General features: G+C 58.6%; 52 protein-coding genes (1 of these 52 running past the window's edge). 33 read left to right on the top strand and 19 right to left on the bottom strand.

The annotated features are described in order from the left end of the window. Positions 1-3 precede the first annotated feature (3 nt). From mutL to NITLEN_RS13015, 7 genes are all read left to right on the top strand, one after another. Positions 4-1,803 carry a DNA mismatch repair endonuclease MutL gene (gene mutL / locus NITLEN_RS13045; RefSeq protein ID WP_181416855.1) on the top strand — a complete coding sequence of 600 codons (1,800 nt, stop codon included), beginning with the start codon at positions 4-6 and terminating at the stop codon, positions 1,801-1,803. Positions 1,804-1,827: 24 nt separating this feature from the next. Continuing rightward, on the top strand, positions 1,828-2,835 hold the full coding sequence (miaA, locus tag NITLEN_RS13040; protein ID WP_121990050.1) for a tRNA (adenosine(37)-N6)-dimethylallyltransferase MiaA: 1,008 nt from the start codon (positions 1,828-1,830) through the stop codon (positions 2,833-2,835). A gap of 25 nt (positions 2,836-2,860) precedes the next feature. Continuing rightward, positions 2,861-3,760, top strand: coding sequence for an S-methyl-5'-thioadenosine phosphorylase (gene mtnP, locus NITLEN_RS13035; RefSeq protein ID WP_121990049.1), 900 nt, complete (start codon positions 2,861-2,863; stop codon positions 3,758-3,760). A gap of 3 nt (positions 3,761-3,763) precedes the next feature. Continuing rightward, a complete protein-coding gene (locus tag NITLEN_RS13030) occupies positions 3,764-4,678 on the top strand; it encodes a PfkB family carbohydrate kinase (protein ID WP_121990048.1) in 915 nt (304 codons plus the stop codon). Next, complete coding sequence (locus NITLEN_RS13025) at positions 4,678-5,370, top strand: tetratricopeptide repeat protein (RefSeq protein WP_121990047.1); 693 nt, start codon at positions 4,678-4,680, stop codon at positions 5,368-5,370. The genes NITLEN_RS13030 and NITLEN_RS13025 overlap by 1 nt, the downstream gene beginning before the upstream one ends. A gap of 10 nt (positions 5,371-5,380) precedes the next feature. Beyond that, positions 5,381-6,307 (top strand): helix-turn-helix domain-containing protein, encoded by a 927-nt coding sequence (locus tag NITLEN_RS13020; protein ID WP_121990046.1) that lies wholly within the window; start codon positions 5,381-5,383, stop codon positions 6,305-6,307. A 482-nt stretch (positions 6,308-6,789) separates the two neighbouring features. Then, a complete protein-coding gene (locus NITLEN_RS13015; RefSeq protein ID WP_121990045.1) occupies positions 6,790-7,236 on the top strand; it encodes a c-type cytochrome in 447 nt (148 codons plus the stop codon). A 264-nt stretch (positions 7,237-7,500) separates the two neighbouring features. Here the strand turns inward: NITLEN_RS13015 and NITLEN_RS13010 are convergent, their stop codons facing one another. Next, a complete protein-coding gene (locus tag NITLEN_RS13010) occupies positions 7,501-9,363 on the bottom strand; it encodes a caspase family protein (protein ID WP_146216184.1) in 1,863 nt (620 codons plus the stop codon). Positions 9,364-9,441: 78 nt separating this feature from the next. Here NITLEN_RS13010 and NITLEN_RS13005 point away from each other — a divergent pair, with 78 nt between their 5' ends. Further along, on the top strand, positions 9,442-11,232 hold the full coding sequence (locus tag NITLEN_RS13005) for a carbamoyltransferase family protein (RefSeq protein ID WP_146216183.1): 1,791 nt from the start codon (positions 9,442-9,444) through the stop codon (positions 11,230-11,232). Positions 11,233-11,273: 41 nt separating this feature from the next. Continuing rightward, positions 11,274-12,824: a hypothetical protein gene (locus NITLEN_RS13000; protein ID WP_121990042.1), complete on the top strand. Its 1,551-nt coding sequence runs from the start codon at positions 11,274-11,276 to the stop codon at positions 12,822-12,824. Here the strand turns inward: NITLEN_RS13000 and NITLEN_RS12995 are convergent. Continuing rightward, positions 12,796-13,617: a dolichyl-phosphate beta-glucosyltransferase gene (locus NITLEN_RS12995; protein ID WP_181416854.1), complete on the bottom strand. Its 822-nt coding sequence runs from the start codon at positions 13,615-13,617 to the stop codon at positions 12,796-12,798. The two genes, NITLEN_RS13000 and NITLEN_RS12995, sit on opposite strands and share 29 nt — an antisense overlap. A gap of 174 nt (positions 13,618-13,791) precedes the next feature. Here NITLEN_RS12995 and NITLEN_RS12990 point away from each other — a divergent pair, with 174 nt between their 5' ends. From NITLEN_RS12990 to NITLEN_RS12930, 13 genes are all read left to right on the top strand, one after another. Then, on the top strand, positions 13,792-14,574 hold the full coding sequence (locus NITLEN_RS12990) for a hypothetical protein (RefSeq protein ID WP_181416853.1): 783 nt from the start codon (positions 13,792-13,794) through the stop codon (positions 14,572-14,574). A 304-nt stretch (positions 14,575-14,878) separates the two neighbouring features. Further along, positions 14,879-16,702 carry a Na+/H+ antiporter NhaA gene (nhaA, locus tag NITLEN_RS12985; RefSeq protein WP_121990039.1) on the top strand — a complete coding sequence of 608 codons (1,824 nt, stop codon included), beginning with the start codon at positions 14,879-14,881 and terminating at the stop codon, positions 16,700-16,702. Positions 16,703-16,951: 249 nt separating this feature from the next. Beyond that, positions 16,952-18,475: a Do family serine endopeptidase gene (locus NITLEN_RS12980; RefSeq protein WP_121990038.1), complete on the top strand. Its 1,524-nt coding sequence runs from the start codon at positions 16,952-16,954 to the stop codon at positions 18,473-18,475. A 67-nt stretch (positions 18,476-18,542) separates the two neighbouring features. Next, entirely contained in the window at positions 18,543-19,481 is a 939-nt protein-coding gene (gene tatC / locus NITLEN_RS12975; RefSeq protein WP_245924466.1) for a twin-arginine translocase subunit TatC, read from the top strand. 41 nt (positions 19,482-19,522) lie between these two features. After that, a complete protein-coding gene (locus tag NITLEN_RS12970) occupies positions 19,523-20,479 on the top strand; it encodes an Mrp/NBP35 family ATP-binding protein (protein WP_121990037.1) in 957 nt (318 codons plus the stop codon). Next, on the top strand, positions 20,466-21,791 hold the full coding sequence (locus tag NITLEN_RS12965; RefSeq protein WP_245924465.1) for a molybdopterin molybdotransferase MoeA: 1,326 nt from the start codon (positions 20,466-20,468) through the stop codon (positions 21,789-21,791). The genes NITLEN_RS12970 and NITLEN_RS12965 overlap by 14 nt, the downstream gene beginning before the upstream one ends. 21 nt (positions 21,792-21,812) lie before the next feature. Next, positions 21,813-22,325: a molybdopterin-guanine dinucleotide biosynthesis protein B gene (mobB, locus tag NITLEN_RS12960; protein WP_121990036.1), complete on the top strand. Its 513-nt coding sequence runs from the start codon at positions 21,813-21,815 to the stop codon at positions 22,323-22,325. Further along, positions 22,309-23,019 carry a cytochrome c3 family protein gene (locus NITLEN_RS12955; RefSeq protein ID WP_121990035.1) on the top strand — a complete coding sequence of 237 codons (711 nt, stop codon included), beginning with the start codon at positions 22,309-22,311 and terminating at the stop codon, positions 23,017-23,019. The genes mobB and NITLEN_RS12955 overlap by 17 nt, the downstream gene beginning before the upstream one ends. A 17-nt stretch (positions 23,020-23,036) precedes the next feature. Then, on the top strand, positions 23,037-23,765 hold the full coding sequence (locus NITLEN_RS12950) for an ABC transporter ATP-binding protein (protein WP_121990034.1): 729 nt from the start codon (positions 23,037-23,039) through the stop codon (positions 23,763-23,765). 39 nt (positions 23,766-23,804) lie between these two features. Then, entirely contained in the window at positions 23,805-24,212 is a 408-nt protein-coding gene (locus NITLEN_RS12945; protein ID WP_121990033.1) for a hypothetical protein, read from the top strand. A 6-nt stretch (positions 24,213-24,218) separates the two neighbouring features. Then, on the top strand, positions 24,219-25,010 hold the full coding sequence (locus NITLEN_RS12940; protein ID WP_121990032.1) for an ABC transporter permease: 792 nt from the start codon (positions 24,219-24,221) through the stop codon (positions 25,008-25,010). A gap of 220 nt (positions 25,011-25,230) precedes the next feature. After that, complete coding sequence (locus tag NITLEN_RS12935) at positions 25,231-25,584, top strand: RNA recognition motif domain-containing protein (RefSeq protein WP_121990031.1); 354 nt, start codon at positions 25,231-25,233, stop codon at positions 25,582-25,584. A gap of 154 nt (positions 25,585-25,738) precedes the next feature. Further along, entirely contained in the window at positions 25,739-26,413 is a 675-nt protein-coding gene (locus tag NITLEN_RS12930) for a 2OG-Fe(II) oxygenase (RefSeq protein WP_181416852.1), read from the top strand. Between the two features lie 65 nt (positions 26,414-26,478). Here NITLEN_RS12930 and NITLEN_RS12925 read toward each other — a convergent pair whose 3' ends face one another. The 8 genes from NITLEN_RS12925 to NITLEN_RS12890 all read right to left on the bottom strand — a co-directional run bounded on the left by NITLEN_RS12925 (position 26,479) and on the right by NITLEN_RS12890 (position 35,590). Next, positions 26,479-26,985, bottom strand: a complete 507-nt coding sequence (locus NITLEN_RS12925; RefSeq protein ID WP_121990029.1) for a response regulator — start codon at positions 26,983-26,985, stop codon at positions 26,479-26,481. A gap of 159 nt (positions 26,986-27,144) precedes the next feature. Continuing rightward, on the bottom strand, positions 27,145-28,626 hold the full coding sequence (locus NITLEN_RS12920; RefSeq protein WP_121990028.1) for an efflux transporter outer membrane subunit: 1,482 nt from the start codon (positions 28,624-28,626) through the stop codon (positions 27,145-27,147). Then, positions 28,623-29,606, bottom strand: a complete 984-nt coding sequence (locus tag NITLEN_RS12915; protein WP_121990027.1) for an efflux RND transporter periplasmic adaptor subunit — start codon at positions 29,604-29,606, stop codon at positions 28,623-28,625. The genes NITLEN_RS12920 and NITLEN_RS12915 overlap by 4 nt, the downstream gene beginning before the upstream one ends. After that, entirely contained in the window at positions 29,603-30,325 is a 723-nt protein-coding gene (locus NITLEN_RS12910; RefSeq protein ID WP_121990026.1) for an ABC transporter ATP-binding protein, read from the bottom strand. Before NITLEN_RS12910 ends, NITLEN_RS12915 begins: the two co-directional genes overlap by 4 nt. 2 nt (positions 30,326-30,327) lie before the next feature. Next, positions 30,328-31,458 carry an ABC transporter permease gene (locus tag NITLEN_RS12905; protein ID WP_121990025.1) on the bottom strand — a complete coding sequence of 377 codons (1,131 nt, stop codon included), beginning with the start codon at positions 31,456-31,458 and terminating at the stop codon, positions 30,328-30,330. Continuing rightward, on the bottom strand, positions 31,455-31,856 hold the full coding sequence (locus tag NITLEN_RS12900) for a DUF6022 family protein (RefSeq protein ID WP_121990024.1): 402 nt from the start codon (positions 31,854-31,856) through the stop codon (positions 31,455-31,457). Before NITLEN_RS12900 ends, NITLEN_RS12905 begins: the two co-directional genes overlap by 4 nt. A gap of 205 nt (positions 31,857-32,061) precedes the next feature. Further along, entirely contained in the window at positions 32,062-34,083 is a 2,022-nt protein-coding gene (locus NITLEN_RS12895; RefSeq protein ID WP_181416851.1) for a sigma 54-interacting transcriptional regulator, read from the bottom strand. Positions 34,084-34,141: 58 nt separating this feature from the next. Then, positions 34,142-35,590: an Rqc2 family fibronectin-binding protein gene (locus NITLEN_RS12890; protein ID WP_121990022.1), complete on the bottom strand. Its 1,449-nt coding sequence runs from the start codon at positions 35,588-35,590 to the stop codon at positions 34,142-34,144. Positions 35,591-35,875: 285 nt separating this feature from the next. Here NITLEN_RS12890 and NITLEN_RS12885 point away from each other — a divergent pair, with 285 nt between their 5' ends. Next, positions 35,876-36,103: a hypothetical protein gene (locus NITLEN_RS12885; protein WP_146216181.1), complete on the top strand. Its 228-nt coding sequence runs from the start codon at positions 35,876-35,878 to the stop codon at positions 36,101-36,103. A 175-nt stretch (positions 36,104-36,278) separates the two neighbouring features. Then, positions 36,279-37,844, top strand: coding sequence for an aKG-HExxH-type peptide beta-hydroxylase (locus NITLEN_RS12880; protein WP_121990020.1), 1,566 nt, complete (start codon positions 36,279-36,281; stop codon positions 37,842-37,844). 12 nt (positions 37,845-37,856) lie between these two features. Here NITLEN_RS12880 and NITLEN_RS18710 read toward each other — a convergent pair whose 3' ends face one another. The 9 genes from NITLEN_RS18710 to NITLEN_RS12840 all read right to left on the bottom strand — a co-directional run bounded on the left by NITLEN_RS18710 (position 37,857) and on the right by NITLEN_RS12840 (position 45,506). Next, positions 37,857-38,249 (bottom strand): type II toxin-antitoxin system death-on-curing family toxin, encoded by a 393-nt coding sequence (locus NITLEN_RS18710; RefSeq protein WP_121990019.1) that lies wholly within the window; start codon positions 38,247-38,249, stop codon positions 37,857-37,859. After that, on the bottom strand, positions 38,246-38,443 hold the full coding sequence (locus NITLEN_RS12870) for a ribbon-helix-helix protein, CopG family (RefSeq protein ID WP_181416850.1): 198 nt from the start codon (positions 38,441-38,443) through the stop codon (positions 38,246-38,248). Before NITLEN_RS12870 ends, NITLEN_RS18710 begins: the two co-directional genes overlap by 4 nt. 294 nt (positions 38,444-38,737) lie before the next feature. Further along, positions 38,738-39,880, bottom strand: a complete 1,143-nt coding sequence (locus NITLEN_RS18445; protein WP_245924463.1) for a hypothetical protein — start codon at positions 39,878-39,880, stop codon at positions 38,738-38,740. Between the two features lie 115 nt (positions 39,881-39,995). Then, on the bottom strand, positions 39,996-41,099 hold the full coding sequence (locus tag NITLEN_RS12860; protein WP_121990017.1) for a PKD domain-containing protein: 1,104 nt from the start codon (positions 41,097-41,099) through the stop codon (positions 39,996-39,998). A gap of 2 nt (positions 41,100-41,101) precedes the next feature. Continuing rightward, positions 41,102-42,925, bottom strand: a complete 1,824-nt coding sequence (locus NITLEN_RS12855; protein WP_121990016.1) for an APC family permease — start codon at positions 42,923-42,925, stop codon at positions 41,102-41,104. A 76-nt stretch (positions 42,926-43,001) separates the two neighbouring features. Then, a complete protein-coding gene (locus NITLEN_RS17900; protein WP_146216180.1) occupies positions 43,002-43,217 on the bottom strand; it encodes a hypothetical protein in 216 nt (71 codons plus the stop codon). 35 nt (positions 43,218-43,252) lie between these two features. Beyond that, positions 43,253-43,666 carry a response regulator gene (locus NITLEN_RS12850; RefSeq protein ID WP_121990015.1) on the bottom strand — a complete coding sequence of 138 codons (414 nt, stop codon included), beginning with the start codon at positions 43,664-43,666 and terminating at the stop codon, positions 43,253-43,255. 128 nt (positions 43,667-43,794) lie between these two features. Continuing rightward, positions 43,795-44,430, bottom strand: coding sequence for a response regulator (locus tag NITLEN_RS12845; RefSeq protein ID WP_121990014.1), 636 nt, complete (start codon positions 44,428-44,430; stop codon positions 43,795-43,797). Further along, positions 44,427-45,506, bottom strand: coding sequence for a sensor histidine kinase (locus NITLEN_RS12840; protein ID WP_121990013.1), 1,080 nt, complete (start codon positions 45,504-45,506; stop codon positions 44,427-44,429). Before NITLEN_RS12840 ends, NITLEN_RS12845 begins: the two co-directional genes overlap by 4 nt. Before the next feature lie 405 nt (positions 45,507-45,911). Between NITLEN_RS12840 and NITLEN_RS12835 the strand changes: the two genes are divergently transcribed. From NITLEN_RS12835 to NITLEN_RS12795, 9 genes are all read left to right on the top strand, one after another. Then, positions 45,912-50,753: a multicopper oxidase domain-containing protein gene (locus tag NITLEN_RS12835; protein ID WP_121990012.1), complete on the top strand. Its 4,842-nt coding sequence runs from the start codon at positions 45,912-45,914 to the stop codon at positions 50,751-50,753. Positions 50,754-50,894: 141 nt separating this feature from the next. Then, the gene (locus NITLEN_RS12830) at positions 50,895-51,836 is read left to right on the top strand and encodes a peptidase associated/transthyretin-like domain-containing protein (protein WP_245924462.1); all 942 of its coding nucleotides are present in this window, start codon (positions 50,895-50,897) and stop codon (positions 51,834-51,836) included. Then, positions 51,836-52,477 carry a hypothetical protein gene (locus tag NITLEN_RS12825; RefSeq protein ID WP_121990011.1) on the top strand — a complete coding sequence of 214 codons (642 nt, stop codon included), beginning with the start codon at positions 51,836-51,838 and terminating at the stop codon, positions 52,475-52,477. Before NITLEN_RS12830 ends, NITLEN_RS12825 begins: the two co-directional genes overlap by 1 nt. Before the next feature lie 20 nt (positions 52,478-52,497). After that, positions 52,498-53,880: a HEAT repeat domain-containing protein gene (locus NITLEN_RS12820; RefSeq protein ID WP_121990010.1), complete on the top strand. Its 1,383-nt coding sequence runs from the start codon at positions 52,498-52,500 to the stop codon at positions 53,878-53,880. Between the two features lie 216 nt (positions 53,881-54,096). Further along, positions 54,097-54,894: a hypothetical protein gene (locus tag NITLEN_RS12815; protein ID WP_121990009.1), complete on the top strand. Its 798-nt coding sequence runs from the start codon at positions 54,097-54,099 to the stop codon at positions 54,892-54,894. Positions 54,895-55,062: 168 nt separating this feature from the next. After that, positions 55,063-56,049: a methyltransferase gene (locus NITLEN_RS12810; protein WP_181416849.1), complete on the top strand. Its 987-nt coding sequence runs from the start codon at positions 55,063-55,065 to the stop codon at positions 56,047-56,049. Positions 56,050-56,056: 7 nt separating this feature from the next. Next, positions 56,057-56,770 carry a DUF420 domain-containing protein gene (locus NITLEN_RS12805; protein ID WP_121990007.1) on the top strand — a complete coding sequence of 238 codons (714 nt, stop codon included), beginning with the start codon at positions 56,057-56,059 and terminating at the stop codon, positions 56,768-56,770. Between the two features lie 4 nt (positions 56,771-56,774). After that, positions 56,775-57,269, top strand: a complete 495-nt coding sequence (locus NITLEN_RS18315; RefSeq protein ID WP_219999447.1) for a PCP reductase family protein — start codon at positions 56,775-56,777, stop codon at positions 57,267-57,269. 63 nt (positions 57,270-57,332) lie between these two features. Then, positions 57,333-57,528, top strand: partial view of a hypothetical protein gene (locus NITLEN_RS12795; protein WP_121990006.1) — the start only. 884 nt of this gene lie beyond the right edge of the window; the window shows 196 of its 1,080 coding nt (coding positions 1-196); the start codon lies at positions 57,333-57,335; the stop codon falls past the right edge of the window.

The raw sequence follows: 57,528 nt of genomic DNA, 5'->3' as shown, positions 1-57,528 counted from the left end.
GTTGTGCTGACCACCAGTTCGAGCCGAAAAATTCGCATCTTGCCGGGCGACGTCGTCAGCCGAATCGCCGCCGGCGAAGTGATCGAACGCCCTGCCGCCGTGGTCAAAGAGCTTATCGAGAACAGTCTGGATGCGCAGAGCAAGACCATTTCCGTCGAGATCAAGGACGGGGGCCTCGCGAGCATTCGCGTGACGGACGACGGCGAGGGTATGAGCCGGGCCGACGCGCCGCATGCCTTCGAACGTCATGCCACCAGCAAACTGAGATCCGATCAGGATTTATGGTCCATCCGCTCGATGGGATTTCGTGGGGAGGCCCTTCCCAGTATTGCCTCGGTCTCGAATGTGCGGCTCGTCACGGCCATGCAGTCGGATTCTGTGGGAACCGAGTTGCAGATGCGTGGCGGAGCGGCCCCGCAGATTCTTGATGCGTCTCCGATCGTCGGGACACGCATTGAGGTCACGGATCTTTTCCACAATCAGCCTGCCCGCAAAAAGTTTCTCAAATCTGTTCCGACGGAATCGTCCCACATCACGCGCGTCGTACAGCAGGCGGCGCTGGCCTGGCCTGGGGTGCATTTCAAATTGATCTGCAACGGGCAGGAGACGTTGAACTATCCCGCTGTGGCTATGGACCGGGACCGTATCGGCCAGGTCTATCCACGGTTCCTGCTCGATCAGACGGTATTGGTAGAAGCCGGACAGCCGGGAGCAAGGATTACCGGAGTGATCGTCGATCCGAATCACGCGAAGGCCTCGCGAACACCCCAAGAACTCTTCGTCAATCGCCGGCCGGTCCGGAATGCGGCCGTTGCCCATGCGATGGTCGAGGGCTATGGATCATTTCTTCCTAAGGGGCAGCAGCCTCAGTTCGTCATATTTTTAGAGATCGACCCGGATCGTGTGGATGTGAATGTACATCCCTCAAAGCGTGAAGTTCGCTTTGCGGAGCAGGAAGCGATCCATCAGTTGGTCCGCCGCGCTGTGCGACAGGCGCTCAGCCGAAGCGAGCCGGCCGCCGGCGAGTCCTTTGTTCCGCGAGAACCTGAAGAGCCGGTCATCGGCAGGGGATTATCGCGGACCTGGTTTCCTGCTCAAGCGGCGACGCCTTCGGATGGAACAGGTCAGGCAGACCCTCAGGCAATCGGCCGCCTTCCGACAGCAACCGATCAGCTCGCATTTGTAAATGAAGCGGCTGAACCGTATGTGCGGGTTCCTTCGTCGGATGTGGTGGTGTTCGGACAGCTGCACCACACGTATCTGGTTGTACAGGTGGGTGGTGCGTTGACTATCCTCGATCAGCATACGGCCCATGAGCGCGTCTTGTTTGAGCGATTATACAGGGCGTGGGCGGCTCGTGGAATGGTCTCGCAACCGTTGTTGATCCCGGAGTCGGTGGAACTATCCGCTCCTCATGCGGCCCTTCTGCAGCGCTACCAAGGTGAACTGGAGAAACTAGGTCTCGAGCTTGAGCCGTTCGGCAAGTCGGCCGTCCTTGTGCGGAGCGTGCCGCTCGGGATCGGTCCGATCAACGCCTCGGCCTTCCTGCAAGATTTGCTGGAGGATCTGAGTCTTTGGGGGCAAGCGTCGAGTCTCGAAGCGCGCGTGCGTCCTGTTCTAGCCTCGTTGGCCTGCCACAGTGCGGTGCGAGCCGGTCGGTCGATGGGCCTTCCGGAGATCCGGCAACTCACCGAGGATTGGCTTGTTGAAGGGAAGATCCAAACGTGCCCGCATGGCCGGCGGACAGTCTTTCAACTGACCGGGGACGAGCTTGAGAAGCTGTTTGGCCGGGTCGGGTGGTAGTCGAGCAGAATTGAGATCCTCACCATGCTCACTCAATCCGATATGATGGCCGACACGATTCGCCGGCATCGCCCCCTCATCGTCTTGCTGGGGCCTACGGCCACGGGGAAGAGCGCGGTCGGGGTCCAGGTAGCCCAGCGCTACAACACGGAGATTTTGACGGCCGATTCCCGCCAGGTCTATCGCGGGATGGACATCGGGACGGATAAGCCGTCAGTGCAAGAGCGGCAAGGTATTGTGCACCGGCTCATCGATCTTGTGGATCCCGATGAGCCCTATAACGCCGGGCGCTATCAGCGGGATGCCTTGGATGAAATCGATCGAGTGATTCGGGCCGGCCGGCTTCCTCTGGTTGTCGGTGGTACCGGACTCTATATCCGCACGTTGATTCGGGGAATCTGCGAGGCGCCGGCGGCCGATGCGGACATCCGGCTGGAACTCATGGCGTTGGTGGCCACGCAGGGGCGCGAAGGCCTCTACGCCGAGCTTGTACGAGTGGATCCGGTCACCGCTTCACGGCTTCATCCCAACGATGAGTCAAAAGTGATCCGGGCTCTGGAGGTCTATCGCTTGGCCGGTTGTTCACTCGCTTCGTTGCACGCCCGTCATCAATTGCAAGCGGCGGCGTTTCCCACCTTGCTGATCGGGCTACAGCGTCCTAAAGAGCATCTCCATCGCCGGATCGAAGCCCGTATCGATTGGCAGCTGGCGCATGGCATGGTAGAAGAGACGCGGGCTCTTCTGGCGCGCGGGTATAGCCGTGCGCTGGGATCGATGAAGGGGCTGGGGTATCGGCACCTTGCCGCGCAATTCGCCGGCGAGTATGACGCGATCGAGATGGTGCGACAATTCAAACAGGACACCAGGCAGTATGCGAAGCGCCAGATGACCTGGTTTCGAAAGGAGCCGGGCATTACGTGGTTGATGATCGATGCGCAGGAGTCTACCAGTCAAACCGCCGATCGGGTCGTTGAGCTGATTGAGCAATTCATGGCATCGCTAGGCACACGGCGTGCTCAGCCTGCCTCGTGAGTGACGTAACCGGGAGTATGAGTTCATGGCACGTAAGAGCAACGGGTCACAGGCCTCAATAGGGGTTATCGGCGGGAGTGGGTTGTACGACATTGAGGGACTGAAAGGTGTGCGCGACGTACGGATCCGTACGCCGTTTGGTGCGCCGTCGGATGCGATTCGCGTGGGACGGCTGGATGGGGTGTCCATCGCGTTTCTCTCCCGGCATGGTCGAGGACATCGATTGAATCCCGGCGAAATCAACTATCGCGCAAATATCTACGCCCTGAAATCGTTGGGTGTGCAGCGAGTCATCTCGGTCAGCGCGGTCGGGAGTATGAAGGAGCGGATCGAGCCGGGCCACGTCGTGATTCCCGATCAGTTCATTGATCTCACAAAGCGTCGCGCCTCCACGTTTTTTGAGGGGGGCATTGTGGCGCATGTCGCCTTTGGCGAGCCGATTTGTTCCTGGATGGCCCAAGTCCTGGCGGTCGCAGGCGAAGGGGTTGGGGCAACGCTCCATCGCGGCGGCACGTATCTGTGCATGGAGGGGCCGCAGTTTTCGACCAAAGCGGAGTCGCGGCTGTATCGGCAATGGGGTGTGGATGTGATCGGGATGACCAATATGCCGGAGGCCAAGCTGGCGCGTGAAGCAGAGCTCTGTTACGCGACCATGGCGCTGGCCACGGACTATGATTGCTGGCATGAGACGGAGGAAGCCGTGACGGTGGAGGCGATCCTGGCCACGCTTCACAAGAATGTGGCTCTGGCAAAGCAGATGCTCAAGGCAGTGATGCCGGCTGTGGCCGATGCTCCGGCGTGTCTCTGCCATCGGGCATTGGACAATGCGATCGTGACCGCTCCAGCGAGTATCACCGCGGCTGTCCGGAAGAAGTTTGGGATTCTCACGCGGCGTGTCTTTGGGACAAAGAAAGGAGCGCGGTAAACCATGGGGAAGCTGCTGGTGGTAGGGTCAGTTGCGCTCGACACGGTAAAGACACCGTTTGGAGAGGGGGCCGATATTCTCGGCGGGTCCGCAACGTATTTCTCGACGTCGGCCAGTTTTTTTACGTCGGTCGCGCTGATTGCTGTCGTGGGAGAGGATTTCCCCGCCCAGCACATTGCGTTTCTCAAGAGCCGCGGAATTGATCTGACGGGGCTGGAGCAGCGGCCTGGGGCGACGTTTCGGTGGAAGGGGGAATACTCGTATCAGCTGAATGAGGCGAAGACGCTCGACACGAAGCTGAACGTGTTTGAAACCTTCCGTCCCAAGATTCCCGAGGCGTACCGTTCCCCTGATGTGCTGTTCCTTGGCAACATCGATCCCGAGCTGCAACTTGACGTGTTGCAGAAGGTTGAGCGTCCCGGCCTGGTGGCCTGCGACACGATGAATTTCTGGATCAACGGGAAGCGCGATGCGTTGTGGAAGGTCTTAGAGAAAATCGATATCCTGATCATCAATGATGGTGAGGCCCGCGCATTGGGACAAGATTCCAATCTGGTGAAAGTGGCCAAGCAAATCCTGGCGCGGGGGCCCAAGTATCTCATCATCAAGCGGGGAGAGTACGGTGTATTGATGTTCAACGGAACCCAGGTGTTCGGCGCGCCGGCGTTCCCCCTAGAGGATGTGCGGGATCCCACCGGCGCCGGGGACACGTTTGCCGGCGGGTTTTTGGGCTATCTCGCTGCGACGGGAAATCGTTCTGCTGAGACCATGAAGCAAGCCATCATTTTCGGAAGTGTGATGGCGTCTTTTACGGTAGAATCCTTTAGTCTTGACCGGTTACGTATCCTGGATTACAAAGAGATTCAGGCGCGGTTCCGGGAATTCAAGCGATTGACCCATTTTGAGGATGTGTCGTAATGCTTGATGGGGAACAGGGCCGCGGGCAAGGGGGGAGGCGCGTGCTGCAGTGCGGGCGCAGCTTGCTTGTGGGAGGCTGTCTATTCATCAGCGCCTGTGCGGCCACGGATGAGGCGATTCAAAAATCGCAAGGCCATTACCAGGAAGGCATCGCGACGCTCAGCGGGGACCGGCAGAAAGCGTTTGTGTCGTTTCAAAAAGCGGTCCAGCTGAACCCGAAGAACAAAGAGGCGCACTATGGCCTGGGTCATGTTTATGCCATCCAGGGGAAATTCACCCTCGCAGAAGAACAGTTTCTGGCTGCTATCCAGATTGACGACGCCTATTCAGAAGCGCATACCTATCTGGGGCAAGTATTGGCCAGCCAGGGGAAGTGGGAAGAGGCGATCCGGTCTTACCGGGCCGCACTGGCTAATCCCCTCTACGCTACTCCGGACTTGGCGCGGTTTCATTTAGGCCGGGCCTTGATTCAACAGGGAGATTTCCAGGAGGCGATGGAGTCGTTGGAGGACGCCGCGACTGCAAATCCCGCCAGTGTGCCTCCGGCGTTGACCCTGCTCGAGTTGGGGCGGGTATATACCAAGTTGGGATATACCGCCAAGGCGCGAGAGGCTCTTGGCAAGGTGAAGACGATGGATAAGGGCGGCGAGTACGCCGCGGCAGCAACAGAACTTTTGGCTCGGTTAAAGTAGTTGAGGGCGTATGGAATCGGTTGGCGAATTTTTTCGGCAGGTTCGTGAGACCAAGGGATTGACCGTCGACGAAGTGGCGGCGAAGACACGCATCCGGTCGGATTTTGTCAAGGCGTTGGAGGATGGAAATTTCGCCAAGTTGCCGGATCAGGTCTTTGCGAGAGGGTTTGTTCGATCCTACGCGCGTTCGCTTGGGCTCGACGAAGAGGACGCCATTCACCGGTTTGTCCAGTCAGCCGGGGCTTTTTATGAAAAACAGGATGAACGGGAACGACTGAAGGTTCGGCAGGTTGAGGAAGAGCGTAAGCGCCAAGCCAACCGGAAAGCGGTCGCGGTGGCGATCGGGATTGCGGTGTTGACGCTCATTTTTCTTTTGAGCCGAGAGCAGTCGTCGGTTTTGCGGCGCGGTACATCTGAGTTGATGTCGAATAAGCGCGGCGTTCCGGCGACGAAAGAAGCCGGTGATCCCAGCACCCATCAGGATCCGGAGCCGATTCCTATCCCAGCGAAGTCCAGCGACGTCGTGCCTCCCGCCCCTGTGAAGCCTGTGGCGGAGAGCCGTGCCACTGAGCCGGCCGGGAGCCATGCTCCGGTGGTTGTCGCAAAACCAGAGGCTGACCCTGTGTCGACGGCGTCGCCTGGCACGGATGGTCCGCTTGGTAGCCTCGCAATCGAAGGGGCCGGGCCGGCTTCGGATGGACAATTAGCGCTGGATCTTGAGGCCAACGAATTGAGTTGGGTGGTGGTTCAGATCGACAACGGCAGTCCACAGGAGGCGTTACTTCGTCCGGGTGAAAAGGCTCATTGGAAAGGACAGGACCAGTTCATTCTGACGCTGGGGAATGCTGGCGGTGTGAAAGCTGAACTCAATGGAAAGCCACTGAAGCCATTTGGTCCGAGTGGGAAAGTCGCCCGTGATGTGGTGATCAAGCGGTAAGACGGGCACCTCATTTCTTCTGGCTCTCCTCAAACGGGGCCGGTGTATCAGGTCTCTCCGCATCTCAACGCATGGGTCTGCTATCGTCGGTCGTGATAGCCACGGCAGGTTGATCCGTTTCGATTCGCGTCAGCCCTTGCTGGGGCAACAATGAAAGTTTGTGGCGCAAAGGTGTCACGACGGAGGCTAGTTGAGGATCTGGTCAGGATTGATCGCTCTAAGTGGCTCAAATAAGGCCGTTCATGAGATGATTCATCTGGCACGCACCTTGATACATGAGACGAGTGTAGCGGGCGGAGATAAGAGGGTTGGCGATTGGGACACTAGCAAGATGCGGCAGTGAGAGGACGGATTTCTTGACAAGAATCGAGCGTGGTTGCTATAGTCCGCCCGTTTCAGTGAATTTTTGTATCGGTATCATAATGCCAGCGGCCTAAGGCCGAGTTCACGTGTGGTGGGTTCAACACAAAGGAGGACGTGCGATGGGTTACTTCTCGAAGTTCTTGGGAATCACTGCAGCCCTGATGCTCATGTCTGTGACGGTGGCGGGAGCCGCGGAAAAAGATCCGCTGAAGCCCCGCGTCCCAGCCGATCAGATGAGCGATGCAAAGGCCATGAAGAATCCGATTGCCTCGAGTCCTGAGAGCATTGCCAAGGGCAAGGCGTTATTCGAGGGCAAGGGCACTTGCTTCAACTGTCATGGAAAAGAAGGCAAGGGCGATGGACCGGCCGGCGCGATTCTGGATCCGAGCCCCCGGGACTTCACCAATTGCAAGTTCCACAAGAAGCGGAAAGATGGCGAGCTGTTCTGGGTCATCAAGAACGGCAGCCAGGGCACCGGCATGGTCTCGTTGATTCCTGCCGCGATCAACGAAGAAGAAGCGTGGAACATCATCAACTACGAGCGGAGCTTCTGCAAGGGCGAGTAGTTCCTGTAGAGTTCGCAGTGTTGAGAGAGGGGCGGGGGAGCAATCCCCCGCCCCTCTCGCGTTTTGGTGAGAATCTTTCCCGAGTTGAGTACGTACGCGAGACCTGCCACTTTCCGTCCGGCCGCGTCGCCGTGATCGTCATCGGTTCATGGACTGACAGGGGAGGCCACCGCTTCGGAGCGAGGCGCGTCAGCGGCTACGATGCATGCCGGACTGGCGGCGAATGAGTGTATTCGGTGTGCAGTCTGTGAAGAGTGAAAACAGTTATTCGCCTCGAATCGCAGCGAGCTTGCTCAGCACGAGCGCAGACGACGGATCCGTTTGTTTGAGTGGCGGAACGATGAGCGGACGTTGATCACTATTAAATTGGGTCTTCGCCGCCCAGGTGACTTTTTGGCTCACGTATGCGGCCGTTTCCGCGAGGGTCACCGACCCGTCGCGGTTTGAATCGCTCTCCCCTCGCAGCGCGCGGAGTAGGTAGTACGTCATCAGTCCATGGCGGTGGGTATCGTCTTCCAGACCCTTGCCGAGGTTGTCGCTGCTGACGATGCGGATGATCGAGGATCCCGCTGAGTCCCAACGAGGGGGGAGATTTTTTACCTTGGGGTCGCTATGAAGCCTCGACACCATTCCATCGAATAACAGGATCACTTGTTTCGCTTTGAGTCGCGTCAGCGCCGCTTCAAGGTCTTTCAGGGGATAGAGGCGCGATGTGGCGGTCGGGCTGCCTTCGTAGGGAACCAAGAGCACTTCTCCCGTATGGGTTACCATCGCTTGGCCGGCGAAGTACACAATAACCACAGCCTCTTTGGTCATGTGCGGCGGGAGCCAGTCCAGGAGGGCTTCATCGATATCCGGGCGCAAGGCTTTCCAGTCTTGCAGCAGGCGGACATTGGTTGAAGGAACTCCTCCCAGTGCCTGGAAGTAGCTGGCCACCATCTCCGCATCGAGTGACGCAAACTTTCGTGGGAGAACCTGCGGGTCCCGGTATGATCCGATTCCGATCGAGAGCAGATAGGTGTTGGGTTGGTGGAACGTTGTGGTGGCGACGGGGATTTGGTCTACGTCATCGGTTTTAATGCCGGTTGCCTGCATCACGACCGTCAGTGTTTGTGCCGGAGCTGCCTGGTGTGAGGCCGGTTCTTCGACGGTGACGTGGAGCTCGGCTTTCTGCGGCTGGATTGAAGGCGGTAGCGTCGCGACAAACTCAATGGATTTAGTCTCTCCCGGCTGTAACGCCGGGACAGGCAGCACGGACGACGGGAAATGCGTAATGAGCGCCTGACTGCCGGAAAGAGAGACGATGGCCTGCTGAATCGCCGTCATGCCGACGTTCACAATATCAACGCGGACCCGGACACGTTCACCGCCTTCCAAGACGAGGTTCCCATTCTCATCAAGGATCATCGCTTTAAAGCGGAGTGAAGACGAGGCGGATGCCGTTGTCGCCGGAAGCTGCGGCCTGCTTGTCGGGAGTCCTGCTGCTGGTTGAGGCGTTGCCAGCGGGGCTGGGGTCGCCGCCGTCACAGCCGCCTGCGTTTTTCCCCCAAAGGCTTCTCGGACATCCATCGAAACTTTGGAGGCAAAATCGACGGAGGTGTCCTGGATAAACGGGTCGATGATGTAATCGCAGTTGCGTTGGGCGGCCTCTAGACGTAATCGCTCTTGGCGCACGACCTTCACTTCGGATTCGCGCAGAACCTTCCCGGTGAGATCGTACACCCGTGCGATAGCATTCAATTGAATATTCGCCGGGACGCGGTCGTAGAGGTTGTCCTGCTGAAGCTTGAATGACCAATTCACCAGATCCACGCGGACGACGGCCTCCGGCACCGCATCTTTGCTCCCGCCCCCTTCGTAGGAAACGGATTTGAATGTTCGATAGGCGCCTTCCACAAGGGCTTCTTCCAGGCGAGCTCCGAGCGGGACTTGCATGAGGTGTCCGCATCCGTCGGTGTATTCCGCCCGCAGCGTTTTGATCGAAGCAGGAATTTCCAGCTTGACCGAGACGTGCAGCGGCTCACCCATCGGAGGAAACTCCAAGTGGCTCGCACAGCCGACTCCAATGATCAGGAAGAGCATCGTCAGAATGGCTGGAAGCGGTGTCCTGAGCGGTCTGGCTGGCATGGAAAAGGAACCGTTCATTGGGTTCAGGCTCCGAGGGCTGGGGTTAATTTCGACGCGCCACCGTACCGGATTCAAAAGGTGAAAGCAACACGGATCCGCCCATCCCTTGCGGCGTTGCGGCCACTCGATCTATGCTCGGTTCCCATGTTGACTCTGGGGCTTTCCAATATGCGGGATGCGGCCGCCGCACTCGTTCAAGACGGGCGGATTGTGGCGGCTGCGGAAGAAGAACGATTCGTTCGCATCAAGCATGTGTCCGCGCTGCCGATCCATGCCATTCGATATTGCTTAAACGAAGCCGGGCTTCGTCTTTGTGAGCTCGATGCGGTGGCGGTGCCGTGGAAATATTGGGAGATCGGGACGCGCGCGCGGTTGGCCGTGAGCGCGATGGTTCGTTCGCCCCAGCTGTTTCGAGAGAAGGGTCGGCGGTCGGTTGAACGTCTGCGTCAGGAATGGTGGGAGCTGGCCTGCTTGCGGCGAAAGCTAAGCGGGCAGATCGACGGCACGCCGTGCCCACCCGTCACGTTTCTCGATCATCACATGTGCCATGCCGCCAGCGCGTTTCTGGTCTCCCCATTTGAACGAGCGGCAGTCCTCGTTGTGGATGGTGCATCCGAGTCGCATTCGACGATGATGGCGATCGCCGACCGGCAGCAGATCCACGCGATCGGACGTACGCCGCTTCCGCATTCGCTCGGCCAGTTCTATGCTGCCATGACGGCATTTCTGGGGCTCAAGCCGGACCACGACGAGTACATCGTGATGGGGTTGGCGGCGTATGGTGAGCCGCGCTATGCCGAAACGATTCGCCGGTATATTCTTCGGCTTGTTCCCGACGGAACCTTTACGCTGAATACCACGTTGTTGGATTTTCATCTGGCGCGGGCCGGAATCTTTGTTCCCGGGTTAGTCTCCTTGCTGGGCACGCCGCGGCTGCCGGATGAAGAGGTGGGACCGCGCCATCGCGATCTGGCCGCGAGCGTGCAACTGGTGTTAGAGGAAGTCTTGCTGGCCTTGGCTCGCGCGCTGCGGATGAAAACCAAGGCGGATCACCTCTGCCTGGCGGGCGGAGTGGCCTATAATTGCGTCGCCAATAGTCGATTGTGGCGCGAGGCAGGTTTTCGCGAGGTCTATATTCCCCCCGCCGCCGGTGACTCCGGGGCCGCGATGGGGGCCGCCTTGTGGCACACGTTTCGGCGCGGAGCCATGACCCAGCGTCCGGTCATGACGGCGGCCTATTGGGGGCCGCAGTTTAGTGAAGCGGATTGTCTGACGGCATTGCAGCGAGCGGGCTTACAATCTCAGCGGTTCGCCGATGCAGAATTGTGCGGCCAGGTGGCCCGGGAACTCGCGAACGGTAAACTCGTGTTCTGGTTCCAGGGACGCATGGAGTGGGGGCCGCGTGCGTTAGGCAACCGCAGCCTGCTGGCCGATCCGCGCCGGGATGATAGTCGTGCGCTCATCAATGCCAAGGTCAAACAACGTGAATTATTCCGCCCCTTCGCGCCTTCCGTGCTGGCAGAAGAAGCGGGTGCGTACTTCGATGCGCCGGCCTCTTCTCCCTTCATGATGGTGACGGTCGCTGCGAAACCCAGCGCGAAAGGCATTATCCCGGCCGTGGTGCATGTGGATGGGTCGGCGCGAGTTCAAACGGTCGATCGGCACGCCAATCCGCTCTTTCATCAATTGCTGCAGGCCTTCGCCCGGCGCACCGGCGTGCCGGTCTTGCTCAATACGTCCTTCAATGTGCAGGAGCCGATCGTCTGTTCGCCGGATGACGCGGTTCGCTGCTTCCAGCGCACCGAGGTCGATTGGCTGGTATTGGGAAACCTGCTCGTGGCGAACCCGGCTGCCTCTCGTCTGCGATGAAACGTCCGCGTCGGAATGGGTCGTCGGTAGATTCAGGTCAGATGCCCGCCATTCACACTTCCGCATTGAATGCCCTCCTGCTTCTGATCATCGTGAATTTTGCGCTACAGCCGTTGACCGAGCCCGACTTTGGTTGGCATCTGCGGACCGGATTGGATTTACTCGTGTCCGGAGGGCAGCTCCCGGCGCTCGATCCCTACTCACATACAATGCCGGATTGGCCATGGGTGGAGCATGCGTGGCTGACCGATCTCGTACTTGGGTGGCTGTATCGCATCGGCGGTTCTGCCGGTGGGCTGCTCGTCATTGCGTTCTTCGGTCTGGTCACAGCTGCGGCCTGGATCATCGCCGCACGGACCGGGCAGGCGATCTGGCCGGTTCGTCTGGTCGTCTGTGTTTTATCCTTGTGGGTGGCGCTCCCGTTCCTGGGAGCACGCACACAGGTAGTAACCTTGCTCGGTATGGCAGTGGTGCTGGTGGTACTGGATCGGCTGCGGCAAGGAACCCGGTGGATCATCTGGCTGCTCCCGCCGATTTTCCTTCTGTGGGCCAATCTGCACGGCGGATTCACCGCGGGGCTCTTTCTGTTGGCAGTCGTGATTGGATTGAATTGGTGCGTGGCCATGGTTTTCCGTGTGTGGCCAGATGCGCAGCGCAGATTGGATGAGCGGGATCTGCCCTCACCCGATCTGTGGCCTCTGACCCTGGCGACCGGCCTTGCCGGCCTGGCGACGCTGCTGAATCCCTATGGCTGGCGGCTGCACCAGGAAATCCTGGATTCGCTGGCGAATCAATTTATGGTGTCGATGCTGCAGGAGTGGCAACCGCCTTCATTGGAAACCTTGGCGGGCCGACTATTCGTGATCTATCTGGGGGGACTGACGGTTGCGGCGGTGCTTTGGTATCGGCGTCTTGAGCCGGTACGCATCGGCGTGTTCGTAGCATTTCTTTTCGTGGCTTGCCGGCATCTGCGGAACATTCCGATTTTTTTAATCGTGAGTCTCCCGCTCGCCGTTGAATTGTTACAAATCGGGTATGGCCGGATGGCGTCGGCACTGAAGCTGCGGCAGCGTGGAGCAGCATGGGGAGGCCTGGGTGTGACGGCGGCACTCGCTCTCTTGCTGGTTGTGCTTGGTCCTGATCATCTGCGGGATGTCTGGCGATTCGGGGTGACTCCGGATGTCGCATTTCGCCAGACGTCCTATCCCATCGAAGCGGTTGAGTGGATTCGCGCCCATCGCGATCGCTTGGGTTCAAGGCCGGTCCATGACTATCAATATGGCGGTTTTCTGTTGTGGCAGGTTCCGGGGATCAAGACGTTTATTGATGGGCGGATGCCGGCCTGGCAGATTGGAGATCGATGGATCTTCAAAAATTATGTCGATCTTGTCTCGGCTTCGGTTCCTCGGACAGATCTCCTCGACAAATACGCGGTGGATTGGGCGTTGCTGAAAAGAGAGACGGCGCTTGCAACGGTATTGGCCTCCACGCCGGGGTGGGAGAAAGAATACGAAGATAGGAAGGTCGTGGTCTACGTGAAGAGGAATTCCCCGGTAGAGAACGTTATTCCGGGATTGGAGCCGTCGCGCTGAGTGAAGTAACGGGATCAGGTGCCGCAAGCGGGGAGTAGTATCCTCTGGCCGCATTCCGGTGAATGATGGTGAATTCGCGGAGCATGGCGATGCTATCTCGAACCAGCCGCACTTTCGACCCCGGTTGATCGGTCCAATTCACGGGAACTTCGGCGATCCGATAGCCGCGCCGCTGAGCCACGAACAATAGTTCGAGGTCAAAGCCGTAGCCATTGATGGTCGACACGGAGAAGAGATCGCGCGCGACGGATCGTTCGAATAATTTGAACCCGCATTGGGTATCGCCGACCCCTTGGATTCCCCCCAGGCGGACAAGCGCATTGAAGCAGCCGCCCAGCAGGCTTCGGTGCCAGCGGGCGTTCACTTCGAAGTCGGGTTGTTGGGAGGCCAGGCTCCGCGACCCGATGGCCATGTCGGCGCCGTTCCGGATGGCCTGTTCGAGCCGGTCCAGTTCCGTAATGGCGGTGGCCCCGTCGGCATCGGTGAAGAGCTGCAGCCGGCCGCGTGCCGCGAGCATGCCTTGCCTCACCGCGCCGCCTTTTCCCATGCAGGTCGGGAGCGGAATGACTCGCAATGCCGGTTCGGTTTTGGCAAAGGTGCGGACCACTTTGACCGTGTCATCTTGGCTGCCGTCATCGACGACGATGATTTCGTAGGAGCGGTCTTGTCTGGAAAGATTGTCGCGAATCGAGCGGAGATGGGGAAGAATGCGCGTGGCTTCGTTGTGCGCGGGGATGACGATGGAGAGATCCAGTACCCTGTAGAATTCTTCCTGCGTCACCGGATTCTTCACCTCGCGTCCTGCGTGGAAGTACTCTCGGAATGGCGGTACGGTAAATGACTTTGTGCCTGATTTCAAGTGGGGCCGATCGACTCTAGTGGACTTGACAGATCTGCCGAGGGGGAGCGAACGTATGTTTATGTGACGGTCGATCCCTCGCCATCCACTTGAGCCTGGAGGTGCGTCATGCACAATCTGGTTCGCGGTGCGTCTCTCCTGACGGTGTATGTGCTCGTTGTCGCCTGTGCCAGCGCGGTTCCCCCGAGTCGCATGGGTCAGTATCTCAAGCTTGATCAACCCTCAGCTCCCGAGGCGCTCCTCAAAACAGAGCCGCGTCCGCTCACCGCCGGCTTGGTGCTCGTGCGGGATCAGCCGGATCAGACAACTGAAGCGGTGTTGCCGGAAGAGGCGCTGGTGCGATTGGGCGAGACGCTCAAGCAGGATGTAGCGCGGGTGTTGCCCCTGACTGTGACCGCGGTGCTTTCGGCGGAAGGCGTGCGTCCTCAGGATCGAGGCGGAGATCTCACCCGCCTTGTCGAGCTGGCGAAGAGCACAGGGTTGGAGTATCTGGCGGTGGTGGTGGTGTCGAGCGCGGAGCAGGAATATCCCGTCACCCTGTTTTTGGGATGGACGACTCATGCCCAGCCAGGCTATCGGCGGGACAATTGGTCGCTCTTGGAGTTTGCGTTGATTGAGGTCACGTCCGGCCGCGTGGTGATGCAGGCCGAAGGCCGAGGATCGGCCACGTTGGATCGCCCGACAGCCCCGGGGATGAATCAATGGTATCCGGTTGTCTACCTCAGGCCGCAGGAGCCGGAGCGGCGTATCTGGCCGCCGACCTATGAGGGGGCTCCCAATACCTTGCGGGTGGTGTCGTTCGAGCAAGCCGAGAAACGGCTCGCGTTGAAGCTCCAGAATTCCTGGCTGGGTCAGCTCGAAGCCGATGCGGCGGCCCGCCGAAGCAGCTGAGCCGCAGGGATCTCTCTGGCCGGTATGAGGTAAATATTTTGGGGCCATGGCCTGTCTGATCATTGAACGTGTCGTGTCATCGCTGGCCTGGCAGCAACTGAGCTGTCAGGCCAGTGCTTCAACGGATGATTCTCTTCCTCCCCACCCACAGCGCCGTATTCTTCAGATCGCGTTGGGCGAAAAAGTTTTGAAACAACAACACCCAACGTCTTGTGTTCTCTCACCTAGCCGGTCTGGACCATGACCATGGCAGCGATGTAGAGTGCGTGTACTGAATTATTGAGCAACACGGAAACCAACACCCATGTCTCATGACGTACAGAAAGGCTGGCTGGATCGGCCGGTAGACGAGCGCGACCATACGCTGGGGCCTTCTCATGCAAGCATTACCCTTGTCGAGTATGGCAGTTATGCGTGCGGGTATTGCCGTGAAGCCAACGAGAGCATCGCGACCGTGCGCGACTACTTCGGTGACCGGGTGCGCTATGTCTTCCGCCAGCGTCCGATTCCCCATCACGAGCTCGCGCGGCGGGCCGCAGAACTCGTGGAACGAGCGGAGGGGGAGCAATTCTGGAAGGTCCACATGGCGCTCATGACCAGGTCCTCCGAATTGACGGAAGAGGATCTGGTTGCCGTTGCTGCGGAACTGGACATCGATCCAGATGACTCACAGACCAGTGCGACGGCCGAGCGTGCCAAGGAGCGAGTGGAGTCCGACGTCGCGAGCGCCAAGGCGAGCGGTGTGTTGATGACGCCCTCATTTTTCATCAATAACCGCCGATATGACGGTCCCTGGGATGAGCAGTCTCTGTGCGACGCCATGCGCGGAACCCTGGAGCATCGCCTCCGTTCGGTGACGCTCGATTTCGTCGGCTGGGGCCCATCGGCTGGCGTGCTGCTCCTCCTCACCACCCTGCTGGCGCTCGTGCTCACCAATTCGCCGCTCGGGGCTGCCTTCGAGGCGTTGTGGCATCAAGATGTCGGGATGGTTTTTGGAGACCTCGGTTTTCGAATGTCACTCCGGCACTGGATCAACGATGGCCTGCTCACGATCTTTTTCCTAGTGGTCGGGCTGGAAATTAAGCGCGAAATCACGGTCGGCCATTTGGCGAGCCGCCGCTCGGCCGCTCTCCCGATCGCCGCCGCCATCGGCGGCATGGTGGTGCCCGCTCTCCTGTATCTCCTGATCATTCCCGCTGGTCCATGGACGTATGGCTGGGGCGTTCCCATGGCTACCGATACCGCCTTCGCGATCGCGCTGATGGCGGTGCTGGGCCGCCGTGTTCCAGTCGAATTGCGTGTCTTCCTAACGGCGGCCGCCATTGTCGACGACATCGGCTCGATCCTTGTGGTCGCGGCGGTGTACTCCGGCCCTCTTCAGCTCGGCTACCTCGCCGTCGGCGCCGTGATCGTGGGAGCGCTTGGACTGCTCAATCAATCGAGGGTGTATCGGGTGCTGCCCTACATGGCGCTCGGCATCCTGCTCTGGGCCTGCGTGCATGCCAGCGGATTGCATGCCACACTGGCGGGGGTTCTCTTGGCGCTCTTTATTCCGACCCGGCCGCCGCCTAATTTTCAAGCATTGTTGACGCAAGCCAATTTGATTGTCTCGGCTGACGAAGCCAACGGCAAAGACGTGCTCCGGCACGGACCGTCGCTGCCTGCCCTGCGTGCACTCGATGCCATCCATGAACGGTTGGAGTCTCCGGCCAGCCGCGTGTTGCGCCTTGCCGGAGGCCGTTCCACGTATCTGGTGCTCCCCCTGTTTGCCCTGGCGAACGCGGGTGTGGTGATCTCGACCGATGCCTTGAGCGGACACAATGGGTTGCTGTTCGCCATCATGACCGGGCTGGTGATCGGCAAGCCCATTGGGCTGATCTTGGCCTCGAGGATTGCGGTGTGGACCAATCTGGCGGAGAAACCGGACAGCTACTCGTGGTTGCAATTGGCCGGCGCAGGGGGATTGGCCGGGATCGGATTCACCATGTCGCTTTTCATCGCGGGACAAGCCTTCCCCATCGATGCCGACTTTGCAGCCGCCAAGCTTGCCGTGCTGGCCGCCTCGGTGCTGGCCGCGGTCATCGGCGTCGCGCTGTTGTGGGGTGCGGCAGAACAGAAAGAGCGATAGAACCACGTGCGGCCTCGTCAGTCGGCGCGGTGCTGGGCGAGCCTATGTGCTTCCTGCAGCGGGAATTTCCGTGTCATCTCATTCGACCAGTCCCTTCAGGCCACAGAAAGAGGCCGCCAGAAGGGGACTTTTCCTCTTTGAAGCCCAAGGAATGATTAGTGTAAGATGCACCGTTCGGTCGGTCGTTACCAGCTGGTTGCCGATCAGTGTAGGGAGTCTTGTGAGTTCAACCGTCGGGAGGAACTGAGCATGGTCTATCGGAGTCAGCAGGCGACCAAGTTTGTTATTGGTTGTGGGCTTGTACTGGCGGCCACGGTCGCAGGCGGGTTGATCGGGAGCCCCGCCGTATTGGCGGCAGGTGTTCCTCCGGCCTTTACCCAGGGTTTTTCTGAGATTGTGAAGAAGGTAACGCCTGCGGTGGTGAATATCGCCGTGACAGGCGGCAGTGGGGAAGGGGGGCGTCGCCGTGGTGGGCTCCCGCCCGGACCGTTCGGTGGACCTCCTGGTGGTGGTGGGGAAGAGCCGGGTGGTGGAGATCTTCCGACGCCGCCTCCGATGCCGCCGGGCCCTCCAGGGGGGCATGGACGGCCTGAGCAGAGTGCCGGATCGGGAGTTATTCTGGATCCCAATGGCTACATCGTGACGAATAACCATGTGGTCGAAGGCGCAACGCAGATTACCGTAACGCTCAGCGATCGTCGTGAGTTCACGGCCAAGACCGTAGGTACAGATCCCAAGACCGATTTGGCGGTGATTAAGATTGAGGCGAAGGATTTGCCTGCCTTGAAGTGGGCCGATTACGACAAGCTGGCGGTGGGAGATCTGGTGCTGGCCGTCGGCAGTCCGTTCGGACTGAGTTCCACGGTCACGCTGGGCATCATCAGCGCATTGGGCCGCGGGAATGTGGGCATCGCCGACTATGAAGATTTTATCCAGACCGACGCCGCGATCAATCCGGGCAACTCCGGTGGGGCGCTGGTGAATATGAACGGTGAATTGATGGGGATCAATACCGCCATTTTCTCCCGCACCGGCGGCTCGGAGGGAATCGGTTTTGCCATTCCCAGCAGCATTGCAGTGGACATTGTCGACAGCCTTCAGAAAACCGGCAAAGTGGTGCGTGGCTGGATGGGAGTGGCGATTCAGGAAATTACACCGGCCTTGGCGAAGTCGTTTAAGCTGCCGGAGCAGCGCAAGGGTGTGCTCATCAGCGATGTGAATGAGAATGGACCGTCAGCGGCCGCCGGAATGAAGCGCGGCGACGTGGTCGTTGCGTTCAACGGCAAGGAAGTGCAGAGCGTGAGCCAGTTGCGCAATCTGGTGGCGCGGACCATGGTGGGCAAAGATGCCCAGGTGAAAGTGTTGCGCGATGGAAAAGAGCAAACCATTTCCGTGAAGGTTGCTGAACGTCCCTCCGATGAGTTGCTGGCTAAAAAGGAAGCGGCTCCGCCCAAGGAACAGGGCGAGACGATCAAGCCTCCGGACAATGTGCTGGCCTCACTCAAGATTCAGGCGTTGGACAATGCGCTGATGAGCCAGCTGAATATTCCCGCCAAGACCACCGGCGTGGTCGTGACCAGCGTGGAGCCGGGCGGTCAGGCTGAGGCGGCGGGATTGCAGCGCGGGGATATCATCCAAGAAGTGAATCATGAGACCGTCAAAACAGTGGATGAATATCTAAAGGCTGCGAACAAGATCAAGAAAGACGAATTGGCGGTGCTGCTGGTGAGCCGGCAGGGCAACAGCCTGTTCGTCGCAGTCAACCCGAAGTAGGCCGAGCTGGCTGCGCCGGTGATCATGCGAGATCCGGCGCAGCAGGGTTCTGTACGATGAGGGCGCGGTGCTGAACGATTTCAACCGGTGGTTGCAGGACTCGGTCTTCAAGCCGCTGGAAGACAAAAAAATGCCGGTCATGGAGCATCTCGTCGAGCTCCAAGTCCGGTTGACGCGCGCCGTCATCGTGACCGCGATCGTGTTTGTCGTCACATTTTTCTACGCCGACGCCCTCGTGAAGTGGCTCCGCATTCCCCTCCAAAATATGTTTGTGCCCAGTACGCTGTCTTGGGAGCCGACGGATCTCCCGACGGTGCCGTTTGTCTTTCTGGCGCCCGGCGAAGCGCTCTGGCAGAACGTCAAAGTCGCCGGGTTGTTCGCCGTGGTATTGGCGACGCCCTATATTCTGTTGGAGTTCTGGCAGTTTGTCGTGCCGGGTCTGCATGTGCAGGAGCGCCGGTTTGTCGGTCCCTTTGTCATGTTGAGCACGCTGGCCTTTCTGGCTGGGGTGACCTTTTCCTTTTTCTTTGTGCTGCCCTTTGCCTTGAATTTTCTCATTTCATACGGCGTGAATGCCGGCTTTATTCCGCAACTCTCGATCGCGCAATACGTCGGTTTTGCCTTATGGTTTTTGCTCGTCTTCGGGTTGATTTTCGAAGTGCCGCTGGCGATTACGCTGATGGCCAAGCTGGGCTGGGTCGATGCGCCGTTTCTGCGGCGCTATCGAAAGTGGGCGCTGCTGGGCGCCTTTATCATTGCCGCCATTCTCACGCCGACGCCCGATCCGTTCAACCAGTGTCTCATGGCGTTGCCCATGTATGTGTTTTACGAAGTCGGCATCATCAGTGCCGGCTTCTTCAATAAGAAGAAACCGGCGCCGGAAGAATCCGCTGCCGCAGATGCGCCGCCGCTGACGCCGGCGACTATGCCGGCCGGTGCCGCGCGTATGTCGAAGTCCGGCGATAGCGAGTATGTCGGGGTGCCGACCGGAAACCCTCGTCGATAACAGAAGCGTCAGGCTTCATACGATAGATAGAAGGACACACTATGGCCCGTGAACTCAATGTCATTCAACCGTCCTCATCCGGCGGAAGCGACGCGTGCACCTACATGTGGGCCTGCGCCATCTGCGACGAAAACGAATCGTGTCAGAAAGATAAAGAAGGCCATAGTCGATGGCTCGTCGCCAAGCGGATGGAGCGCATCGAATATAAAGTGCTGATCATGAGCAACAAGGGCGGCGTCGGGAAGAGCACCTGCACGACCAATCTGGCGGTCAGCCTTGCGCTCAAGGGTTGGCACGTAGGCATCTGCGATATGGATATTCATGGGCCGAATATTCCGAAGATGGTTGGAGCGGAGGGGCAGAAGCTCAAGATCAGTACCTCGGGCGGCATTATTCCCTTCCAGGCCTACAATCTGAAAATTGCGTCCATGTCGTTCCTGCTTCAGAACCCGGACGATCCCATCATCTGGCGCGACGCGTACAAGTATGAATTCATCAATCAGCTGTTGGGTGGCGTGGAGTGGCAGGATCTGAATTTTCTGTTCATCGATTTGCCGCCGGGCACCGGCAACGAATCGGTGACGACGATCGATCTGCTCGGCAATGTCAGCGGGGCAGTCATCATCACGACGCCGCAGGAAGTGGCGCTGTTGGATTCACGCAAGTCAGTGACGTTCTGCAAAGACAGTGAAGTGCCGATCATCGGCATTGTCGAGAACATGAGCGGCCTGGAGTGCCCGCATTGCCATAAAGATATCGAAGTGTTCCGCAAGGGCGGGGGGGAAGCCTCCGCGAACGATATGGGCGTGCCGTTCCTGGGACGGATTCCGCTCGATCCCGATGTGGTGATGCAATCGGATGCGGGCGAACCCTTTGCGATGTTTAATTCCGATACGGCGACGGCCGAGTGCTACCACAATATTGCGAATCAGATCGAAGCCTTTTGTAAGAAGAGTGGATCACTCATAAAAGTGGCGCCGAGGCATGCACCACATTGAGATGGGAGCGATTGTGAAGGCGAACGACGCGACAGACGGACTCACGCGGCTTGAAGAGGCGCAGCGGATTGTGTTGGAGGCCACCCCGACGTTAGGCCTGGAGAAAGTGTCGATCCTCGACGCGCTTGGGCGTGTGTTGGGCGAGGATATCGTGGCCGAGCGCGATAATCCGCCGTGGAACAACAGCGCGATGGACGGATTCGCCGTGCGCTGGGAGGATATCAAGCAGGAGCATGCGATCGAAAAGCCGGTCACGCTCAAGGTTATTGAAGATGTGCCTGCCGGGAAAATGCCGACGAAGTCCGTCGGCCCTGGGCAGGCGATTCGTATCATGACCGGCGCGCCGATCCCGCAAGGAGCGGACACCGTCTTGAAAGTGGAGGATACGGAGCATACGCCGGATTCCGTTCGCGTTTTCAAGCCGGAACCGCGCGGTTCCAACATCCGGCCGCAAGGCGAAGACGTGAAAAAGGGTGAATGCATCATCGCCAAGGGGACGCAGATTCGTCCGGGTGATGCGGGTATGTTGGCGATCCTTGCGAAGTCCTTCGTCTTTGTCTATCAGCGCCCGCGTGTGGCCATTCTTTCCACGGGCGATGAATTGGCCGATCTGGATGAGCGGTTCAGTGAAGAGAAGATCATCAATTCGAACAGCTACGGGATTGCGGCGGCGGTACAAGAAGCCGGCGGCATTCCGTTTTTGCTCGGGATTGCTCGCGATACGCCGGAGGCGTTGAAGGAAAAGATGTCTCATGGGCTGACGGCCGACGTTCTCGTGCTGTCCGGCGGCGTCTCGATGGGGGATTACGATTTTACGAAGGCCGTGTTCCGCGAATTGGGTGCCGAGATGAATTTCTGGAAGCTCGCGATCCGGCCGGGACAGCCGCTGGCCTTCGGCAAGATTCAGGGCAAGTTGGCCTTCGGCCTGCCGGGGAATCCGGTCTCGTCGATGGTGACCTTCGAACAACTGGTGCGGCCGGCCATCTTGAAGATGAACGGGCATCGGACATACGGACGGCCGCTTGTGCAGGCGGTCATCCAAGAGAAATTTTCGAAGCGCACGGACCGCCGGCATTTTCTCCGCGGCGTGCTGACGCGGGAAGACGGTGTCTTCAAGGTCCGGACAACCGGCGCACAGGGGTCCGGGATTCTCACCTCGATGGTGAAGGCGAATTGCCTGATCGATATTCCCGTTGAAGTGGAACGGGTGAATCCTGGCGATCTGGTGACCGTGCAATTGTTGAGCGGGGAAGCCTGGAAAACGCAGGCGGAGCATACCCACAGCACCGGGCATAAGACGTCCTGTTGTTGATCCTGGAAAGGGACTGAGCCCATGGCCGTGCCTATCGTGTCATTTGTCGGCCGGTCGAACAGCGGCAAGACCACGTTGATCGAGCGCGTGATTCCCGAGCTGGTGCGGGCGGGGTATCGTGTCGCGACGGTGAAGCATGCCGGCCACGGCTTCGATCTTGATACCGAAGGGAAAGACAGCTGGCGCCATAAACGTGCGGGGGCCAGCAGTGTCATCGTGATGTCTCGCGGCAGCCTGGCGATGTTTGCCGATGTGCCCGAGGAAATGAAGGTTGAGGAAATTCGGGACCAGTTTCTCGATGGCTCCTACGATCTCATTATTGCGGAAGGCTGGAAGAGCGAAGGGTATCTGAAGATTGTCGTGATTCGCGAGCAGGTCGGCGAAGTGCCGGTTTCTCCCGACGGGTTGCTGGCGGTCGTCTCCGACAAGCCGATCGATCTTCCGGTGCCGGTCCTGGACTTGAACGATGTTACGGGTGTTGCGGCCCTCATCATCAAGCACTTCCCGCGCGTCACACATGAATTGGAACCGTAAAGCGACGCTGATTCTAGCCTTGATCGCCGGAGCCTTTGCCTTCGGCGGGATCGCAATTCCCCTGACGAATCACCCGAAGTTTTGTGCCAGTTGCCATACCATTACGCCTTCGTATGACAGCTGGGTCACATCGTCTCACAAAGACGTGACCTGTGTGGCCTGCCATGTCCGTCCCGGCCTCGAAGGGTGGCTCCATGACAAGGCGTGGAACGGCACAAAGGATTCGATGATTCATCTATTCGGCACGCCGACCGATTCTCACAACCTTCAGGCGAAGGTGGGGTCGGAGGTTTGTCTGGGCTGTCACCGGAACATCCTACGGATCTCTGAGATCGCCACGCGAGATCTGCCTGCACCGGTGAAAGATGTGGGGTTGGTCATGAGCCACCGTGCCCATATGGAGGCCTTTGGTGTGAGGGGACAGGATGAGGGGTGCACGACATGCCATTCGGGTGTCGTGCACGAACAACCGATCAAGGGCTATCCGATTGTGATTCCACGCGGCCATGTGGCGGCCGATAGCCAGCCCTGGTATCCCGATCATCCTGAAGGGTCGTATCTCCGCACCCGGGCGTTGTCCGACTGTTTCCGTTGCCATGACGGCAAGCAGGAGTATAAGGGAAAGCCAATCAGCCGGAAGTGCGAGACCTGCCATCTCCCTGAAAAAATCGGCGCGGCGTTACTATTCAACTAATATCCAGGATTCGTTCGATGGCGTCACCCGTTCTTGAAGCCCGCAGTCTGACCAAAACGTTCGGCGACTTTACGGCCGTCAACGGTATTTCGTTTGCCCTGCAGCCCGGAGAAATCCTCGGTGTCTTGGGGCCGAACGGCGCGGGCAAGACGACGACGATGCACATGCTGCTCGGCCTCATTACACCCACCTCCGGGACGATCTCGATGTTCGGGATGGATCTGGAGACCCATCGAGAGGCCATCCTGCAGCAGGTCAACTTTTCATCTACCTATATGTCGATGCCGCAATCGCTGACGGTCGAGGAAAATCTGTGGGTTGTCGCCAGGCTCTATGGCCTGCCCGATGTGCAGCGAAAGATCGATGACATCGTGAAGAAGTTAGAGATGGGGGAGTTTCGGCACAAGGTCACGCGCAAGCTTTCGTCCGGGCAGATGACGCGATTGACCCTGGCGAAGGCCTTTTTGACTGAACCGAAAATTCTGTTCCTGGACGAACCGACGGCCAGCCTGGATCCTGATATCGCGCATAAAATTCGGGCGTTGCTAAAGGATGAGCAGCGGACCACCGGCTTGAGCGTCCTCTATACCTCCCATAACATGCGGGAGATGGAAGAAATGTCCGACCGCATTATCTTTCTCCAGAAGGGAAATCTCGTGGCCGAGGGAACGGCGGCTCAAATTGTGTCCCGCTTTGGGCAGGCGGATTTGGAAGATGTGTTCTTGAAGTTGGCCAGAGAATCATAGCGGCCCCGTAAGGCGGGGAAGGAATGGAGTGCGTCTATCATGATCGAGACAGCCATCTCATTTGCGCTGGGGCTAGTGCTGGGGGGATTTGGCGTGAGTGCTTGCTGGGGACTCTTCTGGTCGGGGTTTGCTCTTGTGGGGGCCCTCCGAGGCACCAGTAAGTGGCAGGTGGTGCGGGCCAGCCTCACGGCGGGATTAGTTCCGCTGTTGATGGTGGTGGCGGTGGTGTGGATGATGGATGGCGCGCGCGCGGGCACCTGGCCATTTCTGCTGGGCCTGGCGGGAGTCCCGGTGGCGCTGCTCGGATTGGGCCTGAGGAAATTACCGGATGGCACGCGTGTCGGCGAGCGGCTTGTGGGTGGAGCCCGGACGATGATGGATACCATGATGGGGCGGCATAGCGGTTGCGGGGACTGCGGCGGCTGCGGCGAAGAACATCATCACTAGGATTGCATGAAGCTCCATCGGATTACCGCCATCGTGTTCCGTCATCTCTATCTCTATCGCCGGAGTTTGCCCCGGATTATGGAGATCTTCTACTGGCCGTTTTTAGATCTGGTGATTTGGGGCTTCATTACCCTCTACCTCGCACGGTATCAGACGCAGGTTCCCGGATTTGTCACATTTTTTCTCGGGGCGCTGATTCTCTGGGACGTCCTGTTTCGGTCTCAGCAGGGGATTACCATTTCGTTTCTTGAAGAGCTCTGGTCGCGCAACTTGATGAATCTGTTTGCGAGCCCGCTGAAGCCGAGCGAGTTTCTTGCTGCGACGATGGTCATGAGTATTTTCAAGGTCGTGTGTGTGTCGCTAGTGATGGGGCTCTGTGCCTGGTTGTTTTACGATTACAGCATATTGATTATCGGACTCTGGTTACTCCCCTTCGTCTTAAATTTGGTGGTAACCGGGTGGGTCATCGGCGTGTTTACCACGTCGCTGATTATGCGGTTCGGGCAGGAGGCCGAGGTGCTGGCTTGGAGTATGGTGTTCCTCTTCCAGCCGATCTCCTGCGTGTTCTATCCAATGGATGTTCTCCCGGTCTGGCTGAAGCCGATCGCTTGGGCCAATCCAGCCGCGCATGTGTTTGAAGGGATGCGCGGCGTGCTCAGCCAGTCCGGCCAGCCGGTTGAGCATCTTGGCTGGGCAATCGGGCTGAACCTCCTATTTTTGGCGGCCATGATCGCCTGGTTTCACCGGACATTTGCCTATTGCCGGAACCAAGGTCTGCTGGTTCGGGTCGGGGAGTAACATTGAATTCAACAGACCCCTGTGTTAGGCTACGATTACCTCATCGCCAGGGCCTCGCGATGAATCGTCAAAATAAAGCAGGCCCGCAACGATGTTGCCTTGCCCGGGAATTTCGTCGGAAGTCAGACCTGAGTCGCCGCATTGATCGCGTCTTCGGCCCGCTCCTTCCTCCGTCACTCGAGTCCAAGACAATATCATCATTTTCAAAGGAGGAACCCACATGGGTTCGAAGATCTACGTCGGCGGGTTGCCCTATGCGGCGACCGAACAACAACTCAGTGAACTGTTTGCCGCGCATGGAGCCGTCGAGTCTGCGCGCGTGATCACGGACAAGTTCACCGGCCAGTCACGGGGCTTCGGCTTCGTGGAGATGGCGTCTGATTCTGAAGCTCAAGCAGCTATTACGGCCTTGAACGGCGCCGATTTCGGCGGCCGTACCTTGACCGTCAATGAAGCGCGCCCGCAGGAGCCCCGCACGGGTGGCGGTGGTGGCGGACGCGGTGGATTTGGCGGCGGCGGTGGTGGCCGTGGTGGTAACGGTGGCGGCGGCGGCGGTAAGCGCGACCGCTGGTAATACATTTTGTGCCATGAGTCGTCATGAAGGGGCTGCCACCGCAAGGTGGCAGCCCCTTCGGCGTTTCCGCGGCTGGCGGTCTTGTCATTCTCAAGATGAGGATGATAAGACAGCCTGGTTGGACGGCCGGTCCGTTGTTCCAAGGAGGAAGCCCGTGGAGAGTCAGCGAGAGGGGCGTTCGTCGACTGTGGCGCTCTCGGATCTGCAGTCATTTTCATTCCGTCAGAGCCCGGTCCTGATCGTGGAAAATTTTTGGTCGGCCGATGAGCGGCAGTATTTCCGTGATGCAATGAATCAGGCGGCATGGAAGAGTTTGTCAGACCTTCCCAAGGTGCGGGAAGATTTTCCGGATTCAGGCAATTGGGCGAAAGCGGAGATCGGACCGGCGCAGGGCAATCGATTCCTGTCCCGGCTGCAGCTGCCCTGTATTCAGGAATACATGGAGTCGTTTCCGAATATCACCGGTCGCCACATGGGCTTCAGCTACTATTCCTATTCGGCCGGCGACTGCCTGTTGACGCATGACGATACCTCCCAAGGCGAGCCGGTCGGAGGACGACTGGCGCCACGTCGTCGCATTGCCGTCGTGGCGTATTTTCATGAGGAGTGGCAATCGGATTGGGGTGGGGAATTGATCGTGTATGCCACCCGGTCAGCTCACACGGCGGAGAAGCCGGCGTTGTCCGTCACGCATTGTATCGAGCCACGTCCGGGGTCCCTTGTCATGTTCACCGTGCCGCGGTTTCACCGCGTGTGCCGAGTCGATCAAACGGCCGGTCAGCACCGGCGACTCTCCATCGCCGGCTGGTTCATGACGGAGCATGCGTAGCGATCTCGTCTGGTTTCCAGCCACACAACCGTTCTTGTGCATGACGGTGACGTCTGGGGAAGGGGTTACCCGAACCAGTCGATGTCGTTCGCCGCGTTTCCCTGGCGCACCTTGAGCGTTGGAGGAGGGCTCTGGAGGACATCGCGAATCAGCTGAGTCAAGGCGGATTTTTCAAATGGCTTTTGCACGAACGGCAGTGTACCTCGCTTGATGCCGTGGCTGGCGAGTTCCTTGTCCGGGTTTCCAGACATCAAGATGATTCTCAATCCAGTCCGAAGCGTGGCAGCACGCATGGCCAGCTCATGCCCATGCACATGAGGAAACTCATTCGAACCTGATGCGAGTTGAAATCCTGGGGGAGGCAGGACTAAATCGGTCAAGAGGACATCGATGGATCCTTCGTGTTTTGCGCAGATCTTCAGCGCCTCTGAACTCCCGTCAGCCTCAAGGATCGTGAATCCTTCCGGTTGGAGCAGCGCTCGGCACAGCTTAACGATCGACGGTTCGTCGTCCACGACGAGGATCGTCGTGGCGGTTGGGGGGGATGGCTGATTGGAGACTGGGCGGTCCATAGCAGTATAGGTCTCCTAATAGGTTTGCTGCTTGATCGGATAGATCCAGCCTATTCTTGAGGGTTTGTCAGCGCCAGAAAATACGTATTCTGCGCTACGCTCGTGGCAGCGTTCAAGGACGATCACGCGTGTGGCGGTGGATAGACTGGGCAATCCTGACTAGGAGGGTGATGCGGCAGCGGCGGGCGGCTTCCATCCTCCCCCCAGCGCTTTGAAGAGGCTGACCATGTCCGTCAATCGTGCCCGCTCTGTCATGACCACTTGGGTTTCCGCCGTGAGCGCGCTTCGTTGGGCATCAAGCACATCCAGATAGTTGACCAGGCCTTTGCGATACCGGACCGTGGCCAGCGTCACCGCAGTCTGAGCCGCGGTGAGTTGCTCCCGTTGGCGAGCCAGTTGCTCGGCTCTGCTCTGGAGTGACACCAGCAGATCGGCAACCTCTCGAAAGGCTTGGAGGATGGTTTGCCGATAGCTCTCCAGCATTTGCTGGTAGCGGGATTCCGCCTGATCGAGCCGGGCCACGTTGGTCCCCCCAAGGAAAATCGGTAGCGTGATCGAGGGGCCGATACTATAGTTCCAGCTGTTCCCTGAAAACCAATTGGCAAATTCGGCGCTTTGGAGGCCGCCCTGCCCGGTGATGGACAGGGTGGGGAAGAAGTAGGCGCGCGCTTGTCCGATACGGGCATTGGCGGCGATCAGTATGGACTCGGACTGGAGAATATCCGGTCGCCGCTCCAGCAATTGTGAGGGCAAGCCGACAGGAATGTCCGGTTGGGTCACGGTCGACCTGAGCGGCATGCGGGGGAGGTCTATGGAGCCCGGTGTGGAACCGGTGAGGACTTCCAGCCGATGCCGTTCGAGCGCCCGGCTTCGAGTTAGGTCGGGGATCAACCCGGCGGCTTCTGCCAGTAGGACGTCGGTTCGCGCCACATCCAGATCGGAGGCCAGGCCAACCGCTGCTCGTTTCTTAATAATGTCCAAAAATTCCTGCCGAACCGCGACCGTCCTGGTGGCGATTTCAATCTGCTCATCGAGCTCCCGAATGCGGAAGTAGGACTGGCCGAGATCGCTGATCAGCGAGAGGGCGACCGCCCGGGCATCCTGTTCATTCGCGCCCACTTCGGCGATGGCCGCTTCTTCGCCGCGGCGGATGCGGCCCCAGAAGTCCAATTCCCAGCGCAGATCCAACGATCCGTTCCAGAGGTTGAACGTGCTGCCGGGAGTGGCGAATACTTGTGGGCCCGGCTGCCCTCCCTGCGCGAGACCCAGGCCCGCGAAGGTGTTTTTTGAGACGGCCAGGCTGCTGTAACTGCCCTGTAGATTGACTTGGGGATAGAGCCCCGCAGAGGCGGACATGACGGCGGCCCGGCTTTCCAGGACACGAGCCACGGCGCGTTTCACATCGTGATTGTGTTCCAGGGCACGCTCGATGAGGCCGGTGAGTTCGTCATTCCCGAACGCGCGCCACCATTCGGCATCGGGCTGTTGATCGAGAGGAAATGTTTCCTGATCCGCGTGGGCCATCTGCGACCAAGTGGTTGGCACCTCGATCGACGGGCGCTCGTAGTTTTGCCCCTGCACGCAGGCCGTCACGCTCAGTGTGGCGAGCGCGAGGCTGAGTGCAGCTATACGTCGCGTCATGGCGCCGGCTCCTGCGGGTGAGTGGCGGCGGGATGAGGCGTGGGTGCTGCCGGTTGGCGCTGGATAAATACATCGACCTGCTGGCCGGCATAGACGGGAAACGGCGGCCGATCGAATCGGTAGATGATCTGAAGCACCCTGGTATCGACCCGTTCGCTGTTGTCTCCGGTCAGCGATTTCTTGGGCACCACATAGGGCTCGATCCGGACGAACGTCAGCGGGATTTTGATGTCTGCCATGGATTTCAGGGAGGCCACTCCAGGCGCCTGTGGAGCGACCAGCGGAGCATTGACCTCATCGACGTCGGCGCGCACTTGGAGCCGTTGGGTATCGCCGAGCAGCAGGAGCGGCTCGCTCGCTCCCGGAGTGGCGTACTCGCCCGCCCGCACATTGACCTGCAAGATTGTCCCTTCGCGTGGAGCCCGGACCGTGAGCCGTTCAAGGAGGATTGTGGCTTCGTCTCGCTGGGCGATCGCCTGACTCAGATTCGCTTCGAGACGTTGTTGCGTGCGCTTCGCTACTTCGAGGGCGTACCACGTTCGTTTGAGATCGTCTTCACTCACGGCCCGTTCGTCGCGCACTGACTTCAGGCGGCGCAGCTGGGTGTCGAGATCGCCGATGCGGTATTTTTGCTCGTCGATCTGGGCTTGTAGCGGGGGAATGGCCGCATCCCGGATCAGCAGCTGGGCGCGCAACTCCCGGTCGTCGAGTTGGAAGAGCGGCGCGTGGGCGGTCACCTGATCGCCGACGGCCACGAACATTTTGGTGATCAAGCCGGCGACCGGTGGCGCGATGCGGACGTTCTCGTTGACGGCTTCGATGATGCCCGATGCCGCGACGGTTTGCTCATAGGGGGAACGCGGGGGCTCTGTGATGGGCGTCGGCATCGGCTCAATCTTATTAGCGCCCATCAATGCCCAGGCAGCGAAGGCCACTCCGGCCAGCGCGGCCCAGACACTGAAACGTTTGAAGATAATCATGCCGTGCCCTCTCTGGTGATCGTTTCGATACCGACAATGCGTCCGTCAGTAAGGTTGGCCATACGGTCGCCGAAGTGAAAAATGCGGCTGTCGTGAGTGACGATGACCACGCAGCGGTCCGGCGCGCGGCCCACTTCGCGTAACAGCTCCATGATCTTCTGCCCGTTTGGGCCATCCAGCGCTGCAGTCGGTTCATCGCAGATGAGCAGGCGCGGCTCATTGACCAGGGCCCTGGCGATGGCCACGCGTTGCTGCTGCCCGCCGGAAAGACTCTTCGGTAGGAACTCCGCACGGTCGCCCAGGCCGACACGGTCGAGCATGACTCGTGCTCGCCGCAGGGCTTCGGAGCGGTTGATCCTCTGGATCAGGAGGGGCACGGCGACATTCTCAGCCGCCGTCAATGCAGGCAACAGGTTGAATTGCTGATAGATGAATCCCATGGTTTGACCGCGAAACGTCGTGCGCTTGCCGGCCGGTAGCGCGCTCAGCGGCACGCCCAGCACATCAATGTTGCCTTCATCAATATCGAGAATCCCAGCAATGGCTGACAGCAGCGTGGTTTTCCCGCCGCCGGATTCGCCGACGAGCAACAGCATCTCGCCCAGATAAATATCGAGGTCGATGCCTCTGAGCACGGTCACTTTTGTGTCGCCGGTGCCGAAGGATTTCACGATGCCGCGGAGGCTGACGGCTGCCGATGGTGTGTGATGATCCGTCATGTTCACCGAAAGACCACAGCCGGCTCGAGCCGGGCGAGCTTGATGATGCTGATCAAGGCCGAGAAGGCGCAGATCGCCAAGAGCGCTACCAGCACCAGGAGCAGCAGTTGCCAGGTTTCGATGAAAGGCAATCCGCCGCTTCGTGCCGTCAAGAATCCGAAGCCCGTGGCGAGGCCGATACCGACTCCATAGCCGGTGAGCCCTACGGTGAACGCTTGCAGCAGAATCATTCGTGCCAGGGTAAAGGTTGAGGCGCCCATGGCTTTGAGCGCGCCGAATTGCCGGAGGTTTTCTACGGTGAACAGGTAGAACGTTTGCCCTGCGATCGCCATGCCGACGATGAATCCCAGCAGAATCGTTGTGCCGAAGTTGATGCCGATCCCGGTATTTTTGAGGACCCAACCGATGGTCTTCCAGCCGAAGTCTTCGGCGGTGAATGCGCCCAGCCCGGTCTGCTCACGGATGCGTGTGGTGACTTCTTCGACGGGAACGCCGTCTTTTGCCTTGGCCAGTACGTACGACAGGGTCCGGCGCTCGCGGGGCACATAGCGGATAGCACGTTCGTAGGTGGTGTAGACGACCGGGATATTGGTGAAGCTCTTTTGAGTTTTGGCGATCGCGACCACACGGGCCAGTTTGTCGTTCAGTTCGAAAATGGTGCCGATCTTGATGACGGAAGGGCCGCCCATGCGTTCGACCGCCCATTGATCCAGCACCACGGCATCGGGTTGCAACACATCTTCGAACCGGCCTTCCAGGACTTCGGACGGACGTCCGATCAGCGTCGAAGACTCCAGCCCGGTGAGGGTGATCTGATGATAGTCCCCGTTGGAGAGTCGCGCGCGTAACAATCCTTTGTAAAGCGGGACGGCCCATTCCACGCCGGGGACGCTGCGCACGCGGTCGACGGCGGTGTCGGCGATCGGTTTCACTTCGTCGACCTGTGCAATGCCGGGATCCGTGACCCAGATCGGCACGTTGAGATTGCTGACGCTGGATTGAGACCAGATCATGAGACCCCAGAAGATCGAACCCTGCTGGACGATCAGCATCACGGCGAAGGTCAATCCGCAGAGCAGCATGAGGTATTTGGCGCGATCGCCGAACAGCATTTTGAGCGCCACGTAATTCACGCCGGTTTCTCCATATCGGGTTCCGGATGATCGGGGGGATAGGCGATCACTTGGGGTGGTTGTGGCAACGTCACGTTGTCGTGGCGATGAAAGAACTTGGTGCAGAGACGCGCGATGGGACAGCCATGGTCGAGCGCCGTCGTCCAGAATCGGCGCACATGCCGGCCGTCGTTCAGTTGATCTTCGTCCATCAACCGGAACGGGCCTGGAAAGGTCTTGCTGAAGGTGATGCCGCGCGCGGCCAGCCGTTCAGCCAGGCCTTCCGTGAGATATTCCAATACTTCGCCGCACCAGGAGAGCTGCTTCCCGTCTGTCGTTTGTTCGCCGGAGGGAAGGATCTCGGCCTGCCGCTCTGCCATGTAGGCTTCGATGGTTCGGCTGAGATGCTCGGGAGTCATGGGGTGGGGTTGCTGCATGCAGACGGAAGAGAGCAGGGATAGTGCCAGGCCGCTGGCGCTGTGAGTGATGGCCGCGCAAGTCCTTGCAAGTCTTTGATGGAATAGGAAGAGGCATGAGAAAGAGAGAGTCGAGCGAATACTGACGAGCTCTGAACGGTGCCGATAGATTGGCAGGGCTGGGTGAGACTGCCGATATGTAGGCAGATTATTTGTGATGGCGTGGGGGACGAATAATCCCGAGTTTCTTTATCCGATGTTGGAGGGTTGAGCGTTTCATCCCCAGGCGCACCGCTGCGCCTTGCTTTCCGGCCAGCACCCAGTTGGTTTGGCCGAGCGTCTGAATGATATGTGTGCGCTCGGCGTCCGCTAGTGTGCGCGGAGAATCTTTTCCGTCGGCGTTCTTCATCGGTGGATCCAGCTCATCGATGACCAGGATGGGTCCGGGGTTGACGATCACGGCCCGTTCGACCATGTGCTCGAGTTCGCGCACGTTCCCGGGCCACTCGTACGATCCGAGGGCTTTCAGCGTATTGCTGCCGATGCGGGTGATGGTCTTCCGGTGCCGCTCGCAATATTTTTTCACGAAGTGCCGTGCGAGCATCGGGATATCTTCGCGGCGGTTCCGAAGCGGGGGGATGCAAATCGGAAATACATTGAGCCGATAGAAGAGGTCGGAGCGAAACCCCCCCTTCTTTACCGCCTGTCCCATGTCTACGTTGGTGGCGGCGAGCACGCGGACATTCAGCTTGATGGGGTGTGTGCCGCCGACTCGTTCCAATTCCTGGGCTTCGAGCACCCGCAGGAATTTTGCCTGGAGATCGATCGGGAGCTCGCCGATTTCGTCTAGGAAGATCGTGCCTCCATTCGCGAGTTCGAATCGGCCGATCTTGCGGGCCGTCGCATTCGTAAACGCGCCCTTTTCATGGCCGAAGAGTTCCGACTCGATCAAGGTCGGCGGCAGCGCGGCGCAGTTCACCGTGATCAACGGCTTGTCTTTTCGTGGCGAGAGGCGATGGATGGCCTGAGCGACCAGTTCCTTGCCTGTTCCGGTTTCCCCTGTGATAAGAACGGTGGAATCGGTCGGCGCGACTTGCTCGATGGCCTTCAGCGTTTTTTGCAGTGCCGGACTTTCTCCGACCAGCTGATTGAAATCGACCGACGCGGTCATCTCATCGCGCAGGTAGACGTTTTCCTGCTCGAGTTGCTCCTTCAGCGTGCGAATCTCTTCATAGGCGGTGAGGTTGGCGATGGCTTGCGACAGGTGGTAACCGAATTGCTCCGCGACGGCGAGATTTTCCTCGGAAAAGGCGTTGGTTCGTTTGCTGCCGATGGCCAGGAAGCCGTATGGAGTCCCGCGGACAATCAGCGGGCAGAGCATGCAGGACATGATGCCGACCGATTCGATATAGGACCGCTCGGGAAATCGCTCGCGGTTCTGGCCGGTCAGGAGCAACGGTTTTCCGGTCGCCAACATTTCGGCGGGTGCCATGCGGTTGAATGGAAATTGTTTGAGCTGAGCAAGATCGATGGCTACGCCGTCGATGCAGACGATGTCGAACCAGGGACCTTCAGACGAATGGACGAATCGGACCAGTCCGCGCATGTCGTGTGAAATAGACCGTTGCAACAGGTCGAGTGTGGCGGGCAGCAAGGTCTCGATGGTGAAGCTCCCGACGACGAGGCGGTTGTTGATCGCGCGCAACGCGTCGCGTTCCTCGACCGCCAGTACATTTTTCAGCACTGGGGCGATGGTAGTGCTCAAGTCGTCGAGCAATGCCCGGTCTTCTTCGGTAAAGGCGGCGTTCGAGAGGGCTCCGATGAACATGACGGCAATCGGACGAGGCGGGGCTTCCGGGGTGGTCAGCATCAGCGGCGCGACGATGCCGGAAATGGTGCTCGATATTTGTCGCAACACAGATCCTTCAGTCCATCCCGCGGCCAGGAGATCGTCGCAGCGCAAGGCGTGTCCCGCGAGAAGTGCCGCTTCTTTTGCGGTGCCGGTGGCGGGGAGATGTGAAACCTCGCAGGTGTCGTTTGGGGATGGAATCGTGTGAAGGAGCGTGAATGTATGGACGGACTGGTTGTAGAGGTAGAGGCCGGCCGCGTCGAGTGGGATCTGTTGCTTGAGGAGCGTGACCAGCCGGATGCCGAAGTCCTGCGATCCGTTCGATCGCAAGAGCTCGGTGACGGCATGGAGGAGAAATGCAGTGTGGATCGTAGTGCCCATATGTGGGCACTGTAGCATGGCGCGAGAAAATTAGGAAAGCCGCTGATGATTTGGTTGCTTATTCCTGGGCTGAGCGGGCCTTGAGGGCATCCAGTCGTTTCTTATCGAGACTGACGTGAAGAGACTTATCTTGGGTCACCGTCACGGCGCCGGGCGCCTGCCCCTTCGCTTTCTTGACCCACTTGCGCCGCGCATAGATCACCTCGCCTTTGCCGCTTTTCTTGAGGTCGCTATAGAGCAACGCCAGTGTAGCGGCGTCTCGGATGGTTTCCGGTGGCGGGTCGCTGCCTTTTTCCAGGCGGACCACGACGTGTGAGCCGGGTGTGCCGCGGGCATGAAGCCAGAGGTCGTCGCTCTTGGCGAGCCCAAAGGTCAGTTCGTCATTCTCCCGCGCATTCCGTCCCACAAAGATCGGAAGTCCGTCCGAGGATGTGAAGCGGCGGAACGGGCCACGCCGTTCGTCAGGCCGCTCCTTTGATGATGGCGATCGATCCCGTCGCCTGGTGGGCGCGTTGACTGACGCCTGGGGCGGTGCCGGTTGCCAGGTTCCTTGTTCGATGGATTGCAGTTCCCGGCGAAGCCCATCGATCTCGGCTTCTCCCTGCGCGATTCGAGGGAGCAGTTCTCGCTCAGCCGTCGCGTGTTTCCGTTGTTTGCGAAAGTAGTCGTCCATATTCCCCTGAGCAGACTTTGTGGGATCGAGCGGGATTGTGATTTCAGGCAAGAGCTCGTCAAAATAGTCGACGACCACGATCGACTCCAGCCCTTTCTTGATCGTGCCCAGGTTGGACTTCAATAACTCTCCATAGCGGGCATAGTTGCGATACTTTTCTGCTTTAGCGAGATCGCTCCGCCAGGCCTCCACGCGCCGCCCCTGTTTTTTAATCGTTTTCCTGATCTGGCTTGCACGGGCGTCCCGGACAGCGGCCGTGTTGTCCGTCGATTCTTTCTCGTCATAGTAGGACTCAATTGCGGCGGACAAGCCGAACCGCCCGCGTGCATCGGCTGCGAAGCGGGCGTCCCGTTCCCGTGGTCCGGCGCCGGCTGAAAGAACCGGCGGTTGGTATGGTTTGCCATACATGTCAGCCGAACGATTCAGATCCCTCAATAGCCGTTGTTCCGCATCAAGCACGAGAAAGTTGGCGTTGTGGCCGGTCAGCTCTGCAATGAGGCGTTGGGAGCCGGTTTTGGTCGTGAGCGACAGGGCCACGACACGGTCTCGACCTTCTTGGCGAAGGTCGTCAACCCGTGCGCCGTGGAGATGCGCCCGGAGGTATTGGCAAAAAGCCGGCGGAGCCGGCGGATTCTGTAGTGCGTGAGTGACAAGATGAAGACGCGTCGATGCGGGATGGGCTGAGAGCAACAGTCGATGCGTGTGTCCGGGCGTTCGGATTTCCAGCACGACCGTTCGAGCTGTCGGTTGATAGGCTTTTTGGATCCATCCCCCGATCAGCGCCGGAGCCACTTCTGCCACTACCTGGGAAATTTCTGTCGCCGTCAGTGCCATTGTTTGTCTGGGTCACTCCGCCGTCGAGTTGAGGGCCGGCATCGGTCTTTCTCCATTTATGTCGCATGGGGCCAATTCGGTCACATTCTCTCTACCGCAGCCGTTTTTCGGCTGCACACACTCTACGATTCGACGCAAAAACCCGCAAGGGGAGGGAGCTGTACCAGCTGGCATCTTGCTTGCTTTATTCGCTGGCAAGCAGAGTTTCAGCGAGCTGCTAGGCTCTGTATAGCGGCTGCGCGGGAACTGCGAAACCGCAGGCGTCATCTGTGATGAGGAGGTGCTATGAAGTGCACAAGATGCGAAGGTCTCATGGTCGTCGACAATCTGGTCGATTTAGAGGAAAGCTGCGTGCCCATGTGGATGCGCGGCATGCGCTGTGTGTCGTGCGGCAATATTGTGGACCCCGTGATTCTGCGTCATCGCATGATTCAGAAATCCGGAGCGATGAAGCTCCTGAAGCCGGGCGTCCTGCTGCCGGAGTTTGCAGGACAACTGAAAGCCACGGCCTGATCGGGTGGCGTAGGGTTTTCACTGCAGTCTGGTTGTATTAATCGCTGTCCGAACGCGCTCGTGGAATTTTCTCCCTGCCGTTCCTGACGTGTCTTGCCTCGGTTCCTCCTTGCAGGCCTGTCCTTCCTACGTTACAGTCTCTCTCATTTTACAATAGCTGGTAAGGGAGGCGCAGGTGCTTCTATTCGATTCTCCATCGTTGATCGCACTGAATCTTGAGCTTCGATTGTCCATGCGAAAGCTGCTCCAGGAGCTTTGCCGGGAGTTGCAGAATGAGTACGCTGAGCTGACCTCACAGCTCGCGTTTCCGACCGACTTTGTGCAGTTCCTCAGTCGCAGCGTGAAAGCTGAGGATCTATCCAATTGGAAAGTCGTCGGATGGATCGAGTCGTTGAACGACTTCGTGTACTTTCTCGACATTTGGCAGCAGTGGCGGACGGAGTCTGATCGTCGGGAGTTTGCCGAGCAATTGTTTGCCGAGTGTCAGGAAAAGTTTTTTGAGAACAGTTATCTCGACGAGCTGTTCCCCAAAGGTAAGCCGCAAGTCACTGGCTTGGATGGTCGGCTCGCGCGTCTTTGTAAGCGTGTGGCTCAGGACATTGCGCAAGAGGCCCTGTGGCTCGATCCTGCCGCTGCGGCGGCCTGGTGTCGTACCCGCAAGATGGCGCCGTGGAACGTGCCGGGTAGTCTGGCACAGAATTTTGAAAAAGCGGAAGAGGCCGGTGCTGTGCCGCTCGGAGTCGCGGGGGATCAATGCGAAGCGCCGCTTGCTTTGAAGCGTGTACTGACACGCGCAAAGGGCCGTACGGCCTTTCGTGTCGATGAGGCAGGGATTGCGTTGAAAACCGGACGAACGCTCGCGCCGATTTGGACGGTTGTCAACGGGCAGGCTCAATGGCATTGGGCGGTGCGTCCGACCGCCGACGTCTGGTGTACTTCGTATGGCGCCGTGACCGTTGGATCCACTCTCGCGTATGGCAAAGACCGTCAGCCGAAGAAGGTGGTTCCGACAGATCCGAAGCAGGCAGCCCGTATCCGGCGGGCCTGGGAAACGATTCATGCGGCATGGCCCGAAGGGCATGAGGTCTTGGCCCTACTGACCTCTCGACTTATTCCGCTTAACGCCAAGGGCGTCGTCAGTTTCAGTTACCGCCATCGTCCTGGCCTCTCCTTCATCAATTGTTTCGACCGGGACAATCTCGATCTTATCGACGATCTGATTCACGAGAACAGTCACCATCATTTGAATTTGTTGCTGCGCAAGCATGTCATGTATCACGGCGATCACAATCAGCAGATCTTTTACTCGCCCTGGCGTCGGAGCCTGCGTCCATTGCGCGGGATTCTGCATGCGACCTTTACCTTCACGATGGGAGCGCTGCTGTTCGAGCGGCTCTCGTCATGGGCCGAGACGAAGCGGGGAATGAAGCAGTGGAAAGCAGCTGGATTAACGCAACGTGATCTCATGCGGGCGCGTTTTCGTTGTCTTGAAGAGATTGAATCCGTCCGCTACTCGATTCAAGATTTGGAATATGCCGGCGGTCATCTGAAGTGGTTGACCGGCTCCGGTGCACGTTTAGTGAGGCAGCTGGAAGAACAGATCGGGAGCGCCGAAGCGCGTATCGTCCGCCACCGCGAAGCCGTCCTCCGCTCCACCTTCGGCCCCGCCCTCCGGCGCCATCTCAAGGAGCTTCAGCAGGCCCGCCAAGCCTTCGGACCGGTGCGGCTGAGCGAGGCGTGATGAGTAGTCGCGCTATTGCCTGATGGGGGTGGCGTGCTTCAATACCCAGTCTGAGAAAATGTCACGTGAGAGCTGTCCTGCTGCGAGGTCGAGGATGAGACATTCTTGTTCGTCAACTGACGCATGGAGTTCGTATTCATTCAGCGACAGGAAGACTTCCATGGCCGCATGCCCTACTCGTTTATTTCCATCGATAAAAGGGTGATTGAGGACGAGCGAGAAGCAGAGGGCTGCGGCTTTGGATGGGAGGTCAGGATAGAGGTCATTCCCTCCGAAACTTTGGCGTGGCTGAGCCAGGGCAGACTCAAGGACGTTGAGGTCTCGAATCCCCCCAGAGCCACCCCACCGTTCTATGACAGATTGGTGAAGCTCAAGCACTTCAGCAACAGTAAGATAGCGAGTCACGCGAGTCGACGATAGAGCTCGGAGTTCTTCTCCATCACCCGCTTGGCAGCGGCACGGAATGCGTCGTCAGGCTGGCCGATGAAGTCGTTGATGCCCAGGCGCACCATCTGCTCGACCGTTAGGCCTTCCCGCTTGCCCAAAGCTTCGAGTCGCTTCATTTCTTCATCTGAGAGAGAGATTGTCAGCGTTGCCATGGTGGCTCCTTCGCTTAGGATGCTGCATTTCGTAATGTAGTCAGTATAGGAGAAAGGATTCCTGAGGGCAAACTCTTGAGGCGAACCTGCCATCATGCGAAGGAACTCCACCAAGTTCCCCGAACGTACGGGTTGGTCTGGTGGTTAAGAGAGGATGGCTCAAAGCACCATTCTCGTTCCCGCTGAGAAACCATTCTGTGCTCAATTTTAGGCCCCGTCCTTCGCTGCCTATCAAGGAGCTTTATCAGGCCGCCAAGTCTTTGGACCGTTGCGGATGATATTGCTAACTCAGCGTTATAGCTCTTGGTAAGTTGCGAGTATTTCGGGAAGTTGGTTGTAGGATGTGGCTTTAGCAAAGAAGCCCACAGCCTTGTGAATATAGGGATCGCGTCGAGCTGCCTGTGTTAGAAACTCGTGAGTACGTTTGTCTACGATGATTGCATCTACATAGGGGGCGAGACAAGCGAGATAATCATCCCCGAGGTCGCTTCCGCTAGCTCGAGGAGCCGACCTTCGGGCATCTCGAATTGCCCTTTGAAGTATTTCTGAAGGTATTTTTGCATCTCGAATATTTGCCCAAACTAGTTCGAGATCTATCTCCATTTGATTAGTAGCAACTCTTGCTAGTTTTCGAAGTCGTGCTAACCGCTTAAACTCACCTAAGGTTGTACTATCGGTAATATCGCTCTTAGGGACATCATGCTGCTCCACGAAAGCATCAAAAGCATTGCTGCTTCGTTGTATTGCTTCGGCCAAGTTTTTAGCCACCATGCTGACAAAGTCTTCAGCTGTTCTGTGAGCATCAATGAGCCTAGCGTCTCCGCGCTGAGATAAGTCCTCTGTGGTCTTGGCGATTTCGTCAATCAGTGGCTGCTTAAAGGCCTCGGGATCGTTGATTTGGATGTTCCGAAGCTTCCCGATCTCAGTGGCATCGTTTACTCTACCCTCAGAATGTAGAATTGAAGAAACTTCCTGCTCACGAGTCGCCATTGCTTCGAGTGTTGAGTGCATGAACTCCCAATCATCAAACATGGCGATATCTGTGGGTGGCCCGTATTGAATGAGTCGTGCCCTAACTGCTTCTCTCATTTTTTGAAAGTCTATGGTCGGGAACGCGGCTATGGCAGCAACCTCTGCCTCAAAAACATCGACGACTGCTCCTAGCATTTTCGGATTGTAGGATCTGCCGATCCAGGCTATTTGAGAGAATGATCTGAGGAAATCTATTCGTCTCCGACCTATTTCTATATCAGCATGGCGTGCAAGTTCTACGAAGTGGTGTAAGCATATGATCGGTGTCCAGGTAGCATCGAACAGGCGCTTTTGAACTTCGCGTGCTGAGTTGCAAAGTTTGGGATTTTCGGACAAAGCGTCTTTGGCCCAAGCGGCGAGTATTGAGGAGTCAATTGCAACGAATCGCGGGAGTATTAATTTCACAATCGTTATTCGTGAAGGTGGAAATCTTCTTCAGGGTGTTCGAAAATGTCGTTCGGTAAAGGTGAAGCGAGGCAGAATCGAAATAGTACTCACTCCCTGGTATTCATTACAATCCTCATGGCTCCACCGTCACATCCACAAACACCGGCGGTGAGTCCGCCCCCTTCTTATCTGTCACGCGTAGCTTGAATCGATAGGTTCGCGGCTCGGAGACATGTGGGGCCTGGAAGGAGGCTTCGGGGCCGTTCACATCGAGGAGAGGCACTTTACTGCCGCGGACTTGGCTCCATGAGTAGTAGAGCGCTTCGCCTTCCGCATCGCGGCTGTTCAACCCACTCAGCTTCACCTTCGTGCCAGCCTTCACCGTTTTATTCTTGCCTGCATCGGCGACCGGGGGTTGGTTGGGCTCATCGTTGACGGTTACATTCACATCGAGCGACGCCTGCTTGCCGCGATTGGATACGGTCAGGATGGTCTTGCCGTTGCCGACGATTTGCAGCATCCCACCGCTTAGGACTTTGATGACGGCGGGGTTGGAGCTTTGGTAGCTCGTACCGCTGGCGGGCGAAGCGAGGGGCCGTACGGCTCCGTCGGCGAACTCACCGACGACGGGGAGTTCGAACACTTTGCCCATCGAATCGACATGGCCGAACGCCGATGACTGACCCGTGCGGCCCAGTTGCAGCGGCTTGTCGGTCTCGAAGTCGATTGTCTGCAGGGCCGTGTCCGGCTCGATCTTCACAATGACTTCGTCGAACACGGTGCGAGTGCCTAGGCGTCCGCGTGAAATTTCGGCCACGGCTAAGAGGCGCATCGGTCCGATCGCTTCTTTCGGGATCTTCAGGGTGCCGCCGAACGGCGGTGTTTGGTCCGAACCGGAGGAGAGGGCGGCGACTGCGACCACCGGGGCGCCGGAGATACTGTCTTTTTGGGAAAAGCGATCGTCGCTGAGTGTGTCCTGTTGCGGCATGATCGACGCGTCAGAGTCGTCTTGTTGCACAAGTGTCTCGGCCAGTTCTCCGTACCAATAGTAGCGCACCTTCACGATGCCGCTATCCGCGCCAAGATCGACGGCGACGGTGACGGCTTGGCCGGATTTCAGCGTGGCACCGTCGGACGGTGACTGGAGCTTGAAGGCAAACGCCTGAGGCGTCGAGAGCGCGATGGAAGAGACGACCGCCACGAGAAGCAAGCCCGGTCGCCACATGGGATGGTTCACGGCTACCTCGTCAGGTGGTAAGGCACATCGGTCAACACGACGCGATCTTTGAAGAGCAGTGCGCCTTTCAAGAGGAGCGCCCGTTGATTGTGGAGAATATTCTGCCACCAGCGAGCCGGCAAAATCTCCGGGATCACGACGGTGATCCAGCAGTCGGGATCTTTCTGCTGGAGGTCCTCAATGTAGTCAAGGATCGACCCGAGAATGGAACGGTAGGGGGACGGCAGAACGACGAGCGGCACGCCGCAGCCCCACTGGGCCCACTTAATTTCAACGAGCGCGGTTTCTTCTTTGTCGACATCGACCAGGATAGCGCGAATCTCGCCGCCCCGGCTGCGCGCGTAGTCCACGGCGCGGACCACCGAGCGATTGACTCCTCCGATCGGCATAATCACGAGATTGCGGCGGGGTCGCGGCGGGCGTGTGTCTCGGGTGAGCGACACTTGTTCGGCGACGGCTTTGTAGTGCGATCGAATCCCCCGGAACATCATGATGAGGATCGCGACGAGCAAGAACACGATCCATGCGCCTTGCATAAACTTCGTGGTGGCAATGATGACGGTTGCCACGCCGGTCGTGATCGCGCCGATCCCGTTGACCACGAGCTTTTTGCGCCAATGCAGGCCCCGCTTGACCAGCCAGCGTTTGACCATGCCGGCTTGCGACAGGGTGAATGAGACAAAGACGCCGATGGCATAGAGCGGGATCAGCGCATGGGTATCGCCATGGAAGATGACCAACAGCAGGCAGGCGAAAAACCCGAGGATGAAAATGCCGTTGGAAAACACGAGTCGATCGCCGAAGCTGGCCATCTGGTGCGGCATATACCCATCCCTGGCGAGAATCGACGACAGGTGTGGAAACCCCGCAAAAGCGCTGTTGGCCGCCAGGACGAGGAGCAGCATGGTGCTGATCTGGACTGCATAGTAGATGGCGCCGGAGCCAAATGTGAGACGGGCCAATTGTGAGACGACCGTTTCATCTGCCTTGGCGAGAATGCCGTAGTGGTAGGCCATCCAGCTGATACCCATGAAGAGTGCGGCGAGGATGGTGGACATCCAGATCATCGTCGTCGCGGCGTTCTTGGATTCCGGCTCGCGGAACGCTTGCACGCCGTTTGAGATCACTTCCATTCCAGTCACCGCCGAACAGCCTGCGGCAAAGGCGCGCAGGACCAGAAACAGCGTCACCCCATCCAGGCCGTCTTGGCCGGCCGTGATTGGAGGCGCCACGGGCACGGCGCCTGGTCCGATCAGAGATTGGATTGTCCCAAGGATGACCATCAGTCCGAGGGCGCCGATGGCAAAATAGGTTGGAACCGCGAAGAACTTTCCGGACTCGCGTACGCCGCGGAGATTCATAACGATGATGAAGAGGATCGCGGTCAATCCCAGCGCTTCCCGGTGGGGGAAGAGTACGGGGACAGCGGAGGTCAGGGCCGCGATTCCCGCAGCTACGCTGACCGCCACCGTCAAAATGTAGTCGATCATGAGCGCGCCGGCCGCGATCAGAGCCGGGAGTTCGCCGAGATTCGACCGGGCCACGATATAGGCGCCGCCCCCCGCAGGGTATTCGTAGATGATCTGGCGATAGGAAATCGTCAGAATCAGGGTCAAAATCAAAATGGCGATGCTCACGGGAATCGACCAGGAGACGGCGGCGGAGCCGGCCAGAATCAGGACGAGGAGAATTTCCTCCGTGGCGTAGGCCACCGAGGAGATCGCATTTGAAGAGAAGATGGCCAGAGCCAGCGTTTTCGAGAGCCGTTCGTGCGCTGCTTGCGCAGTTTTCAGGGGGTCACCGACGAGCCAACGTTTCAAAAGCATCGCGCATTATCGCACAACCGGGCGGAGGAAGGAAAAGATGGGCCTGTAGAGGTACTGTCAGCCGCGCCGACGAGAGCTAGTGTTGGCCGTAGGTGGCCGCGAGGGTGTAGCCGTTTTTGCAGTCGATGCAATAGGACGGAGAAAACGCAACCTGTTTGGCGTGGAGGCGGTGGCGAGTCACGTAGGCCTGGAGATGGGTCCAGACGCTGGTGTGGCCGGAGTCTGTCCCGTGGTCATACACTCGCCGGCAGAGCTCACACATCGGGATAATTCGAGGGGTGCTATCAGGCATGATGGGTTTGTGTGCTCTCGTCGTGCTCGCGGCCACTACCGGCGCGATAGGGGGAGTGTCGCGGGGTGTTGTATGCGTTCGCCGCGCAAAATTCGCGTCAGCAGGTTGGGCAGGTCACTGGTTCGTTGTTTGACCAGAAAGCCGGAGGCCCCCGCTTCGAATGCCGCCGTTGCATAGGCGGCGTCGTCATGGGTTGAAAAGAAGACGATCTTGGTTGCCGGGAGTTCCTGGGAGAGCTGCCGGCTGGCGGCTAAGGCGTCTCCGAATGAGGGGGTGAAGTCGAGGAGGGCCAGAGCCGGCTGGTAATGTTGTGCCGCCAGCACGAGCGATTCGCTGTCCATCACGCTGGCCATGACGTCAAACGTGCTATCCACCATGGCTTCGGTGAGGGCCAGCATGGCGCGTGATGAATCGCCGATAATCAGAGCAGGGCGAGTGGTTGGTGTCATGATCTCGGCTCCCTCAGTTTCAGCCTGACGCAGAGGCCGCACTATAGAGGGGACGCAGAGGGAATGCACTCGTAAGACTACCAGGAGGCCGGGGAAAAGTTACCGGGAAGGCTGGTCTAGCGATTGGGCTATGTCAGGCGAACCAACCCGTTCGTCAGGGCAAATTTAATCAGCTCAACGGTGCTATGGAGATTCAGCTGTTGCATCAGCTGGGCCTTGTGGAACTCGACGGTCCGATGCGAAATGCTTAGTTTCACGGCGATATCTTTCGCTGAAAGCCCATCCACAATGAGCTGCAAGACTTCCTGCTGTCGGGCGGTGAGTTCAACGAGCGGCTGCGTATCGCTGTGCAGCAGCCCATCGACCACATCTTTGGCGATCAGCGGGGTGATGTAGATCTGCCCTTGCAGGACGGTGTGAAGGGCCTGGGGTAACTCGTCGCCCAGTGATTGCTTGAGGATATAGCCGGAGGCCCCGGCCTGAAACGCCGCGCGAATGTACGCGGGATCCGCGTGCATCGTCACAAACACCAGTTTCAACGCGGGATACTTGGTTCTCAGCGCACGGGCTGCTTCCATGCCGTTCATCACTGGCATGGAAATGTCCAGGATGACGATATCGGGGCGGTGTTGCGCCACCGCTTGCAAGAGGGCCTGTCCGTCTCCGGCGGTCGCTAGGAGTTCGCAGTGGGCTTCGAGCAGGCGGCGAAAGCCTTCGAGTACCAAGGTGTGGTCGTCGGCGAGAATGACGGTCGGTTTTTTCATGCAGGTGGAGGCTCAGACAACGGGAGATGCACGTGAATCTCCGTGCCGTGCCCAGGTTGAGACTGTACGCGAGATGTTCCGCACAATGCCAGCGCCCGTTCGCGTAGGTTGAAGAGGCCAAGGCCTTGCCGTTCGTGTTGGGCGGCATCGACCTCGAAGCCGACGCCGTTGTCGCGCACGGTGAGGTCGAGCTCTCGCTCGCTAATGAATAGTTCCACTTCCACGCGTGTCGCCTTGGCGTGGCGGGTGATGTTCGAGAGACATTCCTGAACGATCCGGTAGATGGTCGTGGCGATCGCTTTGGGCGGCACAGTGTCGGATGGAGGATTGACGAGCAATGTTTTGGTCCTTGTTCGATGGGTGAAATCATCGAGCAAGCGCTTGAGCGCGGCGCCGAGGCCCAGATCATCCAGGATCGAGGGATGAAAGCGATAGGCCATGCGGCGGACCTCTTCCGAAAGCAGGAGGATATCCTCCTGGCTTTGAGCCAGGGTCGCGCGCGCTGATTCAGGCTGCGCCAGTTCGGGCTGTTCCAGCGCGCGAAGCCCGAGGGCCAGCATCGCGAGCCGCTGATTGATGTCGTCGTGCAGATCGTGTGCGATACGCCGCCGTTCTTCATCCTGCACGGTCAGCAGGCGGCTGGTCAGGGCGCGCAGTTCTTCCTGTGTCTGGCGCAGCGCCAGTTCTTTCGCCGCAATTTCAGCCGTGCGGGCTTGGACGCGCGTTTCCAGCGATTCGTTCAGGCGGCGCAAGAGAACTTCCGTTTGCCGGCGTTGCAGGAGAAACAGGATCGGCGCCCAGATCGTCATCAGGCTGAGCGTCCGGTTCGACAGGGCGACCCAGAGAGGAACGCCGGGAATCGATGGGCCGAACCAGGCGCCGACGATGGTGAGGATCGAGCATCCTGCGGCGGTGAACAGGGGAACGCGAAGTGAGGGGCTGAGGGCGGCAAGGAATACCACGCCTGCATAGAGCACGGCGTTGGCGATGCCCAACGGCAGTAAGAGATCGAGGCCAAAGAGCGCAAGACCGGCCCCAATGAGAAGGATGAGCAGCAGCGTCGGTTGAGGTGTCATGACATCCTGCCGGTTCTGTCAGGGTTAGGACGCGCAGAGGTCCGCGAGTCCGGCGCATTATGTGAGGGGGACGAGTGGAACGGCAAGTGGGGGCGCGAGCGGGGTGGAGATGGATTGGCTTCGGAGGCGGGTGGGAGTGGCAAAAAATAGGGCGGATTGTGACCGGTGGAGGAGAGTGAAGATGATAGTTGGCTGACGACTGAGGCAATCAGCCCCACTGTGCTTGCCGAACTGTCCAAGGGGGTTGACAGAGAATCGTGAGTTCAGTATCGTTCGGTTTCTTTGAAAAGGCTCCAGGACCCTCGTGTCGTTCCAGGTCACGAAGGGCTTATATACACAGCGTCATTTGCATTTCGTTTCCTGTGTTTGGGTTTGTGTCGTTCATCATACCAAGGAGGCCGGTCCATGTTCTTTCACACATCACGGGTTTGCGTGCCTACCCGCATGCTCGGCGCGATGGCGGCAGTTGCCCTGTTATGGGCACCGCTCGCATCCGCTGAGAGCGCATCGTCCCATGTGGCGATGAATCACCAGCTCCCCGCCTGGGCGGAGCAACTCAAGGGTCAGACGATCGTCGAAGATGCGATGTCCGGAAAGGGCGAGCGGTCGGCGATGGTCGAGCAGCAGCATCAGCGCATCATGGAGCACATGACCCATGATCCGCAGGTTCAGGGCGTCAACACCGGGATGTACAACACCCAGTCCATGATGCACCAATACGGTGCGGGTGGGCAGGACATGTTGTTGGTGTCCGATCCCCGCATTGAGCCGGTGGCGATGGTGGGCGGCGGCAAGTGCCCCGCAACCGCCCCGGTGAAGCAGTACAACGTGTCCGCGATCAACGTCGAGATCACGCTGAATCAGTGGCTCGACTTTTATCCCGGCTACATGTACGTGCTGGATGAGAATCTCGACAAGGTCCGCGCGGAAGAAGCGACGAATAAGGCCGCGCGCGACAAGGAAGGATTCGATCCCGGAGCGATCATCCCCGGCGTGCAAGCCCAGTGGATTCAACCGCTGACCATCCGCGCCAACCAGGGCGATTGCGTCAAGATTAAGTTGAGCAATAAGCTGGAAGGCGGCGAGGAAGTCAGCCTTCATATCCATGGGTCTTCCATGGTGGTGAGCGCCACGGGCGCCGCGGCCACCACGACCAACTCGGATACGATTGTTGCCAAGGACAAGAGCGGTGACTACGAGTGGTATATCCACCCGAACACCCAGGAAGGCGTCCGGCAGTTCCATACGTTCAGCAACGACCGTGAGCTGACCGTGATGGGCATGTTCGGTTCCTTCGTCGTGGAACCCCGCGGATCTTCCTATTGGGAAGCGCTCGGCAGCGGTGACGCGACTCCGGCCAGCAGCGGCTGGCAGGTCATGATCAAGAATGGTACGGGCCCGGACTTCCGTGAGTTCGTGCTGTACTACCACGAAGTCGGCGATGAAGCGTTCCGTCCCTTGAATAAGAAGGGCGACTTCCTCCCGCAGCGCGATCCGTTGACGGACGCGTATCGCCCGGGTGGCCGCGCGATCAACTATCGCAGCGAGCCGTTCGGCATCAATAACATGCATGTGCAGCATGAGTACTTCGGCTTTGAAGACGAGTCGATGGGCTACAGCTCCTATACCTTCGGCGATCCGTCGCCGACGATTCCCCGCTCCTACATCGGAGATCCGGCGAAGTTTCGTTTGGTTCACGGCGGATCGGAAGTGTTCCACAGCCACCATCCGCACGGAGGCACGATTCGGTGGCCGCGCAGCCCGCGGGCGATCGATGACATGAACCTCTGGGCGACCAGCACCAATGGCCCGGTCAAGTATCCGGTCATTCGTGCCAAGACCGACCGTGTCGACGTGGAAGTCATTGGGCCGTCAGAAGCCCTCGACCTGGAAACCGAGTGCGGTTCCGGTCTCTGCCAGCAGCTGGCCGGCGACTTCCTCTTCCATTGTCACGTGGCGCACCACTATGTCGCAGGCATGTGGGGCTACTGGCGCGTGTACAACACGATTCAACAGGGTGATCTGCGAAACGACGTGATGCCGGACCTCCGTGAGTTGCCGGATCGCAAGGGCCGCATCAAGACCCCGATCGCGTCCGACAAGCTGGTCGGTCAGACCGTGGACTGGTTCGGTAAGCAGTTCACGATTACCGATAAGGGCAAGAGCAACTGGAAAGGCAACCCAGCCGTCATCAACATTAAAGATTGGGTGGCCATGCAGATGCCCACGATGGGCAAGCCCGGTCATAAGGATGACGAAAAGGGTCAGACGCAGTCCTACGATGCCACCGTCCTCGATTGGACGTGGAACGGCAACGTGGCGATGAGCGAAAAGGAAAGCGAGATCGACAATCCCAAGTACAAGTCCACGCATCCGGGCAAGCGGCACCCGATCATGTTCGAGCCGATGACCGGGAAGGTGGCCTGGCCGCATCTCACGCCGCACTTCGGTCGGCGCGTGATGTTCTCGCCAAACCACGTCGGAGCGCCCTGGCTGGAAATGATCCGCCGGGATGCCAACGGTGAAGAGAGCGTCGATCAGGCGCTTCCCGGTGAGAACGGCGTGTGGAGTCTCTGTCCGGAGAATGCCGGACGGAAGAGCTACAACGTGCACTTTGTGAAGATGCCGATCAAGATTGCGAAGGCGCAGGGAAAAGAGCCGGCGGTCATCGATCCGAACGGCTTGATCTATGTGCTCCATGAAGAAGAAGCAGCGATCCGCGCCAACGACGATCTGAAGTATCCGTTGGTGGTCCGCGGCAACATCTATGATTGCCTGGATTGGACGCTGACCAGTGAGTGGGACGACGACGACTACACGAACTTCCAGGCGTCGAAGATCAACACGCACTGGCATTTCTTGCAGTTCGACAACCAGGCTTCGGACGGCGTGATCACCGGCTTCTCTTATGAGCAGTCGGTCCGGCCGTTTACGATGCTGGAAAAGAAGAACAAGAAGGGCCTCCCGGCCCCAATGAACACCGCGTTGACGGCGGCGGCCAAGAAGGGTGCCACCAGCATCGCAGTGAGAAACGCGAAGCAGTATCACGTCGGCACCCTGATTCTCGTTGGTGCCGATAACGTGAAGGGCAACGAAATCTCCCGTATCAAGGCGATCAATGGCAACACGATTGTCTTGGCGAAGGGCTTGAAGAACGACCACCCGGCGAACGACATCATCACGGTCGAGTTCGTTCGGCAGCGGTTCTGGGTCGATGCGGACGTGGGGACCGTGTTCTGGCACGACCATGCGTTCGGTGCGACCACCTGGCCGCACGGCGGGTTCGGCACGTTCATCGCCGAGCCGGTTGGTTCGACCTATCATGATCCGAAGACCGGCAAAGAAGTGCGGAGCGGCCCCATTGCCGACATCCGGACCGTTGAGCCGGTGGGTCATGGCGTGAACAACAGCTTCCGCGAATTGATGGTGCAGGTGCATGACACCGTGCCGCACACCGTCAATATTGTGACCGCAGGCAATCCTCCAGGGCAGCCGATCGAAGTGGCGCTCGAGGCAGGAAAGACCGTGTCGTTCATGATGCCGGAAAAGATCTACATGACGCCGATGCCGTTCTTGAATGGTGGAACGCATACCACCGGGAGCGGTTTGAATTTCCGGGCCGGCCCAATCGCGCAGCGGTTGGCGACCAATCCGGATTCGTCGCAGATCTTCAATAGCAGCATCCACGGCGATCCGTATACGCCGACCCTGCGGGCTTATGTGGGAGACACCATGGTGTTCCGTCTCCTCCATACCCTCATGAACGAGTCGATGGTCTGGACCCTGTCCGGCCACACGTTCTTGACGGAACGTTATGCGGGTGACGCCAATCGGAAAAATTCGATTCATATTGGTATTGCCGAGCGCTACGACCTCGTGGTGCCGCAAGCCGGTGGATCGCGTTTCCAGGCTGGCGACTATATCCACTTCAACGGCCGGTCTTCCAAGTTCTCTGAAGGCGGCTGGGGTATTATTCGTGTCTATGACAAGGAACAGGCCGATTTGAAGAAGCTGACGTCTGGCTTCTCGACCAAGAATGAAATCCCGAAAGCCTTGCCGGTTTGCCCGGCTGATGCTCCGGTGAAGTCATTCAATGTGGTGGCCTTGGATTATCCGTCCATGAAGTTCAACGCGAAGGCCCCTGAGACCATCGAAGTGGACTTCGAGCGGAAGATCCTCATGACCAATCCAGAAGCGAAGATCTATGCCTTGGAGGAAGATACTGCCAAGGTGGCCAGCGGGGCTCAGCCCATGCCGCTGACGCTTCGTGTCAACGTCGGGGATTGTGTCAAGGTCAACCTGAAGAACAAGATGAAGGAGAGCAAGGCGTCCTTCTCGGCCATCGGGTTGGCGTTCGATCCGAAGGAATCGATGGGTGCCAATATCGGCAACAACGCTGGCGATCAGACGATCGCTCCTGGCGCCGAGCGCACCTATACGTACTATGCGGATCCCTTCAATGGTGAAACGACTTCGTTGGTGTGGGATTGGGGGAACGTGATGACCAATCCGCGCAACGGGCTGTTCGGCGCCATTGTGGTGGGCCCGAAGGGTGCGAAGTATCGCGATCCGAAGACCGGTGCCGATCTCACGACCAAGAATGCCTGGGCGGCCGATGTGATTCTGGATCACTCGTTGCCTGGGATGGAGAATCGGCCGAACTATCGTGACGTGGCGTTGTTCTTCCAAGACGAAGACAACATCATCGGCACGAGCTTCATGCCCTATGTGCAGAATGTGGCTGGTTTGACCGGTGTAAATTATCGGTCAGAACCCTACAAGTTCCGGGAAGAGCAGGGGTGTTCGCTGGGCAAGGTGTTCCAGCCTTGCAAAGCCGACAAGCCTGAGGATCCGGCGACGCCTCTGATCGAGGCGCACGCGGGCGATCCTGTCCGGATTCACATCCTGGGTGTGAGCAACGAACAGAACGGGATGTTCAGCGTGGAGAAGCATGAGTGGCCGATCGAGCCGTTCATGCGCGGCGCCGACCTGATCAGCGTCGTTGAGTTCTCCGGTTCAGAGACGATTGATGCCTTTATCCCCTCGGCAGGCGGACCGTATCGTTCGCCCGGTGACTATGTGTACAGCAACCAGCGGTTGCCGTATTCACAGTCCGGCCAGTGGGGGTATGTGCGGGTCTTGCCGGCCGGTGATCAGCGGTTGTTGCCGCTGCACGGGACTGGCGCCGGGATGAAGAGTGCGTCGGCTGGACAGCCGATGCAGGTGATTCCGGTCGCTGCGAAGTAAGCATCTTTTTCCCCTACGTCCAGTAGGGATAAAGGATAAGATGGAAGGGGGAAGCCACGAGGCTTCCCCCTTTTTCTTTCTCACGGCCATTTGATACGATGGCGCATCTGGACTATGGGCTTCGGCATGGAGGGATGGACTGTGAAGAGTCATACAAGACTGAAGCGGGTGCGTGCGAGGGCGCTGGCAGTGATCTCGTTCCTCGTCATCGGGATGGGGGCGGGGGCAGCCGTTGCGTATGATGTCATTGAGGTGGCGCACGGTGGAACGGTCGAAGGCGTCGTCAGGCTGGAAGGGACGGTTCCTGATCCCAAGGGGTTCAACCTCATTACCTTCCCAGATCCTGCCTATTGCGGACGGATTTCAAACGGTCGAGGCTGGAGATTATTGCGCGATTTTGTCGTGAGTCAGGACGCCGGACTGAAGGACGCCATCGTGTTGTTGGAGGGGGTCGAGGCAGGGAAGTCGTTTGAGACCTCCGTACCGTTGATCGAAGCCCGTGACTGCATGTTTCAACCGTTTATGACGATCGTCCGGAACGGGCATGCCGTGGAAGTCATTAACATGGATCCGGTGATGCACGATATTCAGGGCTATGAAACGTCTCCGGAGGCCGGTGCCAGAACATTGTTCAATACCCCGTTGGTCATGAATCATCAACATCATCGCGGCGACATTCATGCCATTCACAATCACGCGCCGGGCAAGTCGCTGGTCGGGCCTGTCTATCTGAACAAGGGACGCCGAACCTTTTACATGCAGTGCGGCTTCCATGCGTACATGGAAAGTTGGGCGATGGCGGTCAATAACCCCTACTACGCGCTGACCGATAGCACCGGGGCCTTCAAGATCGACAACATTCCCCCGGGAACCTATCAGTTGGTGGTGTGGCATCCACAGACCGGTCCAGGCCTGACGAAGATGGTCACGGTTCAGGCAGACGGCACAGTGAAGGAGCAGCTCTCATTGCAGGCTCCCAAAGGAAATCGGTCTGCCTACAAGGTGATGGACAATCCTCGTTTCGGCCCGGAGTCATTGGGTCATTCGATCGACATCCAGCCGCTAGTGGAACATCAGCATTGATGGGATCTTCAGTCCTTCCTCGTCTGAGGGCGCGAGCCGGGCTTGTGTGTCTCGCGTTCTTGGTTCTGTCAGGCATTGTCGTCAACTCGGCCCGGGGCGGGGCATCGACCGTACCGGCCGCCGAATTTTCCGGGACTCTCATCAAACAAGTCGAAGGCCGGCGACATCAGGCGCAAGTGTTTGCGAAGGGTGACCGTATTCGTTTGGAGTATAAATATGCGTTGAAGACCGACTATGGGTATGCCGCGATTGAGATTATTCGCTTGGATAAGGCTGAAACCTGGTATCTTCTCGCACAGCGGAAAGAGTTGCTGGTCACGCCGATCGATGTGGACGATGTGTTGCCGGTTCGGCCCACCTTGCCAGGCGAGAAAGAGCGGGTCTTAATCGGTGATGCGACGGCGGTCGGCCGGCCTGCGCAATTATTCGAGGTGCAGACGGATCGCCATGGCCGGATTGAACGGTTTTTTGAATGGGTTGATGTGGAAGCCGGGATCGTGTTGAAACTGGTGAGTCGCGATCGAGACTGGTCCGTGGAGTACGAGCGGATTCGACTCTCCCCCCAGCCGGATTACTATTTTGATGAGCCCCCTGGGTATAAAAAACGGGCGAGCCCCGCAGGACCCAGGGTGCAGGGGTAGCAGGGCGACAAGGAACTTTGATGACGCAAATGGTTCGAACTAAACCTAAACAGGGTGTTGTGGCAGTCGTTGGACTTCTGTGCGCGCTCGCATGGCTCAATCTGTCTATGCCGTCTATGCTGATGGCCGGGGCATCGGCCGTTCCCAAAGAAGCCCAGGCGGCCTTTGAGAAGAAAGCCTATCAGCAGGTGCTCGATGAACTGGCGAAGCTCGATAAGGACAAAGCTGCTGCCCCCGATGTCCGGCGGCTCAAAATCCGATCCTTGATCAATCTAGGCAAGCCGAAAGAAGCGCTAGATGAGTATGATCTGCTGGCCCAGTCTCTCAAGCGCGACGATGAGCCGGTGCTTCGTGAGGTGGCGCTTGGATTGATCGTAGTGCTCGTGAAGGATATGCGCGAGCAAATGCGCGGAGCGGCCTACACAGCATTGAAGGAAATCGACTCCCGTGACGCCGTGCCCCTGTTCGAGGATGGATTAAGCGATGGGTCCGGCCCCGTGCGTGTATTGGCGGTCGAAGGGCTGGGTCGTTCGGAAGCCGGGCGGAAGTCGAAGAAGTTGCGCGGGGCGATTGAGGACCAGGCTGGGCTGGTCAAGGCGCGCGTCGTTAAGGTGCTTGGCCGTTCCGGGGATTCGTCTGTATTGCCTCTCATTGAGGCTGCAGCGAAGGACGAACTCTCTCCGGTGCGCATTGCTGCCTATGCGGCGCTGATCAGGTTAGGGAAAAAAGAGGCCTGGGACGAGTTGCGGAAGGTCGCCGATGCGGCGAATCCAGACGATCGGACCGATGCCATGCGGGCGATCGCCGATCTGAAAGATCAGCGTGGCGCGCCTCTCATGATGGAACTCTTGACCTATGCCCAGCCTTCCGTACGGGGGACTGCGGCCAGAGGATTGGGACAGCTTGGACGGAAAGAGGCCCGCGAGAAGATTGAAGTGTTATTGAAGGATCCTATCCCGGCGGTACGAGAATCCGCCGTGTCGAGCCTGGCTGAGTTAGGCGCGGTCGAGTCTGTTCCGGCTATCAAACAGTTGTTAGGAGATGGACAGGTCACGGTGCGGGCGGCGGCGGTGGCGTCCCTGCTCCAACTCGGGCAATCGTTTGAGATGGTCGCTGAGACGGCTAGAGCGCTGGCGCAGCAAAGCGATACGGCCTCCCGTGCCTCGATTGCCTTTGCGCTTGGGAAGGCGACCAAGTCAAATGCCAAGGCCGCCGTCATATTTTTGAGCGGCCTGACGGCGGACTCATTGCCCGGCCCCAAGATCGTTGCCCTGCGGTCGCTGGGCCATATTGGAGATCGTGAGGTGATTCCTCTGATGATGGAGGGGATGCACGATACCAATGAGGCCGTTCGGGCGACGGCGGCAGGAGGACTCTTGCACCTGTTGCAATCGAACCCATAGTGAGGAGTGGATACTCGCCTCTTGCTTAGGATTGACAGGGTACGGTAGACTTTTATATACATACTCGATCCACGATCAGCCTCGCCAGCGTGATAGCGATCGAGTACATCGGAGAGGAAGTGATTCCTTCCATTCCTCTCACCAGGCCGGTGGATTGGCGGAAGGAAATCACAAGTGAGAAATCAGGCAGTTAGTTCATCACAAGGAGGCAGTCTCATGAAGAAGGGTGCGTTATCAGTTGTGTTTGGTGCGGCCGCGGTGGCGTTTGTGGCAGCCCCGCTTTTGGCCAATGCAGGCGGAACCATTGCCGGGAAAGTGACCTATGCCGGGAAAGCTGAGCAGAAGGAATTCTCCTTCGCCAAGTTCCCGAACCCCAAGTTCTGCCCGAAGAACCCGAACAAGAGCTTGATGGATGGCGATAAGCGCTTCCTGAAGACCATCGATGTGGGCAAGGATGGCGGTCTGAAGGGTGCGGTTGTGGCGGTGGTCGATATCGAAGACAAGGCATTCATGGATGGGTATGCAGGAACTGACGTGACTGCGGCCTTCTGTGAGTTCCTCCCGTTCTCTGGTGTCGTCGTGAACAACAAGAACTTCAGAGTTGAGAACACCGATGCCGATCCGGATGACCCCAAGTCGACTCTGGGCGTCCTTCACAATCCGCATAGCTTTGTCGTGAAGGGTTCCAGCTCCGCAACCGGTTTCAACATCGGTTTGGCGAAGAAGGGCGACAAGATGGAGAAGCCGGTGACCTTCCGCGGCGGCGCCGAGAAGGAAGGATTCTATCGGTTACAGTGCGACCAGCATGAGTTCATGCAGTCGTTCTTCCTCCCGGTGACGAATGCACACTATGCCGTGGTGAAAGATGACGGCACGTTCGAGCTCAAGGATGTTCCAGCCGGCAAGCACAAAGTGGTGGCCTGGCATCCGTTTGCCGCCAAGGGCAAGAGAGTGGAGTTTGAGGTAGAGGTTCCCGAAGGCGGGAAGGCCGATCTCAAGGCTGAAATCAAGTAAGCTGGTTTTCGTATGTGGCGGGGTGACCCGTCCGTAAAGGGCAGCGGAGCAATCCGCTGCCCTTTGTGTTTCTGCTGAGTTTTCCCTCGGTTGAGTCGCCTTGCCTTTCAGTTTCTGAACTGGGTAAGATGCCAATCTTCTGAATCAGCATGCGTCAAGGGGATTGGTGTGTCACGAGAACTCTCGCTCGCCGAAATCTTTCAACTCGGATACTACTGGGAGACGAAAATTCTCCTGACAGGCGTGCGCCTGGACCTCTTTTCCGCTCTCGACGGGAAGCGGAGAACAGCTCAGGACATCGCCGGCCGTCTCGGCGCCCATGAGCCGACCCTGACGCTGTTGTTAAACGCACTTGTCGCCATGCGATTGCTGAGCAAAGAAGGCGAAGCCTACAGTAATTCTGCGGCAGCAGACACGCATCTCGTGAAACATTCTCCTCAATATATCGGGCACTTGCTCCTGTTGCACGATGCAGAATGGGAGAATTGGGGAAAGTTAGAGCAGACCATTCGAACCGGGCAGCGGGCCGTCGATCGGCATGTTTTTGAGACGGATCCCGAGCTGGGCACCAATGTGCTTGCTGTGCTTCACCGGATCGGACAGCAGAGCGGGCCAGATTTTGCCAGGCGGCTGAGTCTGACCGGGCCGGTGCGCATGCTGGACTTAGGAGGCGGTGCGGGAACGAATGCGATCGCCTTTTGTCAGGTCTATCCCGAACTCACGGCCACTGTCTTCGATCTCCCTGCGACGCTGCGTCTGACGGAGAAGACGATAAAGGAAGCCGGTCTCGATTCGCGGATTGCGCTGCACCCTGGAAACTTCAATACGGACAACCTCGGCGGTCCTTATGACGTCGTGCTGATGTCCGACATTTTGCACTACCAGACCTACGAGACGAATGCGGCGTTGGTCAAGAAAGTCCTGGCGCATCTGGCCCCAGGGGGGCGCTTGATCATTAAAGATCGATTTTTGGACGAGGCGGGAACCGGACCTGCCTGGACGACGGCTTTTGCGGTTCATATCCTGGTCAATACGCAGCAGGGTGGCTGCTACAAGACGGGTGACGCTATTCAATGGATGACCGCAGCGGGGTTTGCCTCGGCCACGGAGCTGGAGAAAACCGCCGTGGTACAGGGCCTGAAAGGTACAAGGTAAGCGCGTGATGGACTGGCTCAAAGATCCTGGATTTCTTGGGACGCATGCCACGATCGGTGCGGACTTGAGCCAGTTCATGGCCACACTCTTTACCGGTCTGTTTATCGTGGGATGGATTCAGGCGAAACAGCGCAAGGCCGATGCCCATCATTGGCTGATGCTGGGCGGGATGATCTCCATGCTCAGTTTTTTCATTGCCTACTACTTGTTTCGGCAGCTTGGGGTTTTGGCGGTTGAGGGCAAGGAAGGGTTCGGGGGCTCCCAAGCGCTGTACGACTACGTGTTTATTCCGGTGCTCACGCTCCACATCATTCTCGTCATTATCGGATTGGTGATGGCGGTCTATATGATCGTGTTGGGATTTCGCTCGCAGCAGGTGATCAGCGGCGTCCGGTCGCTGCGCGAGTCGCTGCTGGTCACAACCTGGAAGAAAGTGGGCGTGATCTTTGGTGTGGTCACGGTCGTCGTGCTCGGACTGTTTTTTTCTCGCGTCGCGACCGCCGGCTTTTCCATGCGGAAGCTGGAGGTGTATCTCGGGCTGCTGTTGCTGGTTGGGATTGTGCTGGCGATAGAGATCACGATTCAACGTATTTGGCCGGATGGCGGCCGTCGGCATCGCGCGCTGGGCCGATTCACGATGGTCATCTATTGCATCCTATTTGCCACCGGCACCTTTACGTACACGATGCTCTACATTCTGTATCCCGGGAAAATCGGATAGCTCGATGTTGACCTGTGGCTGTGGGCGCTGGATGCATACCGAGGGTATTGAAGAGCGAGCCTATGACGACGGGGCGCTGCAGTGGTTCATTCGATCGGAATGTCGCGGCTGCGGGCTCAAGGTCGGCGTGGATGTTCCGGCCGGACAGATGCATGGATTGGTCGACCGTCTGACGTGGACGGATGACGCGTTGCATCGGCTTGAACGCATGCCGCCGTATTTGGCGCCGCTGTTTCGGGGTGAGGTCGAGCAGGATCTGCGGACGCGCGGTGAACGCGTGGTGACGTACGATGTGCTGCTCCGTCCGCGCACCGGTGAACGCATCGAGTGGGATGCCGAGGCGGAACGGCGTCTGGATCGGGTGCCGGCTCCCGTCCGCGCAATGGCCAAAGTCGAGCTGGAACGAACGGCGGCTGATCGCGGACAGACCAGGATCACCGTCGCGCTGATGGAAGAACTCAAGGCGAAGTATTTCGGGATGGCGGCGCAGAAATCGTGAACGGTCAATTGAACCGTCGCGCTGTTTTTTCACGCTTCACGTGGCGGGGTTGACGAGACCAGTATGTTGCATCGAATGGCATTGCGGGTGCTTCCGAGTCTGAGTCTGGCGGTGACGGAAGATCCCGTGCGCAAACAGAAGCGCCTCGTCATGTTTGTGCCGGGGTTAGTCGCCTTCGGGGTCTATCGGTTCGCGAAGCATGTCGTGCCGTTGACGGAGCCGTTGGTGTTGCTGGCGGTGAGCAGTATGGTGGCGATGA

Source organism: Nitrospira lenta, from assembly GCF_900403705.1.
GTDB classification, from domain to species: Bacteria; Nitrospirota; Nitrospiria; order Nitrospirales; family Nitrospiraceae; genus Nitrospira_D; species Nitrospira_D lenta.
Note: the sequence above shows the minus strand (reverse complement) of the source record. Positions and strands in the feature narration are given on the sequence as shown.

What these genes read in the sequence shown, in the direction of transcription:
- miaA (WP_121990050.1), top strand. Translation starts at nt 1,828, where the DNA reads ATGCTCACTCAATCCGATATGATGGCCGACACGATTCGCCGGCATCGC.
- mtnP (WP_121990049.1), top strand. Translation starts at nt 2,861, where the DNA reads ATGGCACGTAAGAGCAACGGGTCACAGGCCTCAATAGGGGTTATCGGC.
- NITLEN_RS13030 (WP_121990048.1), top strand. Translation starts at nt 3,764, where the DNA reads ATGGGGAAGCTGCTGGTGGTAGGGTCAGTTGCGCTCGACACGGTAAAG.
- NITLEN_RS13025 (WP_121990047.1), top strand. Translation starts at nt 4,678, where the DNA reads ATGCTTGATGGGGAACAGGGCCGCGGGCAAGGGGGGAGGCGCGTGCTG.
- NITLEN_RS13020 (WP_121990046.1), top strand. Translation starts at nt 5,381, where the DNA reads ATGGAATCGGTTGGCGAATTTTTTCGGCAGGTTCGTGAGACCAAGGGA.
- NITLEN_RS13015 (WP_121990045.1), top strand. Translation starts at nt 6,790, where the DNA reads ATGGGTTACTTCTCGAAGTTCTTGGGAATCACTGCAGCCCTGATGCTC.
- NITLEN_RS13010 (WP_146216184.1), bottom strand. Translation starts at nt 9,363, where the DNA reads ATGCCAGCCAGACCGCTCAGGACACCGCTTCCAGCCATTCTGACGATG.
- NITLEN_RS13000 (WP_121990042.1), top strand. Translation starts at nt 11,274, where the DNA reads ATGCCCGCCATTCACACTTCCGCATTGAATGCCCTCCTGCTTCTGATC.
- NITLEN_RS12990 (WP_181416853.1), top strand. Translation starts at nt 13,792, where the DNA reads ATGCACAATCTGGTTCGCGGTGCGTCTCTCCTGACGGTGTATGTGCTC.
- nhaA (WP_121990039.1), top strand. Translation starts at nt 14,879, where the DNA reads ATGTCTCATGACGTACAGAAAGGCTGGCTGGATCGGCCGGTAGACGAG.
- NITLEN_RS12980 (WP_121990038.1), top strand. Translation starts at nt 16,952, where the DNA reads ATGGTCTATCGGAGTCAGCAGGCGACCAAGTTTGTTATTGGTTGTGGG.
- NITLEN_RS12970 (WP_121990037.1), top strand. Translation starts at nt 19,523, where the DNA reads ATGGCCCGTGAACTCAATGTCATTCAACCGTCCTCATCCGGCGGAAGC.
- NITLEN_RS12965 (WP_245924465.1), top strand. Translation starts at nt 20,466, where the DNA reads ATGCACCACATTGAGATGGGAGCGATTGTGAAGGCGAACGACGCGACA.
- mobB (WP_121990036.1), top strand. Translation starts at nt 21,813, where the DNA reads ATGGCCGTGCCTATCGTGTCATTTGTCGGCCGGTCGAACAGCGGCAAG.
- NITLEN_RS12955 (WP_121990035.1), top strand. Translation starts at nt 22,309, where the DNA reads ATGAATTGGAACCGTAAAGCGACGCTGATTCTAGCCTTGATCGCCGGA.
- NITLEN_RS12950 (WP_121990034.1), top strand. Translation starts at nt 23,037, where the DNA reads ATGGCGTCACCCGTTCTTGAAGCCCGCAGTCTGACCAAAACGTTCGGC.
- NITLEN_RS12945 (WP_121990033.1), top strand. Translation starts at nt 23,805, where the DNA reads ATGATCGAGACAGCCATCTCATTTGCGCTGGGGCTAGTGCTGGGGGGA.
- NITLEN_RS12940 (WP_121990032.1), top strand. Translation starts at nt 24,219, where the DNA reads ATGAAGCTCCATCGGATTACCGCCATCGTGTTCCGTCATCTCTATCTC.
- NITLEN_RS12935 (WP_121990031.1), top strand. Translation starts at nt 25,231, where the DNA reads ATGGGTTCGAAGATCTACGTCGGCGGGTTGCCCTATGCGGCGACCGAA.
- NITLEN_RS12925 (WP_121990029.1), bottom strand. Translation starts at nt 26,985, where the DNA reads ATGGACCGCCCAGTCTCCAATCAGCCATCCCCCCCAACCGCCACGACG.
- NITLEN_RS12920 (WP_121990028.1), bottom strand. Translation starts at nt 28,626, where the DNA reads ATGACGCGACGTATAGCTGCACTCAGCCTCGCGCTCGCCACACTGAGC.
- NITLEN_RS12915 (WP_121990027.1), bottom strand. Translation starts at nt 29,606, where the DNA reads ATGATTATCTTCAAACGTTTCAGTGTCTGGGCCGCGCTGGCCGGAGTG.
- NITLEN_RS12910 (WP_121990026.1), bottom strand. Translation starts at nt 30,325, where the DNA reads ATGACGGATCATCACACACCATCGGCAGCCGTCAGCCTCCGCGGCATC.
- NITLEN_RS12900 (WP_121990024.1), bottom strand. Translation starts at nt 31,856, where the DNA reads ATGACTCCCGAGCATCTCAGCCGAACCATCGAAGCCTACATGGCAGAG.
- NITLEN_RS12895 (WP_181416851.1), bottom strand. Translation starts at nt 34,083, where the DNA reads ATGGGCACTACGATCCACACTGCATTTCTCCTCCATGCCGTCACCGAG.
- NITLEN_RS12890 (WP_121990022.1), bottom strand. Translation starts at nt 35,590, where the DNA reads ATGGCACTGACGGCGACAGAAATTTCCCAGGTAGTGGCAGAAGTGGCT.
- NITLEN_RS12885 (WP_146216181.1), top strand. Translation starts at nt 35,876, where the DNA reads ATGAAGTGCACAAGATGCGAAGGTCTCATGGTCGTCGACAATCTGGTC.
- NITLEN_RS12870 (WP_181416850.1), bottom strand. Translation starts at nt 38,443, where the DNA reads ATGGCAACGCTGACAATCTCTCTCTCAGATGAAGAAATGAAGCGACTC.
- NITLEN_RS12855 (WP_121990016.1), bottom strand. Translation starts at nt 42,925, where the DNA reads ATGCTTTTGAAACGTTGGCTCGTCGGTGACCCCCTGAAAACTGCGCAA.
- NITLEN_RS17900 (WP_146216180.1), bottom strand. Translation starts at nt 43,217, where the DNA reads ATGCCTGATAGCACCCCTCGAATTATCCCGATGTGTGAGCTCTGCCGG.
- NITLEN_RS12850 (WP_121990015.1), bottom strand. Translation starts at nt 43,666, where the DNA reads ATGACACCAACCACTCGCCCTGCTCTGATTATCGGCGATTCATCACGC.
- NITLEN_RS12845 (WP_121990014.1), bottom strand. Translation starts at nt 44,430, where the DNA reads ATGAAAAAACCGACCGTCATTCTCGCCGACGACCACACCTTGGTACTC.
- NITLEN_RS12840 (WP_121990013.1), bottom strand. Translation starts at nt 45,506, where the DNA reads ATGACACCTCAACCGACGCTGCTGCTCATCCTTCTCATTGGGGCCGGT.
- NITLEN_RS12835 (WP_121990012.1), top strand. Translation starts at nt 45,912, where the DNA reads ATGTTCTTTCACACATCACGGGTTTGCGTGCCTACCCGCATGCTCGGC.
- NITLEN_RS12825 (WP_121990011.1), top strand. Translation starts at nt 51,836, where the DNA reads ATGGGATCTTCAGTCCTTCCTCGTCTGAGGGCGCGAGCCGGGCTTGTG.
- NITLEN_RS12820 (WP_121990010.1), top strand. Translation starts at nt 52,498, where the DNA reads ATGACGCAAATGGTTCGAACTAAACCTAAACAGGGTGTTGTGGCAGTC.
- NITLEN_RS12815 (WP_121990009.1), top strand. Translation starts at nt 54,097, where the DNA reads ATGAAGAAGGGTGCGTTATCAGTTGTGTTTGGTGCGGCCGCGGTGGCG.
- NITLEN_RS12805 (WP_121990007.1), top strand. Translation starts at nt 56,057, where the DNA reads ATGGACTGGCTCAAAGATCCTGGATTTCTTGGGACGCATGCCACGATC.
- NITLEN_RS18315 (WP_219999447.1), top strand. Translation starts at nt 56,775, where the DNA reads ATGTTGACCTGTGGCTGTGGGCGCTGGATGCATACCGAGGGTATTGAA.